44 protein-coding genes, 1 tRNA gene and 2 pseudogenes (2 of these 47 cut by a window edge) are annotated in these 57,671 nt (G+C 72.0%); 21 read left to right on the top strand and 26 right to left on the bottom strand.

The window, feature by feature from the left end; all coding sequences use genetic code 11:
- From mfd to ACF07S_RS07385, 3 genes are all read right to left on the bottom strand, one after another.
- On the bottom strand, window positions 1–2,882 hold the 5' portion of the coding sequence (gene mfd / locus ACF07S_RS07375) for a transcription-repair coupling factor (RefSeq protein ID WP_391973650.1). The gene continues 676 nt to the left of window position 1, outside the view; only the first 2,882 of its 3,558 coding nucleotides appear in the window; the start codon lies at window positions 2,880–2,882; its stop codon lies off the left edge, out of view.
- Between the two features lie 342 nt (window positions 2,883–3,224).
- Window positions 3,225–5,804 carry an ABC transporter permease gene (locus ACF07S_RS07380; RefSeq protein WP_391973651.1) on the bottom strand — a complete coding sequence of 860 codons (2,580 nt, stop codon included), beginning with the start codon at window positions 5,802–5,804 and terminating at the stop codon, window positions 3,225–3,227.
- Window positions 5,801–6,589 (bottom strand): ABC transporter ATP-binding protein, encoded by a 789-nt coding sequence (locus ACF07S_RS07385; RefSeq protein ID WP_391973652.1) that lies wholly within the window; start codon window positions 6,587–6,589, stop codon window positions 5,801–5,803. Before ACF07S_RS07385 ends, ACF07S_RS07380 begins: the two co-directional genes overlap by 4 nt.
- A gap of 440 nt (window positions 6,590–7,029) precedes the next feature.
- Here ACF07S_RS07385 and ACF07S_RS07390 point away from each other — a divergent pair, with 440 nt between their 5' ends.
- Complete coding sequence (locus tag ACF07S_RS07390) at window positions 7,030–8,538, top strand: MFS transporter (protein ID WP_391973653.1); 1,509 nt, start codon at window positions 7,030–7,032, stop codon at window positions 8,536–8,538.
- Between the two features lie 149 nt (window positions 8,539–8,687).
- On the opposite strand, the gene ACF07S_RS07395 is transcribed toward ACF07S_RS07390, so the two are convergent.
- The 3 genes from ACF07S_RS07395 to ACF07S_RS07405 all read right to left on the bottom strand — a co-directional run bounded on the left by ACF07S_RS07395 (window position 8,688) and on the right by ACF07S_RS07405 (window position 13,336).
- The gene (locus tag ACF07S_RS07395) at window positions 8,688–9,572 is read right to left on the bottom strand and encodes a cellulose-binding protein (protein ID WP_391973654.1); all 885 of its coding nucleotides are present in this window, start codon (window positions 9,570–9,572) and stop codon (window positions 8,688–8,690) included.
- 230 nt (window positions 9,573–9,802) lie between these two features.
- Window positions 9,803–12,307 (bottom strand): SUKH-4 family immunity protein, encoded by a 2,505-nt coding sequence (locus ACF07S_RS07400; protein ID WP_391973655.1) that lies wholly within the window; start codon window positions 12,305–12,307, stop codon window positions 9,803–9,805.
- A gap of 9 nt (window positions 12,308–12,316) precedes the next feature.
- Window positions 12,317–13,336 carry an SMI1/KNR4 family protein gene (locus tag ACF07S_RS07405; RefSeq protein ID WP_391963584.1) on the bottom strand — a complete coding sequence of 340 codons (1,020 nt, stop codon included), beginning with the start codon at window positions 13,334–13,336 and terminating at the stop codon, window positions 12,317–12,319.
- Between the two features lie 365 nt (window positions 13,337–13,701).
- Here ACF07S_RS07405 and ACF07S_RS07410 point away from each other — a divergent pair, with 365 nt between their 5' ends.
- A complete protein-coding gene (locus tag ACF07S_RS07410; protein ID WP_391963585.1) occupies window positions 13,702–14,232 on the top strand; it encodes a YwqJ-related putative deaminase in 531 nt (176 codons plus the stop codon).
- 58 nt (window positions 14,233–14,290) lie between these two features.
- Complete coding sequence (locus ACF07S_RS07415) at window positions 14,291–14,824, top strand: SUKH-3 domain-containing protein (RefSeq protein WP_391973656.1); 534 nt, start codon at window positions 14,291–14,293, stop codon at window positions 14,822–14,824.
- A gap of 12 nt (window positions 14,825–14,836) precedes the next feature.
- Here the strand turns inward: ACF07S_RS07415 and ACF07S_RS07420 are convergent, their stop codons facing one another.
- Window positions 14,837–16,156, bottom strand: coding sequence for a sensor histidine kinase (locus ACF07S_RS07420; protein ID WP_391963587.1), 1,320 nt, complete (start codon window positions 16,154–16,156; stop codon window positions 14,837–14,839).
- Between the two features lie 166 nt (window positions 16,157–16,322).
- Here ACF07S_RS07420 and ACF07S_RS07425 point away from each other — a divergent pair.
- The 7 genes and pseudogenes from ACF07S_RS07425 (at window position 16,323) to ACF07S_RS07455 (ending at window position 21,971) form a co-directional block, all read left to right on the top strand.
- A pseudogene (locus ACF07S_RS07425) lies at window positions 16,323–17,194 on the top strand (hypothetical protein).
- An 8-nt stretch (window positions 17,195–17,202) separates the two neighbouring features.
- Window positions 17,203–17,275 (top strand) — tRNA-Gln (locus tag ACF07S_RS07430).
- Between the two features lie 113 nt (window positions 17,276–17,388).
- Complete coding sequence (glmU, locus tag ACF07S_RS07435) at window positions 17,389–18,834, top strand: bifunctional UDP-N-acetylglucosamine diphosphorylase/glucosamine-1-phosphate N-acetyltransferase GlmU (RefSeq protein ID WP_391973657.1); 1,446 nt, start codon at window positions 17,389–17,391, stop codon at window positions 18,832–18,834.
- 88 nt (window positions 18,835–18,922) lie between these two features.
- Window positions 18,923–19,903, top strand: a complete 981-nt coding sequence (locus ACF07S_RS07440; protein ID WP_391963590.1) for a ribose-phosphate diphosphokinase — start codon at window positions 18,923–18,925, stop codon at window positions 19,901–19,903.
- Between the two features lie 237 nt (window positions 19,904–20,140).
- Window positions 20,141–20,731, top strand: a complete 591-nt coding sequence (locus ACF07S_RS07445; protein ID WP_391973658.1) for a 50S ribosomal protein L25/general stress protein Ctc — start codon at window positions 20,141–20,143, stop codon at window positions 20,729–20,731.
- 78 nt (window positions 20,732–20,809) lie between these two features.
- The gene (gene pth / locus ACF07S_RS07450) at window positions 20,810–21,406 is read left to right on the top strand and encodes an aminoacyl-tRNA hydrolase (protein ID WP_391963592.1); all 597 of its coding nucleotides are present in this window, start codon (window positions 20,810–20,812) and stop codon (window positions 21,404–21,406) included.
- Between the two features lie 76 nt (window positions 21,407–21,482).
- Window positions 21,483–21,971, top strand: coding sequence for a hypothetical protein (locus tag ACF07S_RS07455; protein ID WP_391963593.1), 489 nt, complete (start codon window positions 21,483–21,485; stop codon window positions 21,969–21,971).
- A 249-nt stretch (window positions 21,972–22,220) separates the two neighbouring features.
- On the opposite strand, the gene ppc is transcribed toward ACF07S_RS07455, so the two are convergent.
- Complete coding sequence (gene ppc / locus ACF07S_RS07460; RefSeq protein WP_391963594.1) at window positions 22,221–24,950, bottom strand: phosphoenolpyruvate carboxylase; 2,730 nt, start codon at window positions 24,948–24,950, stop codon at window positions 22,221–22,223.
- Between the two features lie 289 nt (window positions 24,951–25,239).
- Between ppc and ACF07S_RS07465 the strand changes: the two genes are divergently transcribed.
- The 3 genes from ACF07S_RS07465 to ACF07S_RS07475 are packed head-to-tail and all read left to right on the top strand — an operon-like array spanning window position 25,240 to window position 27,157.
- Window positions 25,240–26,253 (top strand): acyl-CoA desaturase, encoded by a 1,014-nt coding sequence (locus ACF07S_RS07465; protein WP_391973659.1) that lies wholly within the window; start codon window positions 25,240–25,242, stop codon window positions 26,251–26,253.
- Complete coding sequence (locus ACF07S_RS07470) at window positions 26,250–26,927, top strand: TetR family transcriptional regulator (RefSeq protein WP_391963596.1); 678 nt, start codon at window positions 26,250–26,252, stop codon at window positions 26,925–26,927. Before ACF07S_RS07465 ends, ACF07S_RS07470 begins: the two co-directional genes overlap by 4 nt.
- Window positions 26,928–26,968: 41 nt before the next feature.
- Window positions 26,969–27,157, top strand: coding sequence for a hypothetical protein (locus ACF07S_RS07475; protein WP_391973660.1), 189 nt, complete (start codon window positions 26,969–26,971; stop codon window positions 27,155–27,157).
- Between the two features lie 2 nt (window positions 27,158–27,159).
- Here ACF07S_RS07475 and ACF07S_RS07480 read toward each other — a convergent pair whose 3' ends face one another.
- Window positions 27,160–27,984 (bottom strand): trans-aconitate 2-methyltransferase, encoded by an 825-nt coding sequence (locus ACF07S_RS07480; RefSeq protein ID WP_391973661.1) that lies wholly within the window; start codon window positions 27,982–27,984, stop codon window positions 27,160–27,162.
- A 118-nt stretch (window positions 27,985–28,102) separates the two neighbouring features.
- Here ACF07S_RS07480 and tamR point away from each other — a divergent pair, with 118 nt between their 5' ends.
- Window positions 28,103–28,600: a MarR family transcriptional regulator TamR gene (tamR, locus tag ACF07S_RS07485; protein WP_145872075.1), complete on the top strand. Its 498-nt coding sequence runs from the start codon at window positions 28,103–28,105 to the stop codon at window positions 28,598–28,600.
- Here the strand turns inward: tamR and ACF07S_RS07490 are convergent.
- Window positions 28,559–29,326, bottom strand: a complete 768-nt coding sequence (locus tag ACF07S_RS07490) for a LuxR C-terminal-related transcriptional regulator (RefSeq protein ID WP_391973662.1) — start codon at window positions 29,324–29,326, stop codon at window positions 28,559–28,561. The genes tamR and ACF07S_RS07490 overlap by 42 nt on opposite strands.
- Before the next feature lie 291 nt (window positions 29,327–29,617).
- On the opposite strand from ACF07S_RS07490, the gene ACF07S_RS07495 reads away from it, so the two are divergent.
- Entirely contained in the window at window positions 29,618–30,073 is a 456-nt protein-coding gene (locus ACF07S_RS07495) for a GNAT family N-acetyltransferase (protein ID WP_391963932.1), read from the top strand.
- Between the two features lie 100 nt (window positions 30,074–30,173).
- Here ACF07S_RS07495 and galK read toward each other — a convergent pair whose 3' ends face one another.
- Genes galK through galT form a run of 3 tightly spaced genes read right to left on the bottom strand, consistent with a single transcriptional unit; the run spans window position 30,174 to window position 33,394 of the window.
- Window positions 30,174–31,346, bottom strand: coding sequence for a galactokinase (gene galK, locus ACF07S_RS07500; RefSeq protein ID WP_391973663.1), 1,173 nt, complete (start codon window positions 31,344–31,346; stop codon window positions 30,174–30,176).
- Between the two features lie 27 nt (window positions 31,347–31,373).
- A complete protein-coding gene (galE, locus tag ACF07S_RS07505) occupies window positions 31,374–32,336 on the bottom strand; it encodes a UDP-glucose 4-epimerase GalE (RefSeq protein ID WP_391963602.1) in 963 nt (320 codons plus the stop codon).
- Window positions 32,333–33,394, bottom strand: a complete 1,062-nt coding sequence (galT, locus tag ACF07S_RS07510) for a galactose-1-phosphate uridylyltransferase (protein ID WP_391963603.1) — start codon at window positions 33,392–33,394, stop codon at window positions 32,333–32,335. Before galT ends, galE begins: the two co-directional genes overlap by 4 nt.
- A gap of 176 nt (window positions 33,395–33,570) precedes the next feature.
- Between galT and ACF07S_RS07515 the strand changes: the two genes are divergently transcribed.
- Both ACF07S_RS07515 and ACF07S_RS07520 read left to right on the top strand, forming a co-directional pair.
- Entirely contained in the window at window positions 33,571–35,250 is a 1,680-nt protein-coding gene (locus ACF07S_RS07515) for a sodium:solute symporter family protein (RefSeq protein ID WP_391973664.1), read from the top strand.
- A gap of 21 nt (window positions 35,251–35,271) precedes the next feature.
- Entirely contained in the window at window positions 35,272–35,592 is a 321-nt protein-coding gene (locus ACF07S_RS07520; RefSeq protein ID WP_391963605.1) for a hypothetical protein, read from the top strand.
- Between the two features lie 318 nt (window positions 35,593–35,910).
- Here ACF07S_RS07520 and ACF07S_RS07525 read toward each other — a convergent pair whose 3' ends face one another.
- From ACF07S_RS07525 to rsmI, 8 genes are all read right to left on the bottom strand, one after another.
- Entirely contained in the window at window positions 35,911–36,582 is a 672-nt protein-coding gene (locus ACF07S_RS07525; RefSeq protein WP_391963606.1) for a response regulator transcription factor, read from the bottom strand.
- Window positions 36,583–36,821: 239 nt separating this feature from the next.
- Complete coding sequence (locus ACF07S_RS07530; RefSeq protein ID WP_391973665.1) at window positions 36,822–38,687, bottom strand: PQQ-binding-like beta-propeller repeat protein; 1,866 nt, start codon at window positions 38,685–38,687, stop codon at window positions 36,822–36,824.
- An 85-nt stretch (window positions 38,688–38,772) separates the two neighbouring features.
- Window positions 38,773–40,554, bottom strand: coding sequence for a PQQ-binding-like beta-propeller repeat protein (locus tag ACF07S_RS07535; RefSeq protein ID WP_391963608.1), 1,782 nt, complete (start codon window positions 40,552–40,554; stop codon window positions 38,773–38,775).
- Window positions 40,555–40,797: 243 nt separating this feature from the next.
- A complete protein-coding gene (locus ACF07S_RS07540; protein WP_391963609.1) occupies window positions 40,798–42,612 on the bottom strand; it encodes an ABC-F family ATP-binding cassette domain-containing protein in 1,815 nt (604 codons plus the stop codon).
- Window positions 42,613–42,795: 183 nt separating this feature from the next.
- Window positions 42,796–43,692, bottom strand: coding sequence for a 4-(cytidine 5'-diphospho)-2-C-methyl-D-erythritol kinase (locus ACF07S_RS07545; RefSeq protein WP_391973666.1), 897 nt, complete (start codon window positions 43,690–43,692; stop codon window positions 42,796–42,798).
- Window positions 43,689–44,567: a 16S rRNA (adenine(1518)-N(6)/adenine(1519)-N(6))-dimethyltransferase RsmA gene (rsmA, locus tag ACF07S_RS07550; RefSeq protein ID WP_391973667.1), complete on the bottom strand. Its 879-nt coding sequence runs from the start codon at window positions 44,565–44,567 to the stop codon at window positions 43,689–43,691. Before rsmA ends, ACF07S_RS07545 begins: the two co-directional genes overlap by 4 nt.
- A 109-nt stretch (window positions 44,568–44,676) precedes the next feature.
- The gene (locus ACF07S_RS07555; protein WP_391963612.1) at window positions 44,677–45,558 is read right to left on the bottom strand and encodes a TatD family hydrolase; all 882 of its coding nucleotides are present in this window, start codon (window positions 45,556–45,558) and stop codon (window positions 44,677–44,679) included.
- Between the two features lie 193 nt (window positions 45,559–45,751).
- Window positions 45,752–46,630, bottom strand: a complete 879-nt coding sequence (gene rsmI, locus ACF07S_RS07560) for a 16S rRNA (cytidine(1402)-2'-O)-methyltransferase (protein WP_391963613.1) — start codon at window positions 46,628–46,630, stop codon at window positions 45,752–45,754.
- A gap of 85 nt (window positions 46,631–46,715) precedes the next feature.
- Between rsmI and ACF07S_RS07565 the strand changes: the two genes are divergently transcribed.
- Together ACF07S_RS07565 and ACF07S_RS07570 are read left to right on the top strand one after the other, a co-directional pair.
- Window positions 46,716–48,461: a dolichyl-phosphate-mannose--protein mannosyltransferase gene (locus ACF07S_RS07565; RefSeq protein WP_391963614.1), complete on the top strand. Its 1,746-nt coding sequence runs from the start codon at window positions 46,716–46,718 to the stop codon at window positions 48,459–48,461.
- A gap of 298 nt (window positions 48,462–48,759) precedes the next feature.
- Window positions 48,760–50,433, top strand: a complete 1,674-nt coding sequence (locus tag ACF07S_RS07570) for a penicillin-binding transpeptidase domain-containing protein (protein ID WP_391973668.1) — start codon at window positions 48,760–48,762, stop codon at window positions 50,431–50,433.
- A gap of 103 nt (window positions 50,434–50,536) precedes the next feature.
- Here the strand turns inward: ACF07S_RS07570 and ACF07S_RS07575 are convergent, their stop codons facing one another.
- On the bottom strand, window positions 50,537–50,899 hold the full coding sequence (locus ACF07S_RS07575) for an SsgA family sporulation/cell division regulator (protein WP_391963616.1): 363 nt from the start codon (window positions 50,897–50,899) through the stop codon (window positions 50,537–50,539).
- 553 nt (window positions 50,900–51,452) lie between these two features.
- Here ACF07S_RS07575 and ACF07S_RS07580 point away from each other — a divergent pair.
- Entirely contained in the window at window positions 51,453–52,613 is a 1,161-nt protein-coding gene (locus ACF07S_RS07580) for a serine hydrolase domain-containing protein (RefSeq protein WP_391973669.1), read from the top strand.
- Window positions 52,614–52,630: 17 nt separating this feature from the next.
- Here ACF07S_RS07580 and ACF07S_RS07585 read toward each other — a convergent pair whose 3' ends face one another.
- From ACF07S_RS07585 to ACF07S_RS07600, 4 genes and pseudogenes are all read right to left on the bottom strand, one after another.
- The gene (locus ACF07S_RS07585) at window positions 52,631–52,906 is read right to left on the bottom strand and encodes a DUF1876 domain-containing protein (protein WP_391963618.1); all 276 of its coding nucleotides are present in this window, start codon (window positions 52,904–52,906) and stop codon (window positions 52,631–52,633) included.
- Window positions 52,907–53,001: 95 nt separating this feature from the next.
- A pseudogene (locus tag ACF07S_RS07590) lies at window positions 53,002–53,436 on the bottom strand (EamA family transporter); the annotation flags it as partial.
- 75 nt (window positions 53,437–53,511) lie between these two features.
- Window positions 53,512–55,719 carry an MMPL family transporter gene (locus tag ACF07S_RS07595; protein WP_391963619.1) on the bottom strand — a complete coding sequence of 736 codons (2,208 nt, stop codon included), beginning with the start codon at window positions 55,717–55,719 and terminating at the stop codon, window positions 53,512–53,514.
- Between the two features lie 99 nt (window positions 55,720–55,818).
- Entirely contained in the window at window positions 55,819–56,418 is a 600-nt protein-coding gene (locus ACF07S_RS07600) for a TetR/AcrR family transcriptional regulator (protein ID WP_391973670.1), read from the bottom strand.
- 172 nt (window positions 56,419–56,590) lie between these two features.
- Here ACF07S_RS07600 and ACF07S_RS07605 point away from each other — a divergent pair, with 172 nt between their 5' ends.
- A protein-coding gene (locus ACF07S_RS07605; protein ID WP_391973671.1) for a S41 family peptidase crosses the window boundary here: on the top strand, window positions 56,591–57,671 show its start. Its footprint extends 2,336 nt past the window's final position; the window shows 1,081 of its 3,417 coding nt (coding positions 1–1,081); the start codon lies at window positions 56,591–56,593; the stop codon falls past the right edge of the window.

A 57,671-nucleotide genomic window follows, 5' to 3' on the forward strand; every position in this document is an offset into this window, starting at 1 on the left:
TGCGCGGTCTCGGTGAGCGGCTTCTCCGGCGGGTACAGGAAGTAGGCGTAGCCGCGCTCCCGGCCCCGGCCGACCCGGCCGCGCAGCTGGTGGAGCTGGCTGAGGCCGAAGTTGTCGCCGCGCTCGACGATCAGGGTGTTGGCGTTGGAGATGTCGATGCCGGACTCGACGATGGTCGTCGACACCAGTACGTCGAACTTCTTCTCCCAGAAGTCGACGACGACCTGCTCCAGCGCCGTCTCCGACATCTGGCCGTGGGCGGTGGCGATGCGTGCCTCGGGCACGATCTCGCGCAGCCGGGCCGCCGCGCGGTCGATCGACTCGACCCGGTTGTGGATGTAGAAGACCTGGCCCTCGCGCAGCAGCTCGCGGCGGATGGCGGCACCGATCTGCTTCTGCTCGTAGGGGCCGACGAAGGTGAGCACCGGGTGGCGCTCCTCCGGCGGGGTGGTGATCGTCGACATCTCGCGGATGCCGGTGACCGCCATCTCCAGGGTGCGCGGGATCGGGGTGGCGGACATGGTCAGTACGTCGACGTTGGCGCGCAGCTTCTTCAGCTGCTCCTTGTGCTCGACGCCGAAGCGCTGCTCCTCGTCGACGATGACCAGGCCCAGGTCCTTGAACTTGGTCTCGGAGGCGAACAGGCGGTGGGTGCCGATGACGACGTCCACCGAGCCCTCCCGCAGTCCCTCCAGGGTGGCCTTGGCCTCGGTGTCGCTCTGGAAGCGGGACAGCGCCTTCACGCTCACCGGGAACTGCGCGTACCGCTCGCTGAACGTGCCGAAGTGCTGCTGCACCAGCAGCGTGGTGGGGACGAGCACGGCGACCTGCTTGCCGTCCTGGACGGCCTTGAAGGCGGCCCGCACCGCGATCTCGGTCTTGCCGTAACCGACGTCGCCGCAGATCAGGCGGTCCATCGGGACCGACTTCTCCATGTCCTCCTTGACCTCGGCGATGGTGGTGAGCTGGTCGGGGGTCTCCACGTAGGGGAAGGCGTCCTCCAGCTCGCGCTGCCAGGGCGAGTCGGCGCCGAAGGCGTGGCCGGGGGCGGCCATGCGGGCGCTGTAGAGCCTGATCAGGTCGGCGGCGATCTCCTTGACCGCCTTCTTCGCGCGCGCCTTGGTCTTGGTCCAGTCGGCGCCGCCGAGGCGGTGCAGGGTGGGGGCCTCGCCGCCGACGTACTTGGTGATCTGCTCCAGCTGGTCGGTGGGGATGTAGAGCCGGTCGCCGGGCTGGCCGCGCTTGGCGGGGGCGTACTCCACGACCAGGTACTCGCGGGTGGCGCCCTGCACGGTGCGCTGCACCATCTCGACGTAGCGGCCGACGCCGTGCTGCTCGTGGACGATGTGGTCGCCCGGCTCCAGAGTGAGCGGGTCGATGGTCTTGCGGCGCCGGGCCGGCATCCGGGCGCCCTCCCGGCCGGATGCCTTCTGCCCGGTCAGGTCGGTCTCGGTGAGGACGGCGAGCCGGAGCACCGGGTCCACGAAGCCGTGGTCGATGCAGCCGCAGGCGACGTGCACGACGGACGGGGTGATCTCGCCGAGGCCGGTGTCGAGACGGGCCGCGATGCCCTCGCCGCCCAGCACCTCGACCGTCCGTGCGGCCGGGCCGTGGCCCTCGGTGACGAAGACGGTGCGCCAGCCGTCGGCGAGCCAGCCCTTGGTGTCGGCGAGCGCCCGCGCGGTGTCGCCGCGGTAGGCCTCGGGGGCGTGCATGCCCAGTTTGAGGGTGTCGCCCGCCGCGCCGGCGGCATACGTCTGCGTCAGCTCCTCGTCGGCGGCGAACGGGGACACCGACCACCACATCATGTCCAGCTCGCGGGCCCGCTCACGGACGTCCGCGATGGACCACAGGGAGGCCGCGCCCACGTCGATGGGCGCCTCCCCGCCGCCCGCGGTGGCCGCCCAGGAGGCCTGCAGGAACTCCTGCGAGGTGGCCACCAGGTCCGAGGCGCGGGTGCGTACCCGCTCGGGGTCGCAGACGACGGCCATGGCGCCCCCGGGCAGCACGTCCAGCAGCAGCTCCATGTCGTCGACGAGGACGGGGGCCAGGGACTCCATGCCCTCGACCGCGATGCCCTCGGCGATCTTCCCGAGCAGTTCGCCCAGCTCCGGGTGGAGCTCGGCGAGGGCCCGCGCGCGTTCCCGTACGTCCTCGGTGAGCAGCAGCTCGCGGCACGGCGGTGCCCACAGACCGTGCTCGGCGACCTCCAGGGAGCGCTGGTCGGCCACCTTGAAGTAGCGGATCTCCTCGACGTCGTCGCCCCAGAACTCCACGCGCAGGGGGTGTTCCTCGGTGGGCGGGAACACATCGAGGATGCCGCCGCGCACGGCGAACTCGCCGCGCTTCTCGACCAGCTCCACCCGCGCGTACGCGGCGGCGGCGAGGGCCTCGACGATCTCGTTCAGGTCGGCGCTCTGCCCGGTCCGCAGGGCGACGGGTTCCAGGTCACCGAGCCCCTTGACCTGCGGCTGGAGCACCGACCGCACGGGGGCGACGACGACGGAGACCGGGCCGGTCCCGGGGTCGTCGGGGCGGGGGTGGGCCAGGCGGCGCAGCACGGCCAGGCGGCGGCCGACGGTGTCGCTGCGGGGGCTGAGCCGCTCGTGCGGCAGCGTCTCCCACGACGGGTACTCCACGACCCCCTCCGACGGGAGCAGGGAGCGCAGCGCCGCGGCCAGGTCCTCCGCCTCGCGTCCCGTCGCCGTCACCGCCAGCACGGGCCGGCCGGTCTCACGGGCCAGGGCGGCGACCGCGAAGGGGCGGGCCGCGGGCGGGCCGACGAGGTCGACGTGCATGCGGTTGCCGTCGGCAGCCGCGGTGATCGCTTCCGCGAGGGCGGTGTCCTTGACGACGGCGTCGAGCAGACCGTGCAAGCTCATTCGGGGCGCTTTCCGTCCGGGGGGTGTGCAACACGACGGGCCCGACGCGCGCTGCGGGCCGGGGGTGTCCAGCGTACGACGCCGCGCTCGCGGGCGCCGGGGCTGTGGACGACGTCCGGCGAGGGGTGAGCGGAGCCGGTGCCCGGCCCTCCCGGGGGCCGCCGCCCCCGAGGCCCCCGCACCGGCCGTGAACGGACCGCCTCGGGCCGCCTCCCCGTACGCGGGACGGGGGCCGGTCCTACCGGCGGCCCCGACGGCCCCGACGGCACAGAATCCGGCGCCGGGAAGTCCTGAAGGACTTCCCGGCGCCGGGTGTTCCCCCGCAACCCCCGTGTGCGGTGGCTACTCGGTGGCGATGGCGTTCAGGACGTTCATGCGGCCGGCCCGGAAGGCCGGGACCAGGGCCGCGAACAGCCCCACGAACGCCGAGCCGATGAACACGCCGATGATCGTCGGCCAGGGGATCTCGAGAACCTTCAGGCCCTCCAGGGCGAGCAGCTGCTGGGCGGTCGCGCCCCAGCCCATGCCCAGTCCGAGGCCGAGCAGCGCGCCGAAGAGGGCGATCACGACCGACTCCATGCGGATCATGCGGCGCAGCTGCCGGCGCGAGAGGCCGATGGCGCGCATCAGGCCGATCTCCCGGGTGCGTTCCACGACCGACAGGGCCAGGGTGTTCACCACACCGAGGATCGCGACGACGATCGCCAGGGCCAGCAGACCGTAGATCATGTTCAGCAGCTGGCCGATCTGGTCCTTCAGCGCCTCCTTGTAGTCGGTCTGGTCGCGCACCGTGTACTGCGGGTAGTCGTGCAGCACGTTCTTCAGCGACGTGTACGCGGCCTCCTCCTGCCCGTCCTTCGCCGAGACGAAGAGCAGCGAGTCCAGGGGCATCCTGTCGGCCGGCACGTACCTGGCGAGGGTGTCGATGGACGTGTACATCGCCCCGGAGTCGACGACGGCCTCGCTGCTGGTGATCGCCCGGACCGTCAGCGCGCCCGTCGAGCCGCCCTCGAACGCGATCTCGATCTTCGAGCCGATGCCGATGCCGTGGTCCTTCGCGAAGTCCTCGTGGACGGACATCGAGTCGGGCCGGTAGGCGTCGGTGAGCTTCCCGGCCACCGTCTCGGTCCGCAGGTCGGTCGCGTAGGTCGGGTCGGCCGCCGTGATCGCCGTGTCCTTCAGCGTCTTCCCGTCGGGGGTGGTGAAGTCCGCCTCGGTCCACTTGTACTCGGTGACCCGGTCCGCCTCGGGTGCCGCCTTCACGGCCTCGACGGCCTGCGGGGTGATCAGCTGACCGCTGTCGGACTGGATGATGAAGTCCGCGCCGACGGTCTTGTCGAGCTCGTCGGTGGCGGAGGCCACCATGGAGGAGCCGACCACCGACAGACAGGCCACCAGGGCGAGGCCGATCATCAGTGCGGCACCCGTCGCGCCGGTGCGGCGCGGGTTGCGCAGGGCGTTGCGCTCGGCCATGCGGCCCACGGGGCCGAAGGCCCGCAGCAGGACCGCGCCGAGGACCCGGACCACGCCGCTCGCCAGCACCGGGCCGATGACGACGAAGCCGATGAGGGACAGCACCACGCCCAGGCCCAGCCACAGCGAACCGTCCGCGGCCTTGTCTGCGGCACCCGCCAGGTAGAGGGCGGAGCCGCCGGCGCCGGTGAGGAGCAGGCCGGCCGCGGCGCGTATCCAGCCGGCCCTGGCGTCCGCCGGGGTGCCGGCGTCGCGCAGCGCGGCCATCGGGGAGACCTTCCCGGCCCGCCGGGCGGGCAGGTAGGCGGCGAGCACGGTGACGACGACGCCGAGGAGCAGTCCGAGCGCCGGAGTCGTCCAGGCCACCGTGAGGTCGTCCGTGGACAGCTCCATGTCCATCAGGCCCATGAGCTTCATCAGGCCGACCGCGAGACCGACACCCGCGCCGACCCCCAGGAGCGAGCCGAAGACGCCGAGCAGCAGCGCCTCGACCAGCACCGAACGGTTGACCTGCTTGCGGGACGAGCCGATCGCCCGCATCAGGCCGATCTCCCGGGTCCGCTGGGCGACGAGCATGGAGAAGGTGTTGATGATCAGGAAGATGCCGACGAGGAAGGCGATCCCGGCGAAGCCGAGCATGGCGTACTTCATGACGTTCATGAATTCGCCGACGCTCTCCTGGTTGGCCTCGGCGGTCTCCTCGGCGGTCAGCACCTTGTAGTCGCCGCCGAGCCGGTCCGCGACGTTCTTCTTCAGCTGTGCGTCGCTGACGCCGGCCGCGGCGGTGACGTTGACGTTGGTGTAGACGCCGTCCTCGCCGACCAGGGTCCGCTGGGCGGTCGGGGTGTCGACGTAGAAGAGCGCGGCACCGGGGTTGGTGACGGTGAAGTCGGCGATGCCGGAGATCTTCGCGGTGTGCGTGCCGACGACGTTGATCACGCCGATCTCGTCCCCGAGCTTCAGGCCGTGCTTGTCGGCGGTGTCGGCGTCGACCATGATCTGGTCCGGGCCCTCGGGCGCCGCGCCGGAGGTGATCTCCATGGTGCGGGCGTCGTTGTCGTTCCAGCTGCCGACGATGGTCGGGCCGCCGCTGGTGGGCGAGAGGCTGTCCCGGTCGCCGTCGACGACGGTCACCGAGGTGGAGAACACCGTGCCCTCGACCGACTTCACCCCGTCCGCACCGCGCACCTCCTCGAGCACGGAGGCCGGTATCACCGGCGGCTTGCCGGTGTCGGAGGTCGTCTCGCCGGTGTCGGAGGCGCCCTTGGCGCTCACCGTGACGTCCGACGACGTGGCGGCGAAGAGCTTGTCGAACGTCGTGTTCATGGTGTCCGTGAACACCAGGGTGCCGCACACGAACGCCACCGACAGCAGCACCGCCACCGCGGACAGCGCCATGCGCCCCTTGTGCGCAAGGACGTTGCGCATCGAGGTCCTCACCACGGTCATGACGTGCGCCCCCGGGCGTCGAAGTCCTTCATGCGGTCCAGGACCTGCTCGGCCGTCGGCTGGAACATCTCGTCGACGATGCGGCCGTCGGCGAGATACAGCACCCGGTCCGCGTAGGAGGCGGCGACCGGGTCGTGGGTGACCATCACGATGGTCTGGCCCAGCTCGTCCACCGAGCGGCGCAGGAAGCCGAGCACCTCCGCGCCGGCGCGCGAGTCGAGGTTTCCGGTCGGCTCGTCACCGAAGATGATCTCCGGCCGGGCGGCCAGTGCCCGCGCGACGGCGACCCGCTGCTGCTGGCCACCGGACAGCTGCGTCGGCCGGTGCCTCAGCCGCTCGGCGAGCCCGACGGTCTCCACGACCCGGTCCAGCCACGCCCTGTCCGGCTTGCGGCCGGCGATGTCCATGGGCAGCGTGATGTTCTCGAGCGCGTTGAGCGTCGGCAGCAGGTTGTACGCCTGGAAGATGAAACCGATCCGGTCCCGGCGCAGCCGCGTGAGCTTCTTGTCCTTCAGACCGGTGATCTCGGTCTCGTCCAGATGGATCTGACCACTGGTGACGGTGTCGAGCCCGGCCAGGCAGTGCATCAACGTGGACTTGCCGGACCCCGAGGGGCCCATGATCGCGGTGAACCGGCCGCGGTCGATGTCCACGTCGACGTGGTCGAGGGCGACGACACGGGTCTCACCGGACCCGTACGCCTTCACGACCTGCCGCGCCCGCGCGGCAACGGCCGTACGCCCTCCAGTGCCCCCGTGCCTGGGAATGGTCACAGCCGATGTCACGGTAAGTCTCCTATGTCGGTCAGCAAATGAAAGCGGTGCCCCGGCGGCCACCGTCATGTCCGGCGGTCCCGCGGTGCGTGTTCGTGCGACGTGTTCTCAGTCTCGCGGTGGACAGGGGCCGGGCGCCCTGGTGCCCGGCGCAGTCTTCTCCTGAGGAAAACCCCACCCCCGGTGCTGTGCTCAACCGCCCCCCGGCGGCATAAAGCCAGGTTAAGGACGGCCTCCCCCGCCTCTCGTCCTCCGCCGGTACGAACCCTCCCCGAGCCGTAGTACGGAGGTACCCCTAGGGGCCGTCCACCGGTGGGCGGAGACCGCCTCGGGGTCGTCTCCTCCCGACGGCCCACTCGGGCTCCGCCCTCCCGCGGCGTCGGGGTCGAGTGCGAAGCTGTCGGCGGCAGACGGATGCAGGGGCCACGAAACGGCGAGGAAGGGACTTCCGGGTGGACGGCACCAGACCGGTCGCACGCGACAGCGAGCGCCCCGCGGCGGCCGGACGGCGCGGAGCCGTCGTCGCCGCGCTGATGCTCACGATGGCCCTGGCGGCGCTCGACTCCACCGTCGTCTCCACGGCCGTCCCCCAGATCGTCGGCGACCTCGGCGGCTTCTCCTACTTCTCCTGGCTGTTCTCCGGCTACCTGCTGGCCGTGACGGTCTCCCTGCCCGTCTACGGCAGGCTCTCCGACACCTTCGGCCGCAAACCGGTCCTCGTCGCGGGCGCCGCCCTGTTCCTGCTGGGCTCGTTGCTGTGCGCGCTGGCCTGGAACATGGCCGCGCTCGTCGCGTTCCGCATCGTGCAGGGTCTGGGCGGCGGCGCCCTCCAGGGCACGGTGCAGACGCTCGCCGCCGACCTGTACCCCCTGCGGGAACGCCCGAGGATCCAGGCCCGGCTCTCCACCGTCTGGGCGGTGTCGGCGGTGGCCGGCCCCGGCATCGGCGGACTGCTCGCCGGCTACGCCGACTGGCGCTGGATCTTCCTCGTCAACCTGCCCGTCGGAGCGGTGGCGCTGTGGCTGATCGTGCGTCACCTGCACGAGCCGGAGCGGGAAAGACGCCGCCCCGCGCGCGTGGACTGGGCGGGCGCGTGCGCGGTCTTCGCCTGCGGCGGCGTCCTCCTCACCGCTCTCGTGCAGGGCGGGGTCGCCTGGCCCTGGCTGTCCGCCCCCTCCCTCGCCCTGTTCGCGGCGGGAGCGGCGCTGCTGGCCGTCGTCCTCGTGGTGGAACACCGCGCCGAGGAGCCGATCATCCCCGGCTGGGTGTGGCGCCGCCGCACCATCGCCGCGGTCAACCTGGCGCTGGGCGCGCTGGGCCTGCTGATGGTCGCCCCCACCGTCTTCCTGCCCACCTACGCCCAGGCGGTGCTCGGACTCGCCCCCGTGGCCGCCGGATTCGTGCTGTCCGTCTGGACGTTGACCTGGCCGCTCTCGGCCGCGCTCAGCCAGCACGTGTACCGCCGCGTCGGCTTCCGCAACACGGCGATGCTCGGCATCGGCACGGCCGCGCTGGTCCTCTTCGCGTTCCCCTTCCTCCCCTACCCCGGCCAGGCCTGGCAGCCGGCCCTGCTGATGTGCCTGCTGGGCGCGGCGCTCGGCCTGTTCCAGCTCCCCCTGATCATCGGCGTGCAGTCGTCGGTGGCGTGGGAGGAGCGCGGCACGGCGACCGCGTCGATCCTCTTCTGCCGGCAGACCGGCCAGACCGTCGGAGCGGCCCTCTTCGGCGCGGTCGCCAACGGCGTCCTGGCCACCCGCCTCGGCGGCGCGAGCGGCCTGGACCCCGTCACCCACGCGCTGGAGGCGGGCACCGTCGCCGAGGCGACCCGCCGGGCCGTCGCGGACGCCGTGCACGCGGTGTACCTGGGCGCGGCGGGCGCGGCGGCACTGGCGTTCGTGGTGCTGCTGGTGCTCGCACCGCGCACGTTCCCGGTGCTCAAGGACCGGTCCGGCCCCTCGTGACGGACCGCCCGCCGTGCCCCTCCCCGGTCAGGCCGGTGAGACGCGCGGCGACGCCGGACCGCAGGAGGACGGCGACAGCGACCGCCCGGACGACGGCCCGCACCACCGGGGCCGGCGCAGCCACCACCCGTTCGACCGACCCGGCCGGCTCACTCCGCCATCCGGGCGGTCAGCGCGCTCAGGCTGGCGCACACGTGGTCCATGTGCGTCTGCACGTCCTCCCGGCGCTCGGCGTGCTCGCGCAGCACCCGCTCGGTCTCCCGCGCGACGCCCTCCGCGCGAGCGCGCGCCTCGGCCAGCACCTCCGCCGCGCGCTCCCGCGCCTCCTCCTCACGGCGCCGTGCCGCCTCCCCCGCGTCGGCGAAGACCTGCTGCGCCTCGGCCAGCGCGCTATCGGCGCGCGCCTCCGCCTCCGCGTGGGACGTGTTCAGCGCGGCCACCCGTCCGGCCTCCTCCCGCGCCACCTCGTCCAGGCGCCGCGCCTGCGCCTCGGCCCGCTCGGCGAGCAGCGCGGAGGTGCGCTCCCGCATCTCCCGCAGCTCCGCCAGCGTCTCCCCGCGCCGCTCCTTCACCTCGAGCCGGGCCCCGACACGGATCCCGTCGGCCTCCGCACGGGCCGCGTCCAGCCGCTGCCGGGCGTGTTCGTCGGCGTCGGCGCGCAGGGCGCCGGCGTACGCCTGCGCGGCCTCCCGCGCCCCGGCCGCTTCGTCACGCGCCAGGTCCATGATGTCCTGCGCCCTCTGCCGCGCCGCCTCCCGCACCGCCACCGCCTCCTCCTGGGCCAGCTCGAACAGATGCCGTGCGCTCCCGCCCAGCGACTCGTACGTCTGCGGAGCCAGCCCCGCCACCCGCTCCCGCAGCACCTGGAGCTCCTCCTCCATCTCCCGGGCGAGCACGGTGAGCCGGGCGGCCCGTTCCCAGGCCGCGTCACGGTCGTCCGAGAGGGCCTCGACGTACGCGATCACCTGCAAGGGCCGGTAGCCGCGCCCCCGCACGACCTCGAATCCCTGCGACGACACCGATGCGCTGCTCACCCTGGAACCCCTCTCCACCGACGGACACGAAGCCCAGCACCACGACCGAGCACGAAATGGGATGAATCGCGCACATCTTGATGGATCAGACGGAAGTGTTCATAACGCGACACTCCGCAAGGCGGTACTCCACGGCCAGGCACTCCGCCACCCGGGCACGCGAAAAGCCGGGCCCGGTCGTCCTGCCGACCGGGCCCGGCTCCTCGCTCCACACGCGTCTCAGCGACGGGTCACAGCAGCCCGTCCCACATCTGCTCCAGCAGCACCGACCACCAGCTCTCCGGCGAACCCAGCGCCGCCGGGTCCAGCGCGGCCAGCTGCGCCTGGAAGTCGACCGTCCAGCGCCCCGCCTGCTCCTGGTTCAGCCCGAACCGCAGCCGCCACATCCGGCCGAGCAGCGCCAGACAGCGCGCGAACTCCGGCAGACCGGTGTTCACGAACTGCGGCGGCACGGGCGCACCGCCCGGCCCGGCCTCCACCGGCACCGCGACGATGTTCGCCGTGCCGTACTGCACGCAGATCGCCTTGCCGAAGTCGCTGCCCATCACCAGGTACGAACCCGCGTCCGCGGCCGGCCGCACACCCCGCTCCACCGCCAGCTCCGCCAGCGTCGGCACCGGACGGCCCGGCTGGGCCTGCGCCCAGAAGAACGGGCCCATGTCCAGCGGCAGACCGGCCGCCACCAGGGTGTGCGCCACGACCGGCGGCACACCCTGCCGGGACACCGCCGCCTGCTCGAACCGGAACACCCCCGGCCCGAACACCCCCGCCAGCTCCTGCGCGACGGCCTCCGGCGGAACCGGCGGGACCGGCTGCACCGGCGCGATCGGCGCACGCACCGGCGCGGGACGCGCCGGACCATCCGCCACCTGGTGCAACTCACCCTGATGGGCCAGCAGTTGCCGCATACCCTGCTGCCGGCTCGCGTGGTCCGTGCCGTACGGGGCGATGCTCGTGATCCGCGCCTGCGGCCACTGCTCCCGGATCATCCGCGCACAGTACGCACCCGGCAGCTCGCACGACTCCAGCTCGGTGTGCAGCTCCAGCACCTGGTCCGGCGGCACGTTCATGGCACGCAGCTCATGGAAGATCTGCCACTCCGGGTGCGGCGTGCCCGGCGCCGAACGCCGGATCAGCTGCTGCTCGGAACCGTCCTGCGCGCGGTAGCGCAGCACGGCCTGGTAACCGGGACCGACGATCGGCTGACCGGCCGGCGGAGGCGGCGGATAGCCGTACGCCGGCGGCTGCCCCGGCCCGGGCACACCCGGCGGAGGCGTCCCGGGCGGCATACCACCGGGCGGCATTCCGCCGGGACGCATCCCACCGGGCGGCATCGGCGGAGCGGCACCGGGCATGCCGGGCGGGGCCGGCGGCGGAGGCGCACCGGGACCGCCCACCGGAGGCGCGGCCAGCACCGTCTCCGCGTGGTGCACCGGCCCCCGCCCGCCACCCGCCGTACCCGGAGCGCCGGGGACACCGGGCGGTCCCGGAGGCTGGGGCGCGCCCGGAACCCCCGGAGGCCCCGGAGGCTGGGGCGCACCAGGGACGCCCGGGCCCGTCCCGCCCGGGTCGGCGAACATCGTCGCCGCATGGTGCACACCACCGGGCGGCGTACCCCCGGCCGCGTCCGGAACCCCGGGCGGCGGGGTCGGAGCCCCCGGCGGAGGCGTCGGCACACCCGGTCCCTCCGGGCCGAGCGCCGACACCACCCGCGTCGGCACGTACCCGCCCGCCGGAGCAGCCGACGGAGGCGGAGGCACATCCCCCGGCCGCGCGCCGGGCGTACCCGGAGCACCCGGCGGCGGAGGCGTACTCCCCGGCCGCACACCCGGAGCACCCGGAGCACCCGGCGGAGGCGGGGTCGCCGGACCCGGGACACGGCGCGGCGGCGGAGTCGCCTTACCCGTCACGGCGTCGGCGACGTCCCCGGCACCGGCCACGAACGGCCGCTCCGGACCGGCCGGCGACGCCGGCACACCCGACGGAGGCGTACCCGGCCCCGCGCCGGGATCCCGCACCGCCGGCGCGACCGCCGTCGGCGGGAGCCCGCTGCCGCCCGACATCAGCGCCGTCTGCGCCTCCGGCGTCGCCGAGGGCGGCGGCGTCTCCCCACCGGGCTCACCCAACGGCGGCGCGAACACGGTCTCCGGCAACGACACGGAACGGTCCTCACCGGCATCGGCATTGGTGTCCGTACCGGCCCACGGAGTCGCCCCCGCGGGCGCACCCGCCGGGAAACCGCTCCCCCCGGCAGCCGGCCACCCGGCACCACTCCCCGCCCCGGCGGGCACACCCGGCGCGGAACCCCCGGAACCGGAACCCGCCGCCGACCCCCCCGACGTCTCCCCACGCCGATCCGGAATCCCCAGCCGGTCCGCCGCCTCCTGCAACCACTCCGGCGGACTCAACAAGAACGACGTCTGATTCAGATCCACCCGCGCCGCGGGCGCCGCCACCGGCTCCGACACCGCCCCGTCACGGCCGTACTCCTCCTCGTACCGGCGGATCACCTCACCCACCGGCAACCCCGGCCACAGCGTCGCCTCACCACTGTCACGGGCGATCACCAGCCGCTGCGCACCCCCGTCCGAACGCGGCCCGTCCGCACGGTCCTCCGCCCACACCACGAACCCGAGATCGAACTCCCGCACCCGCACCTCACGGTGCTGGTACGACGGCACATCCCCGTTGACCCACTCCTCGGCGCGCTCCTGCGCCTGCGCGAACGTCACCATCGCCGAAGCTCACTCCCCCGCGGAAGAAACCGGAACGGCACGCGCGAACCCACCGTCCACCATCAGATTCGCCACCGTCTCCAACTCCGGCGGAGAGCCCGCGAGCCGCGACAGGAACGCGTCGAAATCCTCGCCGCACGACAGCAGCAACCGCTCCACCCGCTCGGCCGGCGGACACGACGGATCCACGTCCCGCACGTCGTCGTACGCACAGAACCACACCGAACCCTGCCGCTCACCCCTCACCTTCACGGCCAGCAGACCACCCTGCACGAAAGCGACGCACAGATAGTCCTTGGTGAGGTGATCACGCAAACACTTGTTGACGTACACCAGATCATTGACCGCCGCCTCGTCCCGCACCGTGAAGAACGGCTGGTCCACCAGCAGACCCAGCTCCGCGTCCAACGCCGTCCCCACCGGCGCACACCCACCCGCCGCCTTCAAAAACGACCGGTACGCGCCCGGCAGCCGGTACCCGAGATCCTCCTCGACACCCACCACCTGCGACTCCGTCACCGCCACACCCGACTTCGGCAACCCGAAATGCGCCGGACGCGTCTCCTGCAACGGCCGCGTCCCCCGCTTGTCCTGATCCACCCCCGACGTCGCCACCCCACCGTGATGCCGCAACAACGCCTTCACCTCGACCGGCACCAGCTCCAGCCGCCGCGACCCCACCACGTGATGCCACGTCCAGCCGTGCGGCGTCGCCACCGCCGGCACCGTGTCCCACAACTCGTGACCACTCGCCGACAACGCCGCGTTCGCCGACACGTAGTCCGTCAGCCGCAACTCGTCGACCCCGAAACCCTCCGGCGGATCCGCGATCTCCACGGCCGCACGCGCGTAGGGCGAGAAATCGGGATAACCACCCGCATCCACCCGCACCCCTCTCGGGTGACGGGCCGCCCGCACCGGATCCGGAAAGTGCACGACCTGCCCGGCATAGGCCGCATTCGGCGGCGCCGAGTGCCCCCCGGCCTGACTGCCGGAAGACACCCCCAGCCCGAGCCGACCTGTCGTCATGGCGGTTGCCCCCTGCGGCATTCTGTACGACCCGCACCGCCCGCCTCCGGACCGTCACGGAACGTATTCGACTGTCACGTCTGTCTCGACTGCTTCACCCCACGACCCCCACGACGCCCGCACACACCACCGCACGGATCACCGCGTGGACCACGGTGCCGACAGCCTATGCCGTACGACCCCACCGGTCACCGGCACCGGTCAACCACCCTCCGCTTCCGTGACCAGCCGTCACCCTCCCGTGACAGCCCGCCCGGAACCGGGCGTGTCGCCCGCCCCCAGCTTCCACATCAGCCACGACATTTGGCACTCTGTGACCTCCGAGAAGATGCTCGGGAGGGGATGCTCGGAAGGGGACGACGATCATGAACGTGACGCGCACAGGGCCACACACCGGCCCCACCGGCAACCCCCGCTCCGGCGACCCCCGCATCGGCTGGAGCACCACCGACACCCCCCACACCCCCACCCTCCACCACCGCCGCGACGGCATCCTCCCCACCATCGCCGCCGCCCTCTCCGTCCGCGGCGCCACCCTCACCTGCACCGCCGCCCGCGGCGACACACCCCCCGCCCTGCACCCCCTCGTCCAGGACTTCCTCGACACCCTCACCAGCGACCACCGCGACCGCTTCACCGGCCGCTGCGCCGAAACCATCCTCATCTCCCGGCACCTCACCACCGCCGACGCCGCACGCAGCAAACGCGCCGCACGCAAACCCATGACCAACGGCGAAGCCCGCAAAGCCCTCAAACACGCCAAACTCACCACCCGCCGCATCCGCGAGGACGGCGACCCCCTCCACGGCAGCTACGCCACCCCCTGCCGCGCCTGCACCGCCCTCAGCGCCCACTTCGGCGTCCGCCTCGTCGACCCCACCCCACCCGGCACCTGAACCCACACCCCCGCACCACCACCCCACACCCCGCACAACCCCGACGAACGAAGGGCAGATGCACACCGACCGCACCCCCACCCCCCAGCCCCCCACCCCACACGGACAAGGCACACCCCCACCCCGCTTCGCCGTACCCGTCGACGCCACCCTGCGCGCCGCCGGCTGGCAACCCGGACGCTGGGACATCAGACAAGCCGAAATCTGGGCCGACACCCTGCGCGACCACACCTCACCCGCAGGACACCGCCACACCGTCTTCCCCGCAGCCGTCGAAGCCTGGGCCGAATTCGGCGGACTCCACCTCACCCCCACCGGCCCCGGACGCCAAGTCGCCCCCACCCCCCTCCACCTCGACCCCCTCCACGGCCTCCACATGGCCCGCACCCTCGGCGACCTCGGCCGCGCCCTCGACAGCGAGGTCTGCCCCCTCGGCACCGAAACCGACACCCGGGCCCTCCTCGCCATCGACATCCAGGGCCGCGTCTACACCCTCGACCACACCGGCGACTGGTACCTCGGCCCCACCCTCGACCACGCCCTCGCCACCCTCGTCACCGGCCTCCAGCCCACCCGCCTCACCACAGGCTGAACCCACACCCCCCTACGACGCCGGAATCACCGCCGACACCCGAAAACCCCCCGCCTCCGTCGGCCCCGACACGAACACCCCACCCAACGCCACCACCCGCTCCCTCATCCCCACCAGACCATTCCCCCCCGACGGCAGCCCCGCCGACGACGCCGCCCCCGACGGCGGCTCGTTCTCCACCTGCATCGCGATCTCCGACACCCGATGCGCCAACCGCACATACGTCTTCGCACCCGCCGCGTGCTTGTGAACGTTCGTCAACGCCTCCTGCACCACCCGGTACGCCGTCGACTCCACCTCCGCCGCATACGACCGCACCTCCCCCACCACCGACAGATCCACCACCATCCCCGCCGCCGCCGACTGCCCCACCAACACCTCGATCTCCGACAGACACGGCCCCTCCCCCGACCCCTCCACCTCACCCACCGCCCGCGACGCCGCAACCGCCGCAGCCACCCCCACCGCCGCCAACGGCACCGACGCCCGCTCCCGCGACCGCCCACCGCCGCCCCCACCGGCCCGCAACACCCCCAACATCTCCCGCAACTCCGTCAACGCCTGCCGCCCCATGTCCCCCACCAACGCGGCATTCCTCACCGCCTTCTCCGGATCCTTCCGCGCCACCGCCTGAAGCGCCGCCGCATGCACCACCATCAAACTCACCCGATGCGCCACCACGTCATGCATCTCACGGGCGATCCGCGTCCGCTCCTCACCCCGCGCCCACTCGGCCCGCTCCTCCGCCCGCTCCGCGAGCAACTGAAGCTCCCGCTCCAAACTGTCCGCCCGCTCCCGCAGACTCTCCATCAACCGCCGCCGCGCCCCCACGTACAACCCCAGCAGCAGCGGAGGCGCCGTCATCCCCAACGCCGTCGTGATCGACGCGAACGGCACGATCCAGTCCCCGATGTCCAGACCCTCGCGCGCGACGTCCTGCCGCAACCGCACGAACATCACGATCAGCACACCCACGGCCTGCATCCCGGCCAGCGAACCGATGATCCGGCGCGGCACCTCGGACGCGGCCAGCGAATACAACCCGACGACACCCATCAGGAAACCCATCGCCGCCGGCGTCACCGCGATCGCCACCAGCACCACCGCGATCGGCCACTTCCGCCGCACCAACAGCACAGAACCGGCCAACAATCCGAAAACCACCCCCGCCGCGACCGGAATCCCCGCCTCCCACGCGAACGGAATCCCCTCCAGCCCGCACTCCACCGCGGACACCACCGCGAGGCCCCCATCGAACGCGGCACTGCGCCGCCTCTCCCACCACCACGGCCCTCCCCGGGCCGCCACATGGTCTTCCCCCGACGTGGTCATGACTCCAGCCTACGGGCGCCCCGCGCCGCTTTTCCGGCGAGTTTCCACGACGATCCACACCACAGAGGGTGACCGTTCGAATGCGATACGGCCCGAAATCCCTCGAACTGCTGAATCGGACGCCGTTCGAGGGGGGAACCGGCCATTCCGCCCGGACGGTACGCCTGTGACACACGCACCAGGCAAATACGCCGACTTCGAAGGACTGCGAGAGCAGGCGGTGGCGTTGCGGCGGGCGGGACTGAGCCGACGACAGATCCGCGACCGGCTCCACGTCGACAACAACGACATCCTCAACCGCCTCCTGCAGGGCGAGCCCGCCCGGAATGGACGAAGCGCCCCAACGCCAAGGACGACCTGCGGGAGAAGGCGAGGGAACTCCGCCTCCAGGGCTGGACCTACGACCGGATCCAGGTGGAACTGGGCTGCTCCAAGAGCTCGATCTCGCTGTGGGTCAGAGACCTGCCGAAGCCGGAGCGGCGCGCCCCGACGGAACAGGCGAAGCTGGCCGCCCGCAAGCGCTGGGAGCATGAGCTGGCGATCCGCGACGAGAAACGACAACGGACCAAGCAGGCCGCCGCTCAGGAGATCGGCAGCATGACCGACCGTGATCTGTTCATGGCCGGCGTCGCCCTCTACTGGGCCGAAGGCACGAAGGACAAACCGTACGACCGGCGAGAGGCTGTCATCTTCGTCAACAGCGACCCCGGCGTGATCAAGCTCTACCTCGCCTGGCTGCACCTGTTGGGAGTGGAGCGAGAGCGCCTGCAGTACCGAGTCATGATTCACATGACGGCAGACGTCGAAGGCGCCAAACGGTACTGGGCCGACCTGGCCGGCGTGGACGTTGCCAGGCTTCAGAAAACTACGATCAAGAAGCACAACCCGAAGACCGTGCGCAAGAATGTGGGCGACACCTACCGCGGCTGCTTTGTCATCTGCGTCCTGCAGAGTGCCGACCTGTATCGACGCATCGAAGGCTGGTGGGCAGGGATGCTCTCCGGGATCACGACGACGCCCACCTCAGGTATGGTCTGACGCAGCCATCCGCCATGGGGTAACTGGTAGCCCGCGGGCCTTTGAAGCCCTGTAGTGCTGGTTCGAATCCAGCTGGCGGAGCTGGTCGGTTCGGGCCCTGACTGCACAGTCGGGGCCCGCTCTCATGTCCCCCCACCAGCCCCCCGGTATCCTGCGGATGTCACCCCCACCCCATCACAGCCGAAGGGCATCCCGTGAGCGCCAACCGCCCGGCAGCCGTCGTCGTTCTCGCAGCGGGTGAGGGCACCCGTATGAAGTCGGCCACACCGAAGGTCCTGCACGACATCTGTGGCCGTTCCCTGGTGGGCCACGTGCTCGCCGCCGCCGGTGAACTCCGGCCGGAGAACCTGGTCGTCGTCGTGGGTCACGCCCGCGAGCAGGTGACCGCCCACCTCGCCGGCATCGCCCCGCACGTGCGCACCGCCGTCCAGGCGGAGCAGAACGGCACCGGACACGCGGTGCGCATGGGGCTGGAGGAGCTGGGCGGGTCCGTGGACGGGACCGTGGTCGTCGTCTGTGGTGACACGCCCCTGCTGACGGGCGAGACGCTGCGTCGGCTGTCTGCCACGCATTCCGCCGACGGCAACGCGGTGACCGTGCTGACCGCCGAGGTGCCGGATGCCGCCGGTTACGGGCGGATCGTGCGGGACGGCTCCGGTGCCGTCACGGCGATCGTGGAGCACAAGGACGCCTCCGAGGAGCAGCGGGCGGTCCGGGAGATCAACTCGGGTGTGTTCGCGTTCGACGGTGCGTTGCTGGCGGATGCGTTGAAGAGGGTGCGGACGGACAACAGTCAGGGTGAGGAGTATCTGACTGATGTGCTGGGGATTCTGCGGGGGGCGGGGCACCGGGTGGGTGCGGCGGTCGCGGGTGATCACCGGGAGATCGTGGGGATCAACAACCGGGTGCAGTTGTCGGAGGCGCGTCGGATCCTGAACGACCGGTTGTTGACTGCCGCGATGTTGTCGGGTGTGACGGTGGTCGATCCGGCCACGACGTGGGTGGATGTGACGGTGACGTTCGAGCGGGATGTGGTGGTTCATCCGGGGACGCAGTTGCAGGGTGTGACGCATCTCGCGGAGGGGTGCGAGGTGGGGCCGAACTCGCGGTTGGCGGACACGGTGGTGGGTGCGGGGGCGCGGGTGGACAACACGGTGGCGTCGGGTGCCGAGGTGGGGGCGGAGGCGCTGGTGGGGCCGTACGCGTATCTGCGTCCGGGGACGCGGTTGGGGCGTGGGGGCAAGGTCGGTACGTATGTGGAGACGAAGAACGCGGTGATCGGTGAGGGGACGAAGGTGCCGCATCTGTCGTATGTGGGTGATGCGACGATCGGCGAGTTTTCGAACATCGGTGCGGCGAGTGTGTTCGTGAACTATGACGGGCAGGACAAGCATCACACGACGGTGGGGTCGCACTGCCGGACCGGTGCGGACAACATGTTTGTGGCGCCTGTCACCATCGGGGACGGTGCTTATACGGCTGCCGGCTCGGTGATCACCAAGGATGTGCCGCCGGGTTCGCTGGCCGTGGCCCGTGGTCAGCAGCGGAATATCGAGGGTTGGGTGGCCCGCAAGCGTCCCGGGGGTGCTGCGGCGCGGGCGGCGGAGGAGGCTTCCCGTCCGGTGGCGGAGGAAGGTTGACCGGATTCCGCCGCGCCGGACACGGCGTACGGTGATAAGTGCACATCCGCATCCCCACCTGCTGCGACACCTCTGAGGAGAAAGTGCTGTGACCGGGATCAAGACGACCGGGGAGAAGAAGATGATGTTCTTCTCCGGCCGCGCCCACCCCGAGCTTGCCGAGGAGGTCGCCCACCAGCTGGGGGTCGGGGTCGTCCCGACGAAGGCCTTCGACTTCGCCAATGGCGAGATCTATGTGCGGTACCAGGAGTCGGCTCGTGGTGCCGACTGCTTCCTGATCCAGAGCCACACCGCTCCGATCAACAAGTGGATCATGGAGCAGTTGATCATGATCGACGCGCTGAAGCGCGCGTCGGCGAGGTCCATCACGGTCATCGTGCCGTTCTACGGTTACGCGCGCCAGGACAAGAAGCACCGGGGCCGTGAACCGATCTCGGCGCGTCTGATCGCGGATCTGATGAAGACGGCGGGGGCGCATCGGCTGCTCACCGTGGATCTGCACACGGACCAGATCCAGGGCTTCTTCGACGGTCCGGTGGACCACTTGTTCGCGCTGCCGCTGCTGGCGGACTACGTGGGTGCGAAGGTGGACCGGGCGAAGCTGACGGTGGTGTCGCCGGACGCGGGTCGTGTGCGGGTGGCGGACCGTTGGTGCGACCGGTTGGGCGCGCCGCTGGCGATCGTGCACAAGCGCCGGGACAAGGACGTGGCGAACCAGGTCACCGTGCATGAGGTGGTCGGTGAGGTGAAGGGCCGCGTGTGTGTTCTGGTGGACGACATGATCGACACGGGTGGCACGATCTGTGCGGCGGCGGACGCGTTGTTCGCGCATGGTGCGGAGGACGTCATCGTGACGGCGACGCACGGTGTGCTGTCGGGTCCGGCGGCGGACCGGTTGAAGAACTCGAAGGTGAGTGAGTTCGTGTTCACGGACACGCTGCCGACGCCGGGTGAGCTGAGCGAGAGCCTGGACAAGATCAAGGTGTTGTCGATCGCGCCGACGATCGCGCGTGCGGTGCGTGAGGTGTTCGAGGACGGTTCGGTGACGAGCCTGTTCGACGAGCAGTAAGGGTTCTGCGGGCGGGTTCCCGTGGGGGTCCTTCCGTAGTGGGCCCGTAGTGGGCCTGGTGATCGTTTTGGGTGCGGCCTCCTGGTCCGAGTAGACTGCTGCAGTTGCTCGGCGAGGGAGGCCGTACCGCTTCGTGAGGGGCTGGTGCGGCGGTCCGTTATCGACGCGCTCTTCGTAGCAGGCCGTTCGTTGGCCGGGTGACCTTGTCCGTTTCCACCCCTACGAGGAGTGATCGATATGTCCGAGGTAAAGCTGAGCGTCGAGACGCGCACCGAGTTCGGCAAGGGTGCCGCCCGTCGTATCCGTCGGGACAAGAAGGTTCCCGGTGTTCTGTACGGTCACGGTTCGGACCCGCTGCACCTGACGTTCCCGGGTCACGAGCTGCTGCTCGCCCTGCGTACGCCGAACGTGCTGATCGCGCTGGACATCGACGGCAAGTCGAACGAGCTGGCGATCCCGAAGTCGGTGCAGCGTGACCCGCTGAAGGGTTTCCTGGAGCACGTGGACCTGCAGCTGGTCCAGCGCGGCGAGACCGTGACGGTGGAGATCCCGGTCCTCACCGAGGGCGAGCTGGCTCCGGGCGGCTACCTGCTGGAGCACGTGCTGAACACGCTGCCGGTCGAGGCCGAGGCGACGCACATCCCCGAGTCCGTGACGGTGTCCGTCGAGGGTCTGGCGGCCGGTGCCTCCATCCACGCCAAGGACATCGCCCTTCCGAAGGGCACCAAGCTGGCCGTCGACGAGGACGCGGTCGTCATCCAGGTGCTGGCCGCGCAGGCGGAGGAGGGTGCGGAGGACGGGGAGGCCGGCGAGGCAGCCGAGGCCTGATCCGCACCGACGCCGTTTTCGTCAGCCGCTGTTCCCCGTCGGGGGGCAGCGGCTGGCGCGTATCGAGGAGACACGCAGGTGACGACCGATGCCAGTGCCCCGTGGCTGATCGCGGGGTTGGGGAATCCGGGGCCGGAGTACGCGATGAACCGGCACAACGTGGGGTTCATGGTGGCGGATCTGCTGGCGGAGCGGGTCGGGGGCCGGTTCAAGCGGGCGGGGAAGGCTCAGGCGCAGGTGGTGGAGGGCCGGATCGGGCCGCCGGGGCCGGCCGGCCGGCGGGTGGTCCTGGCGAAGCCGATGTCGTACATGAATCTGGCGGGCGGGCCGGTGAACGCGCTGCGGGAGTTCTACAAGGTGCCGGCGGAGCGGGTGGTGGCGGTCCATGACGAGCTGGACATCGACTACGGGACGCTGCGGCTGAAGCTGGGTGGCGGGGACAACGGTCACAACGGGTTGAAGTCGTTGACGAAGGCGTTCGGGCGGGAGTACCACCGGGTGCGGTTCGGGATCGGGCGTCCGCCGGGGCGGATGCAGGTGGCGGATTTCGTGTTGCGGGACTTCTCGTCGGCGGAGCGCAAGGAGCTGGGCTACTTCGTGGACCGGGCGGCGGACGCGGTGGAGTGTCTGGTGATCGAGGGGCTGGAGCGGGCGCAGGGGACGTACAACTCGTGATCCGCCGGGGGTGGACCGGTCGGTTCGCCCCCGCCCGAGTTGACCGAACGCGATGTCATGGCCAAGGATCTCGGCCATGCCTTCAGCGGTCAGCTCCTCCGGTGGCTCTTCCGTCGTGCTGCGGTTCGGCCGGTTCGCGGCGATGGGTGTGGTCGCCGCGCTGATTCTCGTCGCGGGTGTGTGGGCGTCGTGGGGTACGGCGCAGCACGCGATGCTGACGAAGGGGCGTGAGCGCGGCACGGTGGTGGTGGCGCGGTGCGGCGCGACGGGGTGTGCGGGGCCGTACACGCCGCTGTCGCAGGGGTCGCAGCCGCGTGCGCGGGTCGTCCTGGAGAATTCGGTGGCCGTGGAGGAGGGGCGGACCTATCCGGTGGTGCTGAAGCCGGGCGGCGAGGAGGCGGTGCGCTCCGGTTTCGCGGGGATCCTCTACGCCTGGGTGCCGCTGGGGGGCGCGTTGTTGCTGGCGTCGGTGGTGGTGGCGGGTGGTCTGTTGCGGACGCGGGCGGCGTGGGTGCTGGCGTTGTCGGGGGTCGTGCTGCTCACGGCGGCTTTTCTGGCTGTCTGAGGGGGATGCCGGCCGTCCGTGTTTTCCCCGCCTGTGGGGCACGGGCGGGTCGTGCTTTCGTGGGGGACGTCGGGCGGGGCGGGGCGGGACGCCGGACCGCCCGCTGCGCGTCTTCCCGTCGGCCGCGTTCCCGTCCGCCGCCGGGGGTTCGCCGCCGGGGGTTCGCCGCCTGGCACGTCACTCGTCCGGCATGACGGGTGCCCCCGGGCCCGTACGGGGCTCGGGGGCACCCTTGTCCGTTCTTCCGGGTCAGCCGGTGTTGCGCAGGCCGGCGGCCACGCCGTTGACGGTCAGCAGCAGGGCGCGGGCCAGCAGGGGGTCGGGCTGTTCGCCCGCGCCGGCGGCGTCGCGCTGGCGCTTGAGGAGGGCGACCTGGAGGTAGGAGATGGGGTCCAGGTAGGCGTCGCGGATGGTGAAGGTCTGCTTGAGGACGGGGGCGGCGTCCAGGAGTTCCCGCTCGCCGGTGATGCGCAGCACCTCGGCGACGGTGAGTTCGTGTTCGGCCCTGATGGTGTCGAAGACGTGCTTGAGGTGGTCGGGGACGAGGGTGTCGACGTAGTGCTGGGCGATGCGCAGGTCGGTCTTGGCGAGGGTCATCTCGACGTTGGAGATGAAGTTGCCGAAGAAGTGCCACTGCTGGTGCATCTCGTCGAGCACGGTGTCGAGTCCGGCCTCGCGCAGGGCCTTGAGTCCGGAGCCGACGCCGAACCAGCCGGGCACGATCTGCCGGGACTGGGTCCAGCCGAACACCCAGGGGATGGCGCGCAGTCCGTCCAGGCCGGCGCCTGAGTCGGGCCTGCGCGAGGGCCGGGAGCCGAGGTGGAGGTCGGCGAGCTGGTCCACCGGGGTGGAGGCGAAGAAGTAGGCCGGGAGGTCGGGGTCCTCGACCAGGCGCCGGTAGGCGGCGTGCGCGGCGTCGGAGACGACGTCCATGGCGGCGTCCCAGCGGGCCAGTGCCTCGTCCGACTGGCGGGGGGCGGTGTGCAGGGCGGACGCCTGGAGGGTGGCCGCGAGGGACAGTTCCAGGTTCTCCCGGGCGAGTGCGGGGATGAGGTACTTGTCGGAGATGACCTCGCCCTGTTCGGTCACCTTGATCTCGCCCTCCAGGGTGCCCCAGGGCTGGGCGAGGATGGCGTCGTGGGTGGGGCCGCCGCCGCGGCCGACGGTGCCGCCGCGGCCGTGGAAGAGGCGCAGCCGTACGCCGTAGCGGTGGGCGACGTCGCGCAGCCGGCGCTGGGCGCGGTGGATCTCCCACTGGCTGGTGGTGATGCCGCCGAACTTGGAGGAGTCGGAGTAGCCGAGCATGACCTCCTGGACGTCGCCGCGGAGGGCGACGAGGCGCCGGTAGGAGGGGTCGGAGAGCATGTCCTCCAGGATGGTGTCGGCGGCCTTCAGTTCGTCCGTCGTCTCCAGGAGCGGGACGATGCCGATCTTCGCCCAGCCGGCGTGCAGGTCGATCAGTCCGGCCTCGCGGGCCAGCACGGCGGCGGCGAAGACGTCGTCGGCGCCCTGGCACATGGAGATGATGTAGGACTCGACGACCTCGGGGCCGAAGACGGCGAGGGCGCGCTTGACGGTCTGGAACACGCCGAGGGTCTTCTCGCCGGCGGCGTCCACGGGTGCCGGGGTCGGGGCGAGGGGGCGGCGGGAGCGCAGTTCCTTGGCGAGCAGCTTGGAGCGGTACTCGCGCGGCATGTCGGCGTAGCGCCAGGACTCCTCGCCGAGCCGGTCGAAGAGCTGGCCGAGGGCGTGGTGGTGGGCGTCGGCGTGTTCGCGGACGTCCATGGTGGCGAGCTGGAGGCCGAAGGCGGCGAGGGTGCGGATGGTGCGGGCGAGGCGGCCGTCGGCGAACAGTGCGCCGCGGTGTTCGCGCAGGGAGAGCTGGATGATCCGCAGGTCGGCGAGGAGTTCGCCGGTGCCGAGGTAGTCGCGGCCGGGTTCGTGCGGGGTGCCCTTGGCGAGGCGGAGCTTGGTGTTCTCCAGCTTCTGCCGGATGCAGGTGGCCTTGAGCCGGTAGGGCTCCTCGGCGTTGAGTCGCTTGTAGCGGGGGCTGATCTCGGGGAGGGCGTCGAGGTCGGCCCGCAGGGAGGTCAGCAGTTCCTCGGTGGCGCCGGCGTAGCGGATGGAGTTGGAGAGGAAGCCGCGCAGTTCGTCGATCATCTCCAGGGCGTCGTTGATGCCGTGCTCGTGCTGGAGGATGAGGACGTCCCAGGTGACCTGGGGGGTGACGTTGGGGTTGCCGTCGCGGTCGCCGCCGATCCAGGTGCCGAAGGTGAGGGGGCGGGTGTCGTCGGGGAGGTGGACGCCGACGCGTTCCAGTTCGGCGGTCAGGTCCTCCAGGACGTCGCCGACGGCGCCGGCGTGCAGTTCGTCGAGGTAGTAGATGGCGTTGCGGGCCTCGTCGGCGGGTTCGGGGCGGACCACGCGCAGTTCGTCGGTCTGCCAGACGAGGTCGATGTTCTCGGCGAGGCGGGTGTCGAGGCGGCGCCGGTCGGACTCGATGACGGGGGTGTCGAGGAGGGCGGCGATCCGGCGGAGCTTGTTGAGGACGGAGCGGCGGGCGGCCTCGGTGGGGTGTGCGGTGAAGACGGGCCGCACGTTGAGGTGGCGCACGGTCTCGGCGAGGTGGTCGGGGTCGGCGTCCTTGAGGCGGTCGGCGGTGCGGGAGAGCAGTCCGCCCTCGGCGGCGCGGCGGGCGCGCAGTTCGCGGCCGCGGTGCACCTGCTCGGTGACGTTGGCCAGGTGGAAGTAGGTGGAGAAGGCGCGGACCAGCTTGGCGGCGGTCTGCAGTTCGGTGCCGCGCAGCAGTTCGGCGGCGGCCTCGCCGTCCTCACGGGTGAGTCGGCGCACCTTCTCGACGAGGTCGAGGAGTTCGGGGCCCTCCTGCCGGACCAGGGTCTCGCCCAGGAGGTCGCCCAGTCGGCGGATGTCGGCACGCAGCTCGCTGCTCGTGGTGGTCTGGTCGTCGGCACTGCTCACAGGTGCGGCTCCTTGCAGTGTTGAAGCTCGTCTGGGAGGGAACCCGTACGGCGTCCCGCGCGGCGTGTGCCACATGCGGGCCGGACGTCCGGGAGGAAATCAGAGCGGACCGCGCTGTCCGACCGACTTCAAGGATAGGTGTCGCCCCGGGCGCGGAGGCCGACGGGCTCTTGCCGCCGGACGACGCGCTGACATACTTACGTTGCCGTAGGTTACGGAACCGTAGGAAGCCGTGCGGTTCCGGCGGCCCGGCACCCGTCCCCAGTCCTCATACCCCATGGGAAACCGCATGACCTCACGCTCCGATGTGCTCGATGAAGCCCCGAAGCAACCTCGCACCGACGACGCCGTGCCCGCCGCGACGCTGGGCGGTGAGCGCAAGCGCTCCATCGAGCAGATCACCCTGCTCCTCTTCATCACCGTCCCCTTCCTCGCGCTGCTCGCGGCGGTGCCGCTGGCGTGGGGCTGGGGGGTGAGCTGGCTCGACCTCGGTCTGCTGGTGTTCTTCTACTACCTCGGCTGCCACGGCATCACGATCGGTTTCCACCGCCACTTCACGCACGGTTCGTTCAAGGCGAAGCGGCCGTTGAAGATCGCGCTGGCGATCGCCGGGTCGATGGCCATCGAGGGTCCGCTGGTGCGCTGGGTGGCCGATCACCGCAAGCACCACAAGTTCTCCGACGCCGAGGGCGACCCGCATTCGCCGTGGCGGTTCGGGGAGACGGTGCCGGCGCTGATGAAGGGTCTGTGGTGGGCGCACATCGGCTGGATGTTCGACGAGGAGCAGACGCCGCAGGAGAAGTACGCGCCGGATCTCATCAAGGACCCGGCGCTGCGCGCGATCTCCCGCCAGTTCGTCCTGTGGGCGGGGCTGTCGCTGGTGCTGCCCGCGCTGATCGGCGGCCTGGTCACGATGTCCTGGTGGGGCGCGTTCACGGGTTTCTTCTGGGGTTCGCTCGTGCGGGTGGCGTTGCTGCACCACGTGACGTGGTCGATCAACTCGATCTGCCACGCGGTCGGCAAGCGCCCCTTCAAGTCGCGGGACCGCTCGGGCAACGTGTGGTGGCTGGCGATCCTGTCCTGCGGTGAGTCCTGGCACAACCTGCACCACGCCGATCCGACCTCCGCGCGGCACGGTGTGGAGCGGTGGCAGCTGGATTCCAGTGCCCGTCTGATCCGCTGGTTCGAGCAGCTGGGCTGGGCGTACGACGTGCGGTGGCCGTCACGCTCCCGTATCGATTCGCGCCGCACCACCGTGGAAGGCGGCTCCCGGCAGGGGTCGGAGGCCGTCGAGGCGGCATGATGGTCGGTGTGGCGACCGACTCCAGCAGCACCCCGAGCAATGACAGGCCGCGGCGTGTCCGTCGCACCCGGATGACCGGTGCGGAGCGTCGCCAGCAGTTGCTGGAGATCGGCCGCACCCTGTTCGCGACGAAGGGTTTCGAGGGCACGTCGGTGGAGGAGATCGCGGCGAAGGCCGGGGTCTCCAAGCCGGTGGTGTACGAGCACTTCGGCGGCAAGGAGGGGCTGTACGCGGTGGTGGTGGACCGTGAGATGCGGCGGCTGCTGGACATGGTGACCGGTTCGCTGACGGCCGGTCATCCGCGTGAGCTGTGCGAGCAGGCCGCGTTCGCGCTGCTGGACTACATCGAGGAGTACACGGACGGTTTCCGCATCCTGGTCCGTGACTCCCCCATTCCGCAGTCGACGGGCTCCTTCGCCTCCCTGATCTCGGACATCGCCACGCAGGTGGAGGACATCCTGGGCCGTGAGTTCAAGAGCCGCGGTTTTGATCCCAAGCTGGCCCCGCTGTACGCGCAGGCGCTGGTCGGGATGGTGGCGCTGACCGGTCAGTGGTGGCTGGACGTCCGCAAGCCGAAGAAGGCGGAGGTGGCGGCCCACCTGGTCAACCTGGCCTGGCACGGCCTGGACGGCCTGGAGGCCAGGCCGCGTCTGATAGGCCACCGGAAGTCCTGAGCCGGTGGCGCACTGGATTCCTCCCGTGCCGTCGTGCGCGCATGGCCGGGATCACGGTCGGCGCGGCCCGTGCCCGGCTCGGTGACCTCGTGCGGGGCGCGGCCCGCGGCCGCGGGGCCCTCGGGCTCGCCGGTCGCGGGCAGGTGGCCGCGCTGCTCGTGTCGCCGCGGGTGAGGACCGGCGACGGCGTGATCCACATCCTCGTCTCCCGCCTGGGCCGCACCCCCTGACCTCAGCCCTTCTTGCGTGCGACCGCGAAGACGCGGCGGAAGGGGTACGGGGTGCCGTGGGCGCCGGGCGGGTAGGCGGCGCGCAGGGCCGTGCGGTATTCGGCGACGAACTCCTCCCGCGCCCCGGGATCGCCGGCGAGGGCGTCCAGGACGGGCCGCAGTGCCGTCCCCCCGACCCAGTCCAGGACCGGGTCCTCGCCCTCCAGCAGATGGACGTACGTCGTCTCCCACGCGTCCGTCGCGCATCCCAGGGCGGTCAGCCGTTCCAGGTAGGCCTCGGGCCGGAGCACCGCCCCCTCGTGGCGCAGGACGCCGTCCAGGCGGTCGCGCCGGCGGGGGGCGGCGGCCAGTTCGCGCAGCAGCACGTGGCTGGGGGCGTCGAAGTTGCCGGGCACCTGGAAGGCGAGGGTGCCGCCGGGCGCGAGTGCGGCGATCCAGTCGACGAACCGCTCCGCGTGCCCCGGTACCCAGTGCAGCGTGGCGTTGCTGACGATCAGGTCGTCCTGCTCCCCGGGCGTCCAGGTGCGGATGTCGGCCCGGGCGAAGTCGAGCCGGCCGCCCCCGGCCGTCGGGCCCTCGTGGTCGGCGCGGGCCCTGTCGAGCATCTCGGGGGAATTGTCGTAGCCGGTGACGCGGGCGGTGGGCCAGCGCCCCGCGAGCAGCGCGGTGACGTTGCCCGCGCCGCAGCCGAGGTCGGCGATGCGGGGCGGGTCGCCGGGGAGTTCCGGGACGCGGGCGAGGAGGTCGGTGAAGGGCCGGGTGCGGTGACCGGCGTGACGCAGGTACTGGGCGGGGTCCCAGGTGGGGTTGGCGGCGGCCGCGGACATGGAGCCTCCCGGTGCGGTGCTGGGGGACGGGTACCCAGCTTCACCCCCTCCTCTTCTCGACGGCAAGATGCTTGACGTCAAGAGACTTCACATCGACACAACCACTACACTGATCACCATGGAGGACGAGGTCGATCGGCTGGTCGCAGCGTGGCGCCGGGAGCGCCCTGACCTCGACGTGGAACCGCTCGAGGTGCTCAGCCGGGTGAGCAGGCTGGCCCGGCACCTGGACCGGGCGCGGCGGCTCGCCTTCGCCGAGCACGGCCTGGAGTCGTGGGAGTTCGACGTCCTGACCGCGCTGCGCCGCGCGGGCACCCCGTACCAGCTCTCGCCGGGTCAGCTCCTCACGCAGACGCTCGTCACCTCGGGCACGATGACCAACCGCATCGACCGGCTCGCCAAGAAGGGCCTGGTGGAACGGCTGCCCGACCCCAGTGACCGGCGCGGTGTCCTGGTCCGCCTCACGGACGAGGGCCGCGACCGCGCCGACCAGGCGCTGGCCGGGCTGCTGGACCAGGAGCGGGCGATCCTCGCGGAACTCACCCGCGCCCAGCGGGGCGAGCTGGCGGGGCTCCTACGCCAGCTGACCGCCCCGTTCGACAACATCCCCGGATAGGTCGACGGGGCCGACCCCCGCCCGCCGGGCGAGCGCCACGGCGGCCAGGGTGGAGTGCACACCCAGTTTCCCGAGGACGTTCTGCATGTGCGTCCGCACGGTGTGCGGGGACAGGTACAGGCGCTCGGCGACGGCCTTGCGCCCCAGTCCCGCCACCATGCACCGCAGCACCTCCCGCTCCCGCGGGGTCAGGGACTCCACCAGCCGCTCGCTCTCGGTGCGGTGCCTGCGGGCGGCGGTCAGTTCGCGCAGCACGCCGGTGAGCAGGGCGGGCGGCAGGTGCGTCTCGTCGCGCAGCACCCCGCGGATGACGCTGAGCAGCCGGTTCAGCGAGCAGTCCTTGGCCACCCAGCCGGAGGCGCCCGCCTGCAGGGCGAGCGCGGCCCGGCCCGCGTCGTCCTTCTCGGCGAGGACCACGATGCGCACCTGGGGCTGCGTCGAGTGCACCCCGGTGACCAGTGACATCCCGTCGACGAGCCCGTCCTCGTCGCCGGCCTGCACGGGTGCGGCCGGCCGGCCGCCCGGCACCTTGCCGCCCAGGTCGGCGTCGACGAGCAGCACGTCGAACCGCCGTCCCTCGGCGGCCGCCCGCTCCAGACAGCGCAGCGCGGCCGGGCCGCTGCCCGCCGCGGACACGTCGACGTCGGGCTCGGCGGCCAGGGCCGCGGCCAGCGACTCGGCGAAGATGCGGTGGTCGTCGACGACCAGGACTCGAATGCGAACCACGAAACCCCCTTCCCCGAGCTCCTCACGGAGCTGGGGATCTGCCCCTTCGTCGGAGGACGGCACCGGCGCGGGTACGACGCCGAGGCCCTTGTCACTTCACTCACCGGACGTGGGACGGGTCGCCGCGGCCGCACGGCCGCCGCCGTGCGACGACCGCCACCCCGCCCCGGACGTCGTACCCGGCCGTCTCGCCCTCTGAACGGTGCCGGCCCCCACCGGCACTGTCCTTCAGAGTACGGGCGGGGGCCGGGAGCGGAAGGTGATGTGCAGAACTTGTGGCCTTACGCGTTTATGGTGTGCCGCATGTTTCGTCTTGAGACAGAAGTCGACAAAGCCCGACGTGATCTGCTCCGCAGGCGGCTGCGGGACACCAACACGGCCGCCTCCGCGGTCCTGCGCTCCCTGCGCGGAACCCCCGGCGAACGCGAGTCGCCTCTGCACGTGTGGGCGTCGGATGCCAACGGTGACCTGGCCGGCGGCCTGGTCGGCCACACCTGGACGGCCTGGCTGCACGTCACCCTTCTCTGGGTCGACGGACGCCACCGGGGAGCGGGTCTCGGCTCACGGCTGCTGGCGGAGGCGGAGCGCGTCGCCTCCGCCGAGCGCGGCTGCACGGCCTCCCGCCTGGAGACCTGGGACTTCCAGGCCCCGGGGTTCTACCGGCGGCACGGCTACGAGGTGGTCTGCGTGATCCCCGACTATCCGCCGGGCGTCACGGAGTACACCCTGACGAAGCGGCTGCTCTGACCGGCAGGGCCGGGCACACGGCCGGGCCCCGCCGGAACCGGCGGACCCCGCCGCGCGGGGTGCCGTGCCGCCGCGGGGGTTCCGCGGCGGCACGGCGGGCTCAGCGCAGGCGGCGTGCGCCCGCCGCGGGCACCGCCTCGAAGACCCGTGGGGTCTTGAGGCCGGCCGCCGCGAAGGCCTCCTCGACCGCCTTGGTGACGGCGGGGACGTCCGGCTCCTCCGCCAGGACGATGGCCGAGCCGCCGAAGCCGCCGCCGGTCATCCGGGCGCCGAGCGCGCCCGCCGCCACCGCCGTGTCCACCACCAGGTCGAGTTCGGGGCAGGAGACGCGGAAGTCGTCGCGCAGGGAGGCGTGGCCCTCGACCAGCACCGGTCCGATCGCGCGGGTGTCGCCGGCCTCCAGCAGGGACACCACCCGCTCGACCCGCTCGTCCTCCGTCACCACGTGGCGGACCAGCCGGCGCACCTCCTCCTCGTCGCCCAGCCGCCGCAGCGCCGTGTCCAGTTCGCCGAAGGGGATGTCGCGCAGGGCGTCGACGCCCAGCAGGGCCGCGCCCTTCTCGCAGCCCTCGCGGCGCCTGCCGTACTCGCCCTCGCTGTGGCTGTGCTTGACCTGGGTGTCGACGACGAGCAGCCGCATGCCCTCGGCGGACAGGTCGAAGGGGATCTGCCGCTGGGCGAGGTCGCGGGTGTCGAGGAACAGGGCGTGCCCGGCCTCGCAGCAGGCCGAGGCGGTCTGGTCCATGATGCCGACGGGGGCGCCGACGTAGACGTTCTCCGCGCGCTGGCACAGGCGGGCCAGCTGCCAGCCGCGCAGCCCCAGGCCGAACAGGTCGTTCAGCGCGAGCGCGACGACGACCTCCAGGGCCGCGGAGGACGACAGGCCGGCGCCGGGCGGCACGGTCGAGGCGAGGTGGACGTCCGCGCCGGTCACCGGGTGCCCGGCCTCGCGCAGGGCCCAGACCACGCCCGCCGGGTAGGCGGTCCACCGCTTGTCGGACTGGGGGGCGAGGGCGTCCACCGTCAGGTTCACCACGGGGCCGTCCACGCCGGCGGAGTGCAGCCTGAGGACGCCGTCGTCGCGGCGCGCGACGGCCGCGACGACGTTGTGCGGCAGGGCGAACGGCATGACGAAGCCGTCGTTGTAGTCGGTGTGCTCGCCGATGAGGTTGACCCGGCCCGGTGCCGCCCACACCCCGTCGGGGGCACCCCCGTACAACTGCTCGAACCGCTCGGCGACGGACGCCGCGACGGCCTCGCTGGACTCGCTCATGCCCTGACCCTGACCCTTCGTCACGTTCTACTTGGCGCGCTGCTGCGCGAACTCCCACGCGTCGGCGACGATCCCCGCGAGGTCCGTGCGCGACGGGTTCCAGCCCAGCTTCTCGCGGGCGGTGGCGGCCGACGCCACCAGGGCCGCCGGGTCGCCGCCCCGGCGGGGGGCCACGACCTCGGGGACCGGGTGGCCGGTGACCCGGCGGACCGTCTCGATGACCTCGCGGACGGAGAAGCCGCTGCCGTTGCCGAGGTTGCAGATCAGGTGCTCGCCCGGCGCGGCGGCCCGCAGCGCCAGCAGGTGGGCCTCGGCCAGGTCGGCGACGTGGATGTAGTCGCGCACGCAGGTGCCGTCCGGCGTCGGGTAGTCGTCGCCGTAGACGGAGATCGCGTCGCGCCGGCCCTGGGCGACCTGCAGCACGAGCGGGATGAGGTGCGACTCGGGGTCGTGACGCTCGCCGTGCTCCCCGTACGCGCCGGCCACGTTGAAGTAGCGCAGCGAGACCGCGCCGAGGCCGTGCGCCGCCGCCTCACCGGTGATCATGTGGTCGACGGCGAGCTTGGAGGCGCCGTAGGGGTTGGTCGGACGGGTCGGGGCGGACTCGACGATCGGGACCTGCTCCGGCTCGCCGTACGTCGCGGCCGTGGAGGAGAACACCAGCCGGCGCACGCCCGCCTCGCGCATCGCGCCGAGCAGCGCCATGGTGCCGCCGACGTTGTTGTCCCAGTACTTCTCAGGCTTCACCACCGACTCGCCGACCTGCGAGAAGGCGGCGAAGTGCAGTACGCCGTCGTACGAGGAGTCCAGCCACTTGGCGGCATCCCGGATGTCGCCCTCGATGAACGACGCCCCCGCGGGGACGCCCTCCCGGAACCCGGTGGAGAGGTTGTCGAGCACGACGACCTCGTGACCGGCTTCGACCAGATGCCGGGCCACGACGCCGCCGACGTACCCCGCGCCCCCGGTGACCAGGTATTTCCCGCTCATGAACTCGCTACCTCCCGCAGTCGCTCGGCCGCGCGCTCCGGCGGCACGTCGTTGATGAACACGTTCATGCCGGATTCGGAGCCCGCGAGGAACTTCAGCTTGCCGGACGTGCGGCGGATGGTGAAAAGCTCCAGGTGCAGCGCGAAGTCGTCGCGCGTCACCCCGTCGAACTCCTCCAGCTGCCCGAACGGGGCCTGGTGCCAGGCCGCGATGTACGGGGTCGGGGGCTCGCCTTCGCCGAAGATCCGGTCGAAGCGCCGCAGGAGTTCCAGGTAGACCCGGGGGAACTCCGCGCGCGCCGCCTCGTCCAGGCCGAGCAGGTCGGGCACGCGGCGCCTGGGGTACAGGTGGACCTCGTAGGGCCAGTGCGCCGCGTACGGCACGAAGGCGACCCAGTGTTCACCCTCAAGGACGATCCGCTCGCCGGCCAGTTCCCGCTCCAGCACGGCGTCGAACAGGTTCTCCCCGCCGGTCGCCTCCTTGTGGGCGGCCACTTGGCGCAGCGTCAGGGCGGTGCGCGGGGTGGTGAAGGGGTAGGCGTAGATCTGCCCGTGCGGGTGCTGGAGGGTGACGCCGATCTCGGCACCGCGGTTCTCGAAGCAGAACACCTGTTCGACGGAGGCCAGATGGGACAGTTCGGAGGTCCGGTCCGTCCACGCCTCCAGGACCAGCCGGGCCTGCGGCTCGCTCAGGTCGGCGAAGGAGGCGTCGTGGTCGGAGGTGAAGCAGACGACCTCGCACCGGCCCGCGTCCCCGGCCAGCGAGGGGAAACGGTTCTCGAAGACGGCCACGTCGTACGACGAGTCCGGGATCTCGCTCAGCCGGTCGCCCTCGGAGGGGCACAGGGGGCATTCGTCGGCCGGCGGGTGGTACGTGCGCCCCTGCCGGTGGGAGGCGACGGCCACGGAGTCGCCCAGCAGCGGATCGCGGCGGATCTCGGACGTGGTGACGGTGGCGTCCAGCGGACGGCGGTCGGCGGCCTCCCGCACGGTGTCGTCGCCGAGGTCGTAGTAGACGAGCTCGCGGCCGTCGGCCAGCCGGGTCGAGGTCTTCTTCACTGCCGCACTCCTCCACACCCGCCAGTCACTCAACACAACCAAACATAACACGCCACAACTCACCAAAGGAGCTGCTTGATCACAATCAAACAAAGAACACCAGCGAAAGTGTTCAGTTACTGAACACAGAGGCATAGGTTCCGCACCGGATCAGTTCGCGAATGAAGCGAGTGCTTATGCAAACCCCCACATATCTATCTGCAGAGCTTCGACTCCCCACCAACTGGCTGGACTACACGATCCTCGGGATCTACTTCGTCGTCGTGCTGGGCATCGGTTTCGCGGCCCGCCGGTCGGTCAAGACCAGCCTCGACTTCTTCCTCTCCGGCCGCTCCCTGCCCGCCTGGGTCACCGGGCTCGCGTTCATCGCGGCCAACCTCGGGGCCACCGAGATCCTCGGCATGGCCGCCAACAGCGCGCAGTACGGCGTCTACACCACGCACTGGTACTGGATCGGCGCCATCCCGGCCATGGTCTTCCTGGGCCTGGTGATGATGCCGTTCTACTACGGCTCCAAGGTCCGCTCGGTCCCCGAGTTCCTCCTCCTGCGCTTCGACAAGCCGGCCCACCTGCTCAGCTCGTTCCTCTTCGCCGCGGCCGCCATCCTGATCGCCGGCGTGAACCTCTACGCCCTGGCGATCGTGGTCGAGGCGCTCCTGGGCTGGCCGCAGTGGGTGGCGATCGTCGTCGCGGGCTTCTTCGTCCTGGCGTACATCACCCTGGGCGGCCTGTCCTCGGCGATCTACAACGAGGTCCTGCAGTTCTTCGTCATCCTCGCCGCGCTCATCCCGATCACGGTGCTGGGCCTGAAGAGCGTCGGCGGCTGGGACGGCCTGTCCGACTCCCTGACCGAGTCGCGCGGCGGCGACTTCATGACGTCCTGGGGCGGCACCGGCATCGGCAGCGACAACCCGCTCGGCGCCAACTGGCTGACCATCGTCCTCGGCCTCGGCTTCGTCCTCTCCTTCGGCTACTGGACGACCAACTTCGCCGAGGTGCAGCGCGCCCTGTCCGCCAGGAACCTGTCGGCGGCCCAGCGCACCCCGCTCATCGCCGCGTTCCCGAAGATCTTCATCGTCTTCCTGGTGATGATCCCGGGCCTGGTCGCCGCCGTGCTCGTGCCCAGGATCGGCACCTCCGGCTCGGACCTGCAGTACAACGACGCCATCCCCTACCTGATGGAACAGCTCCTGCCCAACGGTGTCCTGGGCATCGCCGTCACCGGCCTGCTGGCCGCGTTCATGGCGGGCATGGCGGCCAACATCTCCTCCTTCAACACCGTCTTCACCACCGACATCTGGGCGAAGTACGTGGTGAAGCACCGCGAGGACGCGTACTACGTCCGCTTCGGCCGTCTGATCACCGCGATCGGTGTCCTCGCCTCCATCGGCACGGCGTTCCTGGCGTCCTCGTTCTCCAACATCATGAGCTACCTCCAGACGCTGTTCTCCTTCTTCAACGTGCCGATGTTCGTGGTCTTCATCATCGGCATGTTCTGGAAGCGCGCGTCCATGAAGTCCGGGTTCTGGGGCCTGATCGCGGGCACCACCGCGGCGATGGTGAACTACTTCTGGATCTACAAGCAGGGCCTCGTCGACATCCCCACCGACCAGGGCGCCAACTTCGTCTCCGCGATCGCGGGCTTCGTGGCGGGCGCGGTGGTCATGGTCGCGGTGTCCCTCTTCACCGCCCCCAAGCCCGCCGACGAGCTCCAGGGCCTGGTCTACGGCACCCGCTCCCCCGGCATGGCGGAGCCGCCCGCCGAGGGCGACGACGCCTGGTACCGCAGGCCCGCCCTGCTCGGCTGGGGCGCGGTGATCCTGGCCGCCGCCTGCTACATCCCGTTCTCGTTCTGACCGCGGGAGGATGGAGAAACCATGTCCGAGCACTACTCCGAGCGTGAGCTCCAGCGGGAGATCTCCGAGCTGGAGACCAAGTCCGCCACGGCGGCCCGCCTCTTCGACATCCGGCGCATCATCGGCGGACTGTTCGTCGTGTACGGCGTGATCGTCACGATCGCGGGGATCGCCGCGTCCGACGCCGACATCGACAAGGCCCAGGGCGTCAACATCAACCTGTGGACGGGGCTGGGGATGCTGATCCTCGGCCTGCTGTTCCTGCTCTGGCTGAAGCTGAGGCCGACGGCGCCGCCGCCACCGGACGTCCAGCCGGACGGACGGGAGGAGCGAACCGGGTGACCGCACGCCGCTGACGGGCGCGGTGCGGGTGCGGGCCGGGGGTGTTCACACGGCCCGGCGGCACGACCGCCCGCGGCGGCCGGCTGTGGCCGCGTACGGCGCGGAGGGGACGGAACCGGAGGGACGGGGCGGAGGAGTCCGCCCGCAGGGGCCGGCGCGTGCGCGCCCGTACCCCTCCGACCGGCCGATTCCACGCCGGCCCGAGGACGGACACCCCCCCGGCCCGGCCCCGGTCCGCCCACCACCCGCAGGGGCTGCGCGCACCCCCACCCCCCCACCGCACCGGACACCGCGCCGCGGGCATCCGCCCGCCGGCCGTCAGCCGATCGGCCCCGCCCGGTCCAGCAGCCCCGTCCGCGCCGCCAGCGCCGCCGCCTCCAGCCGGGACCCCACGCCCAGCTTCATCAACACCCGCTGCACATGCGTCCGCGCGGTCGACGGCGCGATGCCCATCCCCGCCGCGATCAACCGGGTGTCCTCCCCGTCGGCCACCCGCACCAGCACCTCCACCTCCCGGGGCGTCAGCATCCGCAACAGCCGCAGCCCCTCGTCGTCCGGCTGCGCCGCGGGATTCAGCAGCTCGCCGAAGGCCCCCTGCAGCAACTGCGGCGCCACCGCCGCCTCCCCCGCCCGCGCCTTCACGATCGCCCGCTCGACCCCCTCGATGCGCTCGTCGTGCCGCACATACCCCGACGCCCCGGCCGCGAAGGCCGCCGCGATCCCCCGCGGCGACGGCACCGGGCCGAGCACCAGCACCGCCACCTGCGGCCGCTCCCGTTTGATCTTCACCACCGGATCGAACGTCCCCGGTTCCGCCGGCGCCGCCGTCCCCAGCAGACACACCTCCGGCGCCCTGCTGATCACCAGATCCGCCGCCCCCGCCGCCGGCGCCGCCGCCGCCAGCACCCGGTGCCCCCGCAGCTTCAACGCCGAGGCCAGCGCCTCCGCGAGCAGTCGGTGGTCGTCGACCACCATCAGCCGCACTCCCATCGAACAACCAACCCCCCATACCGCGCGCACCCCCTGTGCGCCGCCACCCCGGTCCGACTCCCCGCGGATGCCCCCGGAAGCTACACGCTTGTTCGACGTCGCGCTCCCCCTACCGGCGAGAATCGCCCCGGATCACCGAAATTCTCGCATTCGACGGCGATGAGCGCATGATGAGCGGTACGCGCACGGCCCCGTCCCTGAGCAGGGACGGGGCCGTGACGGTCAACAGGCGGGAACGATCACTCCGTGCCAAAGGCGATCGCCAGGTACTCCTTGTCCGAACTCGAGAAGTCACTGGCGTACACCCCCGACATGTACAGAGCGCCCTGTCCGTACAGGATCTCCGCGTAGTCCGGCAGCATCCGCGTCTCCACGTCCCGCACGGCCTTCGTCGCCGGGTTCTCCATCAGCGTCGTCTGCTCGAAGGACGCCCCGTCGATGCTCACGATCTGTCCGCCCTTGTCGTAGGGCGGGCGCTTGTACGCCAGCACGTTGCCGCCGTCCATGCGCAGCGGGGTGACCTGGTAGCCGTCGCCCGCGTCGGCACGCTGACCGGTCTGCTTGCCCGTCGACAGGTCGAAGGCCACGACCTCGTTGGTCTGGCTGTACTCGGCCGTGCCCTCGTGCTCCTCGGTCGGGATGTACAGCCGGCCGTTGCCGACCACGAGCCCGCTGCACTTCTCGATCTTGGTGATGATGTCGCAGCGGGCCGAGAACTCCTCGCCCGGCGCGGAGATGCGCGCGCGCAGCTTGCCGGTCTTGTTGTCGATGGAGAAGAAGTCCGAGATGCCGCTGCCGTCACCCGCGGAGTCACCGACGTCGGAGGCCACGACCAGCGGTTCGGTGGACACGATGCCCGCGTACTCGATGCCCTCGTCCATCTTGTACTCGGTGATCACGTTCCCGGTCTTCGGGTCGATGGTCTGGATGTGCAGCTGACGCTGGTCGTACGAACCGCACTTGCGCACCGCGACCAGCTTCTCGCCGCCGCCGTACCCGGAGTCGTAGCAGGCGTCGGAGGTCTTCGGCGCCCACAGCTGCTTACCGGAGGCGGCCTCCCAGGCGGCGCCGCCGCTGGTGCTGCCCGCGGCGACGGTGCCCCCGCTGATGGTGACGTTGTTGAAGCTGATCTCCATCGTGCCGGTCTTGGCCGTCTTCGACCACACCTCCTCGCCCGCCTCCAGGTCGATCAACGCGACCTGGGTGCAGGACTGGGGGTCGTCCTTGGTCGGCATGGCCGGCTTGTGGACGATCGCCGTCTTGTTGTCCTCGGTGACGTGGCTGGTGGCCTCGCACACCGGTCCGGGAAGGTCGAGCGTCCACTTCTCGGTGCCCTTGGCACGGTCGTAGCCGACGATCTCGGCGATCCCGCTCTTGGCGTACACCGTGTCGGTCAGCCAGGACCCGGTGGTGGCGATGGTCGTACTGCCCTTGGGGACCTTGGGCGCGGGCACCTGGAACAGCACCTTGGAGGCGGTGTCGGCCGGGGCCTTCTCCCGGGCTCCGGAGGACGTGCCACCGGTGCCGCCGCCGTTCTTGGCGTCCTTGCCGCCGGTGCCGCCGGACTCCGCGGTGGTCCCCTTGTCGTCGTCCTTGCCGGAGGACGTGGCGTACCAGACGCCGCCGCCGACGATCAGGGCGATGGCCACGACCGCGGAGACGATGATGGCCAGCTGTCCGTTGCCCCGCCGCCCGCCGCCACCGGGCTGCCCCGGCTGCGGCTGCATCGGCATGGTCCCGGGCTGCGGATACCCGTACCCGGGCTGCCCGTACGGCCCGGGCTGCTGCGGCTGGCCGTACGGTCCCGGCTGCTGCGGCTGCCCGTACGGTCCCGGCTGCTGACCCGGATACCCGTACCCGGCGGCCGGAGCCGGCGGCTGCTGCGGATACCCGTACCCGGGCCCCTGCGGGGCGGACGGCGGTGCGGGCGGAGGCGTCTGCGGGGCCTGCGGGTAGCCGTACCCGGGCTGGGGCGCCTTGCCGAGATCGGGCCCGCCGGAAGGAGCCGGCGGCTGCGAGGAACCCTGCGGCGGCCCGAATCCGGGCTGCTGCGGCTGTTGGGGCTGCTGGGGAGGCTGGTTGGGCGGCGGAGGCGGCTGGGTCATGACGTGAGTACCTCGGTGGTCGGGGGACGGCGGGCGACATGCGACGGGCGACGGGCGACGTGGAGCGGGGAAGCGATCGGACGCCTCACTTGCCGTAGGCGAGCATCAGCTTCTCCTTCGCCTCGTCGTTGCCGGTCAGCCGGGTGGTGGAGAGGTAGAAGCGGCCGTCGACCCAGTCGATCGCCTTGCTGAAGAAGCCGTTCTCGATGTCCGCGACGCCCTGCGGGTTCTGCATCAGCTTGACCGGCGTGTGGGTGGTGCCGCCGACGGGGAGGGAGACGACCTGGCCGCCCGCGTCGTACGAGGGCTCGACGTAGGCGATGAGGTTGCCGCCCTCGACCTTCATGGGCAGTATCGAGTCCTCCGCCGGTGACTTCTCCCGCCACTTCTCCTTGCCGTCGTCGAGGCTGATCGCGACGATCTCGTTGGCCCCGGTGGTCGCCTCGGTCGGCAGGTAGAGGGTGTCCGCGTCGACGGCGACGCCCTCGCAGCCCTGGAGGTCGCGGGCGAGGATGGCCCAGCCGCAGCCGGGGGCGAAGTTCTCGTCGACGGCGACCTGCGAGCGCACCTTGCCGCCGGCGGTGAAGGCGGCGATGTTCCAGACCTTCTTGTCGCCGTCCCCCTCCTTGGTGCTGTAGAGGACGAGCGGGTCGACGGAGTAGGCCCGCTCGATCCGCCAGCCCTTCTCGTACGCGTAGGTCCACTTGACCTTGCCGGTCGTGGGGTCGAGCTCCCGGACCTCGTCGTGCTCGTTGTCGCCGCCGGCGCCGCAGGACGCGACCTGGACCAGCCGCTCGCCGCCGCCCGCGAAGGCGGCGGGGAAGCAGGCGTCGCCGTACTTCTTCGAGTCGAACAGCTTCTTGCCGGTGCGCACGTCGTACGCCGTGCCGGACTGCGAGCGGCCCACCATCAGCGTGTTGCCGCTGAGGGTCATCTCGATGGAGAGCACGGAGTCGAACAGGGCGCCGTCGGCGACCTCCTGCGTCCAGCCCTTCTCACCGGTGTCGAGGTCGACGAGCTGGAGCTGGTTGCACTTGGCGCGGTCGCTGCTGCCGCTCATGTAGGCGACGACGACCTTGTCGTCGGACGTCTTCTCCTGGGTGACCGCGCAGATCTTCTGCGGGAAGGCGATGGTCTCCCAGGCGGGCGTGCCGTCACCGACGTTGTAGGCGGAGAGCTCCTTGAAGGCCGCCTTCACCGCCGTCTTGTCGGTGATCCACATGCCGGGGGCGTCGGCGCCGGAACCGGGTGCGTCGGGCGCCTCCTTGTACCAGAGCACCTTGGACTCGCCGGCCTTGCGGCCCTCGTTGAGGTTCTCCGGGTCCTCGCCGCCGTCGCCGCTGCCGTCCCCCGGGTTGACCGGGGCGCCGCCGGAGGTGTCCGGCCCGGAGTCGTCGGTCCGCCCGGCGACGGGCTCCTTGTCCTTCCCGGCGTCGTCACCGGAGACGGCCCACACCGTGCCGCCGATCACCAGCAGCGCGGCCACCGCGGCGCCGGCGACCAGGGCGGGCCTGCCCTTGAGGGGGTTGCGGGAACCGGACCCGCCGGGCGGGGTGCCGGGCGCCCCGGGGAACTGCGGCTGCGGCGGGTAGCCGTACCCCGGCTGCCCGTACGGCCCCGGCTGCCCGTAGGGCCCCGGCTGCTGCGGCTGGCCGTAGGGCCCCGACGGGTACGGTCCGGACGGCTGTCCGTACGGTCCCGGCTGCTGCGGCGCCTGCTGCGGGTAGCCGTACCCGGGCTGCGGCGCGCCGGACGGCGGCCCCTGCGGAGGCGGCGGGGTCTGCGGAGCCCCGAACCCACCGCCCGGCGGCGGATCCTGCGGCGCTCCGAAGCCACCGTGCGGCGGCTGGCTGGGCGGCTGAGTCATCAGCGCGTTCCCCCTTGCTCACTGATTTTTAGCCACGCCCTGAGGTACGTGATGAACCCAGAGTCGTCTTCATATAGTGCTCAGACGGCTCTTTCTATCACCCGGCACCGACACGTCACCGGGTCGCGTCCGACCCTGTTCCCAAGGGAGGACCGGCTCGTGATGCCCCCGTTACGCGCCTTCACGCCCTCTCCACGCGCCGCGCGCTCCCCACACGGGGGCGCGCGGAGGGATCCGCGCGGGTCAGGCGTCCTCCGCCAGTTCCAGCCAGCGCAGTTCCAGTTCCTCCCGCCGGCCGGTCAGCTCCCGCAGTTCGGCGTCGAGTCCGGCCACCTTCGCGAAGTCGGTGGCGTTCTCGGCGATGGCGGCGTGCAGCTTGGTCTCCTTCTCGGAGATCTTGTCCAACTGACGCTCGACCTTCTGCAGTTCCTTCTTCGCGGCGCGCTGGTCGGCGGCGCTCCTCTCCGGCTCCGTGCCCTGCGCCGCGGCGGCCGGGACGGGGGCCGCCGCGGCGGCGGCCTCCTCCATCCGCCTGCGCCGCTCCAGGTACTCGTCGATGCCGCGCGGCAGCATCCGCAGGGTGCCGTCGCCGAGGAGGGCGAACACCCGGTCGGTGGTGCGCTCGAGGAAGAACCGGTCGTGGGAGATGACGATCATCGAGCCGGGCCAGCCGTCGAGGACGTCCTCGAGCTGGGTGAGGGTCTCGATGTCGAGGTCGTTGGTGGGCTCGTCGAGGAAGAGGACGTTGGGCTCGTCCATCAGCAGCCGCAGCAGCTGCAGCCGCCGCCGCTCACCGCCGGACAGGTCCCCGACCGGCGTCCACTGCTTCTCCTTGCTGAACCCGAACGTCTCGCACAGCTGCCCGGCGGTCATCTCGCGCCCCTTGCCGAGGTCGACGCGCTCGCGCACCTGCTGCACGGCCTGGAGCACCCGCCAGGTGGGGTCGAGTTCGGCGACCTCCTGGGAGAGGTAGGCGAGCCTGACCGTCTTGCCGACGCGGATGCCGCCCGCCGCGGGCTGGGTCTCCCCCTCGGTCCTCGCCGCCTCCGCCAGCGCGCGCAGCAGCGACGTCTTCCCGGCGCCGTTGACGCCGACCAGGCCGACGCGGTCGCCGGGCCCGAGCTGCCAGGTGACGTGCCGGAGCAGCACCTTGGGGCCGGCCTGGACGGTGATGTCCTCCAGGTCGAAGACGGTCTTGCCGAGCCGGGACGACGCGAACTTCATCAGTTCGCTGCTGTCGCGGGGCGGCGGGACGTCCTTGATGAGCTCGTTGGCGGCCTCGACGCGGAAGCGCGGCTTGGACGTCCGCGCGGGGGCGCCGCGCCGCAGCCAGGCCAGCTCCTTGCGGACCAGGTTCTGCCGCTTGACCTCCTCGGTGGCGGCGATGCGCTCGCGCTCCGCGCGGGCGAAGACGTAGTCGGAGTAGCCGCCCTCGTACTCGTACACGTCGCCGCGCTGCACGTCCCACATGCGGGTGCAGACCTGGTCGAGGAACCAGCGGTCGTGGGTGACGCACACGAGCGCGGACCGGCGGGTCCTCAGGTGCTCGGCCAGCCAGGCGATGCCCTCGACGTCGAGGTGGTTGGTGGGCTCGTCGAGGACGATCAGGTCCTGTTCCTCGATGAGCAGCTTGGCGAGCGCGATCCGGCGCCGCTCGCCACCGGACAGCGGCCCGATGACGGTGTCCAGCCCCTTGGGGAAGCCGGGCAGGTCGAGCCCGCCGAACAGCCCGGTCAGCACGTCGCGGACCTTGGCGTTCCCCGCCCACTCGTGGTCGGCCAGGTCCCCGATGACCTCGTGCCGGACGGTGGCCGCCGGGTCGAGGGAGTCGTGCTGGGTGAGCACCCCGAGCCGCAGCCCGCCGGAGTGGGTGACCCGTCCGGTGTCGGCCTCCTCCAGGCGGGCGAGCATCCGGATGAGGGTGGTCTTGCCGTCACCGTTGCGCCCGACCACCCCGATCCGGTCCCCTTCGGAGACGCCGAGGGAGATGCCGTCGAGCAGGGCACGCGTGCCGTACACCTTGCTGACGTTCTCGACATTGACCAGGTTGACGGCCATTTCACTCCTGCCTGGGGGATCGATCAGCCTTCAAGCGTAGGCCCTGGACGACAGCGGCCGGGACGCGAGGAGACCGTCACTCTCCGTGATGATGTGATCGGGGAAGGGGCCGCTCCTGTGGCCGGCTTCCCGCTTCGGCGGTCGCCGTCGGCCCGGGCACGGCCGAAACGCGGTCCCGGTCCCTCAGAGGACCGTCGCCCCGGGTACCGGACCCGCTGCCCCGCGCACCGTGCGGCAGGTCCCCGAGGCCCGCAGGGCGGCGGCGACCCCGTCCGCCGACTCCGCGTCACGCGCGAGGAACGCCGTGGTCGGCCCCGACCCGGACACCAGCGAGGCCAGGGCACCCGCCGCACGCCCCGCCTCGAGGGTGCCGGCGAGCTCCGGGAACAGCGACAGCGCCGCCGGCTGGAGGTCGTTGGAGGCGGTGGCGGCGAGCGCCTCCGCGTCCCCCTTCGCGAGGGCGTCGAGGAGTGGCCGCGAGGCCACCGGCCCGGGGATGTCCCGGCCCTCCGCCAGCCGGTCGAACTCCCGGAAGACGGCCGGGGTGGACAGCCCCCGCGAGGCCATCGCGAACACCCAGTGGAAGGTGCCGCCCACCTCCAGCTCCGTCAGCCTCTCGCCCCGGCCGGTGCCCAGCGCCGCCCCTCCCACCAGGCTGAACGGCACGTCGCTGCCCAGCTCGGCGCAGATGCCGAGCAGTTCCTCCCGTGAGGCGCCCGTGCCCCACAGCGCGTCGCAGGCGACCAGCGCGCCGGCGCCGTCCGCGCTGCCGCCCGCCATGCCGCCGGCGACGGGAATGTCCTTGGCGATGTGGATGTGCACGTCCGCGTCCCGGCCGTACCGCTCGGCGAGCGCCAGGGCGGCGCGCGCCGCGAGGTTCGTACGGTCCAGGGGGACCTGGCCGGCACCGGGGCCCTCGCAGGTGATCCGGAGTCCGCCGGCGGACGGTGTCACGGTGACCTCGTCGTGCAGGCCGACCGCGAGGAAGACGTTGGCCAGGTCGTGGTAGCCGTCGGGGCGGGCGGCGCCGACCGCGAGCTGGACGTTGACCTTGGCGGGGACGCGGACGGTGACGCTCACGCGGCGGGCTCCTCGTGCGGGGCGTGTTCGGCGATGCGCGCGAATTCCTCGACGGTCAGGGACTCCCCCCGGGCCTGCGGCGAGACGCCCGCCGCGACCAGGGCGGTCTCGGCCGCCGCCGCGGAGCCCGCCCAGCCGGCGAGCGCGGCCCGCAGGGTCTTGCGGCGCTGGGCGAAGGCCGCGTCGACGACGGCGAACACCTCGCGCCGGGAGGCGCCGGTGCTCAGCGGCTCGGCGCGGCGGACCAGCGAGACCAGCCCGCTGTCGACGTTGGGGGCGGGCCAGAAGACGTTGCGTCCGATGGCCCCGGCCCGCTTGACCTCCGCGTACCAGTTGGCCTTGACCGAGGGCACGCCGTACACCTTCGAGCCGGGCGGCGCGGCGAGGCGGTCGGCCACCTCCGCCTGGACCATGACGAGGGTGCGCTCGATGCTCGGGAAGGTCTCGAGCATGTGCAGCAGCACCGGGACGGCCACGTTGTAGGGGAGGTTGGCGACCAGCGCGGTCGGGGCGGGGCCGGGCAGTTCGGTGACGTGCATCGCGTCGCGGTGGACCAGCGCGAACCGCTCGGCGCGCTCCGGCATCCGGGCCGCGACGGTGGCGGGCAGCGCGGCGGCGAGGATGTCGTCGATCTCCACGGCGGTGACCCGGTCGGCGGCCTCCAGCAGTGCCAGCGTGAGCGAGCCGAGCCCCGGGCCGACCTCGACGACCACGTCGTCGGGGCGGACCTCGGCGGTGCGGACGATACGGCGGACCGTGTTGGCGTCGATGACGAAGTTCTGGCCGCGCTGCTTGGTGGGCCGTACGCCGAGGGCGGCCGCCAGTTCACGGACGTCGGCGGGGCCCAGGAGGGCGGCGGGGGTGGGGCTGGTCACGGGACAAGGGTACGGGGCGGCAGGGACCGCCCGGTCCGGGGTACGGGGCGGCAGGGACCTGCCCGGTCCGGTGGCCTCGGCGGAACCCCGGCGAGGTCTCGCCGGGACCTCAGTAGCCGAAGGCGCGGGCCGTGTTCGCCCCGAGAGCCGTGGCCAGGGTGTCCTCGTCGACGCCCCGCACGGCCGCCATGGCGCGCACCGTGACCGGCACCAGGTAGGGGGCGTTGGGCCGCCCGCGGTAGGGCGCGGGGGTGAGGAACGGCGCGTCGGTCTCCACCAGGACCAGCTCGAGGGGCGCCACGGCGAGCGCGTCCCGCAGGTTCTGCGCGTTCTTGAAGGTGACGTTGCCGGCGAAGGACATGAAGTAGCCGGCGCGCGCGCAGATCTCCGCCATCTCCGCGTCCCCCGAGTAGCAGTGGAAGACGGTGCGGTCGGGGGCGCCCTCCTCCTTCAGCACGCGCAGCACGTCGGCGTGGGCGTCGCGGTCGTGGATCACCAGGGCCTTGCCGTGCCGTTTGGCGATCTCGATGTGGGCGCGGAAGGACCGCTCCTGCGCGTCCTTGCCCTCGGGCCCGGTGCGGAAGTGGTCGAGGCCGGTCTCGCCGACACCCTTGACCTGGGGCAGTGCGGCCAGCCGGTCGATCTCGGCGAGCGCCTCGTCCAGTCCCGCGTCGCCGCCGGGCTCCCGCGCCCCCTGCCGGGACCAGCCCTCGGGGTCGCCGTGGACGATCCGCGGCGCCTCGTTGGGGTGCAGCGCCACCGTGGCGTGGACGGCGTCGTACGCCGCCGCCGTGTCCGCCGCCCACCGCGATCCCTTGAGGTCGCAGCCGACCTGCACCACCGTCGTCACGCCCACCGACGCGGCCTTGGCGAGGGCCTCCCCGACCGTGCCGGACTGCATGTCGAGGTGGGTGTGGGAGTCCGCGACCGGCACCCGCAGGGGTTCCGGGAGCGGTGGGGCGGCGTTCTTGTCGGGGGCGTTCGAAGGCATGCCCCCGATCCTACGGAAAGCACCCCGGGTCTCGGCCCGCCCGGTGGAAGGACGGCGGCAGACCGGACAGACGCCGGCGGCGCGGCTCCCCGGCCGATGCGGCGGAGGCGGCCGGTGCGGCCGGTGCGCCGGATGCCGCCGAGGCCGCCGAGGCGACCCGCCCCGGCCGCGTGATCCGCACGACGTGACCGCCTCAGGGACGGACGGCGCTCCCGGAACCGGGACCTCCGGCGGCATTCTTGGACGCCACCACCGCGTCGAACACCTGCCGTTTGGGAAGCCCCGCTTCCGCCGCCACCGCGGCGATCGCCTCCTTGCGGCGCTCCCCCGCCTCCTCGCGCACCCGCACCCGGCGCACCAGCTCGGCGGCGTCCAGCTCCTCGGGCCCCTTCTCCGGCGCGCCCTCGACCACCACGGTGATCTCCCCCCGCACGCCCTCGGCCGCCCACGCCGCCAGCTCGGCCAGCGGGCCCCGCCTGACCTCCTCGTAGGTCTTGGTCAGCTCCCGGCAGACGGCGGCCCGGCGCTCCGCGCCGAACACCTCGGCCATCGCGGCGAGCGTGTCGTCGAGCCGGTGCGGGGCCTCGAAGTAGACGAGGGTGCGCCGCTCCCCGGCCACCTCGCGCAGCCGCCCCAGCCGCTCGCCCGCCTTGCGGGGCAGGAACCCCTCGAAGCAGAACCGGTCCACGGGCAGCCCGGACAGGGCGAGCGCGGTGAGCACGGCGGACGGCCCGGGCACCGCGGTGACCCTGACGTCCCGCTCGACGGCCGCGGCGACCAGCCGGTACCCGGGGTCGGACACGGACGGCATCCCGGCGTCCGTCACCAGCAGCACGCGCGCGCCGCCCACCAGTTCCTCCACCAGCTCGGGCGTGCGGGCGGACTCGTTGCCCTCGAAGTACGACACGACCCGCCCCTTGGGGGTGACGCCGAGCGCCTGGGTCAGCCGCCGCAGCCGCCGGGTGTCCTCGGCGGCGACGACGTCGGCGCCGGCCAGTTCCTCGGCGAGCCGGGGCGGGGCGTCGGAGACGTCGCCGATGGGGGTGCCTGCGAGTACGAGGGTTCCGGTCACGCCTCCATCCTTCCAGTACCAGACGGAGGCAGGGCATACCGGCCATGCGCGGGACTCACACAGCGCCGTTCCCTACGATGGCGCGGTGACCAGTACCGCGTCCTCCACGGACACCCGGCAGGACCAGTCGCCGCACGAACGGCAGCCGTCGTGGCACCAGCGGCTGCGCCGTTTCGGCTACCCCGCGTCGGGCTCCGGGGGTGACGTCCGCGACCGCCTGGTCCCGCCGTACACCGAGCCGTCGGGCCGGCTGTGGGCGGCGCTCGGGGTGCCGGCGGGGCTCGCGCGGCGCATCACCCGCTGGTCGGCGTGGGGCGGTCCGCTGCTGGTCGCGCTGCTGGCGGGGGTGCTGCGGTTCTGGAACCTGGGCAGCCCGAAGGCGGTGATATTCGACGAGACGTACTACGCCAAGGACGCGTGGGCGCTGGTCCACCGCGGCTTCGAGGTCAACTGGGAGAAGAACGCCAACGACCTGATCCTCTCCTCGGGCGGGCACGTCCCCATCCCGACGGAGGCGGCGTACGTCGTGCATCCGCCGGTCGGCAAGTACGTCATCGGGCTGGGCGAGCTGATGTTCGGGTTCACCCCGTTCGGCTGGCGCTTCATGACCGCCCTGCTCGGCACGCTCTCCGTCCTGATGCTGTGCCGCATCGGCCGGCGGCTGTTCCGCTCCACGTTCCTCGGCTGTCTGGCGGGCGCGCTGATGGCGGTGGACGGGCTGCACTTCGTGATGAGCCGGACGTCGCTGCTCGACGGCGTGCTGATGTTCTTCGTGCTCGCGGCCTTCGGCTGTCTGGTGGTCGACCGGGACCGGGCGCGGGAGAGACTCGCCGCCGCGCTGCCCGTGGACCCCGACGGCCGGGTCCGGCCGGACGCGTACGCCGCGGAGACCACCCGGATCGGTTTCCGGCCCTGGCGTCTGGCGGCGGGCGTGATGCTGGGCCTGGCGATCGGCACCAAGTGGAACGGTCTGTACATCACGGCCGCGTTCTGTGTGATGGCGGTGCTCTGGGACGTCGCCTCCCGCCGGGTCGCCGGCGCGCACCGGCCCCGGTCGGCGGTGCTCAGGCACGACCTGGGCTGGGCCTTCCTGTCCACCGTCCCGGTGGCGGTGGTCACCTACTTCGCCTCCTGGACCGGCTGGATCCTCTCCCCGTCCGACGGCACCGGCGGCTACTACCGGGACTGGGCGGTCGAGGACGGCAGGGACAGCGACTGGTCCTGGCTGTTCCCCGACTGGTGGCGCAGCCTGTGGCACTACGAGAACCAGGTCTACGACTTCCACGTCGGCCTGTCCTCGCCGCACACCTACCAGTCCAACCCGTGGAGCTGGATCGTCACCGGCCGCCCGGTCTCCTACTTCTACGAGTCCCCGGCGCCCGGCAGGGACGGCTGCCCCTCCGACGCGGGCGAGAAGTGCGCCCGCGAGGTGCTGGCCATCGGCACCCCGCTGCTGTGGTGGGTGGCGTGCTTCGCCCTCCTCTACGTCCTGTGGCGCTGGTTCTTCCGCCGCGACTGGCGGGCCGGCGCCATCGCCTGCGGCATCGCGGCCGGCTACGCCCCCTGGTTCCTCTACCAGGAGCGCACCATCTTCTTCTTCTACGCCGTCGTCTTCCTCCCCTTCCTGTGCCTGGCGGTGGCGATGTTCCTGGGCGCGCTCGTCGGCCCGCCCCGCTCCAGCGACGCCCGCCGCGTCGCGGGCGCGACGGCGGCCGGCGTGCTGACCCTGCTGATCGCCTGGAACTTCATCTACTTCTGGCCCCTGCACACCGGCACGTCGATCCCGATAGACGACTGGCGGGCCCGGATGTGGCTGGACACCTGGGTCTGAGCCCGTCCGCCCCCAGGGGGTCTCTCTTCGGCCAGCGGTTCACCGGCTTCCGGGACGATGTCGCGGCGGCGGCCGTGGCCCGGCAGGGCGGCCACGGCAGCGACGCCGCCGGTCCGATTGTCGCAGCAGTGCTACGAGCGGGCGGCTGATCGCGCCCGGCGTGTGACGGGACTCTAGGGTGGTGGCCGACGTCTGCGCACACGGCGCCGTGCGTGCCACACGGGCCACAGGAGCCACACGGGTCACAGGGCCACCAGGGCTGCGGGGAACCCGGCGAGCAACGGAGGAACGGAAAGCAGTGGGGAACAGAGAGAACGCCGGTGAGCGGCGGAAGACGAGACCCGCCGTGCTCGGCGGGGTGATCGCCGTGGTCGTCGGCGGTGCCGGTCTCGGCGCCTACGCGCTGTTCGGCAGCGGTGCCGCCGCGGAGGACGGCACCCGCACGTCCTCCGCGCAGCAGGCGGGGGAGGTCAGGACGGGTCCCCTGTCCGCCGCCGAGGTCACCGCCGCGGCCGAGCGCTTCCTCATCGCCTGGCAGTCCGGGAAGGCGGACGAGGCGGCCGCCGCCACCGACGACCCCGAGGCCGCCGCCGCCCTGCTCACCGCGTACGCCGAGGACGCCGGCGTCGAGGACGTCACGCTCACCGCCGGCCCCCGCACCGGCGCCAAGGTCCCCTTCTCCGTGAAGGCCACGGTGAGGCACGAGGACATCGGCAAGCCGCTGGCGTACGACAGCGCGCTGACCGTCGTGCGCCGGGCCGGGGACGGTGAACCGCAGGTGGCCTGGCGGCCGGCCGTCGTGCACCCCGACCTCAGGGAGGGCGACAAGCTCGTCACCGGGGAGTCCGGCATCCCGCCGGTCGAGGCGCTGGACCGGGACGGCGGGGAGCTGACCACCGGGACGTACCCGTCGCTCGGCTCGGTGCTGGACGGGCTGCGCGAGAAGTACGGCGAGCAGGCGGGCGGCGAGGCCGGCGTCGAACTGCGGGTGGTGCGCGGCAAGGAGTCGGAGAAGGCGAAGCTCTCCGACAAGACGCTGCTGGAGCTGAGCGAGGGCACGCCCGGCACGGTGAGGACCACGCTGGACCCCTCCCTGCAGGCCGCCGCCGAGGCGCAGGTGGCGAAGAGGGACCGGGCGTCGGTGGTGGTGCTGCGCCCCTCGACCGGCGAGATCCTGGCGGTGGCGAACTCCTCGCGCGGTTTCAACACCGCCCTCCAGGGGTCGCTGGCCCCGGGCTCCACGATGAAGGTGATCACCTCCTCGCTGCTGATCGAGAAGGGCCTCGCCTCGATGGACGAGCAGCACCCGTGCCCGAAGTACTTCAGCTACGGCGGCTGGAAGTTCCAGAACGACGACAAGTTCGAGATCGAGGGCGGCACCTTCAAGGCGAGCTTCGCCCGGTCCTGCAACACGGCCTTCATCAGCCAGGCGCCGGAGCTGAAGGACGACGACCTGACCAGGCAGGCGCAGCAGGTCTTCGGGCTGTCGATGAACAACTGGCAGGTCGGCGTGCCGACGTTCGACGGCTCGGTGCCGGTGCAGACCGACGCCCCGATGGGCGCCTCGCTGATCGGCCAGGGCGGGGTGCGGATGAGCCCGCTGAACATGGCGTCGGTGTCGGCGACGGTCAAGGCGGGCGTCTTCCGCCAGCCGTACCTGGTGTCGCCGGAGGTCGACGGCCGCGAGCTGGCGACGGCCCCGCGCACCCTGTCGGCCGGGACGCTGGCGCAGCTGCGGGAGCTGATGTCGTACACGGCGGCCTACGGCACGGCCGCGGAGGCGATGGCCGGGGTGGGCGGTGACGCCGGTGCCAAGACCGGGTCGGCCGAGGTCGACGGGCAGAAGAAGCCCAACGGCTGGTTCACGGCGTACCGCGGGGACCTGGCCGCCGCCGGTGTGGTCCAGGCGGCCGGCCACGGCGGTTCGACGGCCGGACCGATGGTGGCGGCGCTGCTGAAGAGCGGCGGCTGAGCCGAAGAACTCCTGACCCAAGGGTTCTTGACCGAAGGGCTCCGGACCGAAGGGCTCCGGACCGAAGGGCTCCGGACCGAGGGGCTCTGGGCCGAACGGGTGGTCAGTGCGGCACCGGTTCCGTCGCGGCGGCGTAGGTGCTGCGCAGGAACCGGGCCAGGGTCTTGGTCTCGAACTCCACCACCGACACGCCCTGCCGGGTGTGGAACTCCACCACGGACTGCACCCGGCCGCAGGGCCACACGCGGATCGCACCGCTCCCGGCGGGGGCGCGCAGGCCCCGCTCCAGCAGGTCCCGGGCGACGGTCCACTCGCGGGGCACCGGACCGGGCAGGTCCATCCGTACGCACGAGGGGTCGGTCTCGGGGTCGTACCGCAGCACGACGGGGACGGCCCCGCGGTCCTCCAGCCGGGGATCCGCATCCGTCACTATGTGGACTCGCGCGTACTGCTCGACTACGGACATCGGTGGGCCCCTTACGTTCCGTCGGTCTGCCGGTGAAGGCGTGCAAGCCGTATACCCGCCCCCCGTTCCATCGTGCACCGATTCCGGAATCCGCGCGTCCGGGTGGCATGTATCACAGGTCGGACAAGGGACAGGTCAAGACAAGCTCATCGCTCTTGCAAGTGGCTTGCGACAGCCCTCTGTCATCGGACGGTGCACGCACCCGACGGATTCATCGGCGTCCCCGTGTCCGCCGCGGCCGGACCGGTCGCCGCCGGCGCCGTCGCCGTGAGCCTGCGCGGCGGACGGCGCGACGGCGGATCTGCTCGCCGACGACGCGCCGATGCGCGCCCGTCGCCTGGAGCCGCCGTACGGTCTCGACCCGCGTTCCGTGTCCGCGGTGCCCGGCCGCCGCGGGCGCTGAGCGGCGTCACCGCCGCCGGCACCGGCACCGGCACCGGCACCGGCACAACATCGGCGTAACGATCCCGTCCGGCCGGCGCGGCCCTGGAATCGCAGGCGGACCGCGGCCGTTGCACCCACCGTCGCAGGCGAGTGGAAGGACCGACGGGACGTGGACGTGCACGGCACAGTGGCCGAGGGCTTCGAATCGGTGGGGGTGGCGTTCGCACGGAACTTCGAGGCGCTCGGCGAGCGGGGTGCCGCCGTGGCCGTGTACCGGGACGGGCGCAAGGTCGTCGACCTGTGGGCCGGGGCGAGGGACGTCGACGGTACCGAGCCCTGGCGGCGGGACACCGCGCAGGGGGTCCGCTCGGCGACCAAGGGCGTCGCCGCCGCCGTGCTCCTGCTGCTGCACCAGCGGGGCGAGCTGGACCTGGACGCGCCGGTCGGCCACTACTGGCCCGAGTTCAAGGCGCACGGCAAGGAGCGGCTGCTGGTCCGGCACGCGCTGAACCACCGCGCCGGGCTCCCCGTCCTGGACCGTCCGCTCACTCCCCGGGAGGCGGCCGACCCGGCGCGGGCCGCCGGGGCGCTCGCCGCGCAGGCCCCGGTGTGGGAGCCGGGCACCGACCACGGCTACCACGCGCTGACCTACGGCTGGCTGCTCGACGAACTGGTGCGGCGCGTCACGGGCCGGGGGTCGGGCGAGTGGATCGCGTCGGAGATCGCCGCTCCGCTGGACCTGGACCTGTGGGTGGGTCTGCCGGACGCGCAGGCCCACCGCGTCGGGACGGTCGGCCGGATCGAGGGGCCCGAGCCGTCCGGGGTGCTGCGCGCCCGCCCCAAGCGCTCGGTCACCGACGCCTACGCCGACCCCGCCTCCCTCACCCGCCGCGCCTTCGCCGCGATCACCCCGTTCCCGGACCAGAACGACCCGGCGTTCCGCGCGGCGGCCCTGCCCGCCGCCAACGGGGTCGCGACGGCGGACGGCCTGGCCCGCTTCTACGCGTCACTGATCGGACCGGTCGACGGCACGCGCCTCCTCGACGCGGCCACCGTGGAACGTGCCCGCGCCGAGGAGTCGGCGGGCCCCGACCGCGTCCTGGTCGTCGCCACCCGCTTCGGGCTCGGCTACATGCTGCACGGCAGCGCCTCCCCCTTCCTGGCCCCGGGCTCCTTCGGCCACCCCGGCCGCGGCGGCTCCCTCGGCTTCGCCGACCCGGAGTCGGGCATCGCCTTCGGCTACGTCACCAACGGCTTCCGCAGGACGGTGACGGCGGACCCCAGGGCGCAGGCGCTGATCCGGGCGGTACGGCAGTCGCTGACCCCTTAGCCGGACCGCCCGGACCCTCAGACGTGGATCGGGTGCGAGGTACGGCCCGACGCGTCGTCGATCTCGCTGTGCGCCTTGGTCAGCAGTTGCATGGCGAGTTCGTTCAACGCCCGCGCGCCGGCGACCTCCTCCCCGACCCGTGGCTGATTCGCGTCGGTGTGGTGCCGGGTCGCGTGCCCGCTCGCCCGCACCTCGCTCCCGTCGGGCAGCCGGACCATCGCGGCCGCGCGCGTGTGCTGGTCGTCCTCCGTGAACTCCAGCTCCACATGCCAGCCCACTGCGGTGTGCATCATGACGATCACCTCCGGAACACCTACTTCCAGGGTGCTCCTCGTCCCGTTCCCCTGCACCCGCCCGTACGGCGGCGAAGCCCCTCGGGGCCGGCCTGCCCGGCGCGCGGCATCAGCCCGGTCCCGGCGACCGGCAGCCCGGCCGCGGCGACGCGCGGCGCGCCGAAGCGCTCGTGGAGGAACAGGGTGCCGACGGCCGCGCCCACGATGACCGACGGCTCCCGCAGCGCCGCGACGGACGGCGGGGTCCGCGCGGGTGCGGGCCCACAGGACGAGCGCGTACGCCGCGACGGGCATCGCGGCGCCGAGCAGTCCGGGTCCGGCGTGCGGCCGGAGCAGCGCGCCCGCCGCCGCGGGCGCCACGGGGCGTACGCCGGGATCACCGCGCCCTGGACCGCCGTCAGCCACGCGACGTGGCCCGGCGGTGGACCGGGGGCGCGTACGCCGGTCCCGTCGGCGGCCGGGTACGCGGCGATGGCCGGCCCGGTCGCCGGCGCCGCCCCGGTGGCCGCCCGGCCGGGCCGGTGCCCGCGGAAACGGGAAGCCGGTGAGGGCGCCCCGTCCCCACGGAGCCCTCACCGGCTGGTTTCTGTCTCCCGTTCGGGCCGTCAGGCCCGGACGAGCTCCCGGTCCTCGTCCTTCGGATCGTCCTGCGTGCGCAGCGCCTCGCCCTCGACGTCCACGTTGGGCAGGGCGCGGTCCAGCCACTTCGGCAGCCACCAGGCCTTCGTGCCGAGCAGGGCCAGCACGGCCGGGACGATCGCCATGCGGACGACGAACGCGTCGAAGAGGACGGCGACGGCGAGGCCGAAGCCGATCATCCGGACCATGGAGTCGCTGGAGCCGATGAAGCCGGAGAACACCGCCATCATGATCACCGCCGCGGCGGTCACCACCCGGGCGCTGTACCTGAAGCCGGTCACCACGGCCTGGCGGGGCTTCTCGCCGTGGACGTAGGCCTCGCGCATGCGGGTCACGAGGAAGACCTCGTAGTCCATGGCCAGTCCGAAGACCACGCCGACCATGAAGATCGGCATCATCGACATGATCGGGCCGGTCTCCTCCACGCCCATCAGGCCGGACAGCCAGCCCCACTGGTAGACCGCGACGACCGCGCCGAGGGCCGCCATCACGGAGAGCAGGAAGCCGAGGGCCGCCTTCAGCGGGACCAGGATCGAGCGGAACACCACGATCAGCAGGAGGAAGGCCAGTCCGACGACCAGGATCAGGTACGGCAGCAGCGCGTCGTTGAGCTTCTGCGACACGTCGATGTTCATCGCGGTGGAGCCGGTGACCAGGACGTCGGCCCCGGTGCCGGCCGTGATGTCCGCGCCCGTGTCACGGATGTCGTGCACCAGGTCCTCGGTCGTCACCGACGAGGGCTTGGCGTCCGGGACCACCGTGATCGTCGCGGTGTCCCCGGCCTTGTTGGGGGCCGCGGGACTCACCGAGACCACGTTGTCGAGGCCCTTGATGTCGTCGCCGGCCTGCCGGAAGACGGCCGTCGGGTCGTCGCTGTCCTTGGCGTCGACCACGACCACCAGCGGGCCGTTGAAGCCCGGGCCGAAGCCGTCGGAGAGCAGGTCGTAGGCGCGGCGCTGCGTGGTGGACGTCGGCTGCGTGCCGTCGTCGGGCAGACCCAGTTCCAGCGAGGCCGCCGGGACGGCCGCGGCGCCCAGGCCGATGACGCCGAGGAGGAGCACCGCAAGGGGACGGCGTACGACGAAGCCGGCCCAGCGGGTGCCCATGTTCGGGCGCTGCGGCTTCCCGGCGGCGCGGCCCCCGCCGAGCAGCTTGCTCTTCTCACCGGCGGGGCGGACCCTGCGGCCCGCGTAGCCGAGCAGTGCGGGGATCAGGGTGAGGGCGATGAGGACGGCGATGGCGACCGTGCCGGCCGCGGCGACACCCATCTTGGTGAGCATCGGGATGTTGACGACGGCGAGGCCGACCAGGGCGATGACGACCGTGAGGCCCGCGAAGACCACGGCGGAGCCCGCCGTGCCGACGGCGCGGCCGGCCGCCTCCTCGCGTTCGCGGCCCTCGGCCAGTTCGGCGCGGTAGCGGGAGACGACGAACAGCGCGTAGTCGATGCCGACCGCGAGGCCGATCATCGAGGCCAGGATGGAGGTGGTGGAGCCGAGGTCCAGGGTGCTGGCCAGCGCGGTGATGCTCGCGACGCCGATGCCGACGCCGACGATCGCGGTGATCAGCGGCAGTCCGGCCGCGAGCAGCGAGCCGAAGGTGATGACCAGGACGACCGCGGCGACGCCGATGCCTATGATCTCGGCGGAACCGGTGTGCGGGACGGCCTGCAGCGCGTCACCGCCGACCTCCACGGTCAGCCCGGAGCCGCGGGCGTCCTCGGCGGCCCCCTCCAGCGCGTCGCGGGAGGAGTCCTCCAGCTCCATGCCGGAGACCTTGTAGCTCACCGAGGCGTAGGCGATGGTGCCGTCCTCGCTGACGCCGCCGCCCTGGTAGGGGTCGGTGACGCGGGCGACCTCGGAGCCGTCGCCGAGTTCGGCGACGGCGTTCCGGACGGTCTTCCTGTGGTCGGCGTCGGTCATCTTCTCGCCGGACGGCGCCTTGAAGACGACGCGTGCGGTCGCTCCGTCGGCGCTGGAGCCGGGGAAGCGTTCCTCCAGCAGGTCGAAGGCCTTCTGGGCCTCGGTGCCGGGGATGGAGAAGGAGGAGCTGCCGGCCGCCGGGGCGCCGGCCGCGCCGGCGCCCGCGAGCGCCAGCAGCGCCACCCAGAAGAGGGCTGTGAAGTGCCGTCGCCTGAAGGCGAACCGGCCGAGTCGATAGAGGAAAGTGGCCACGAGGGCGTACTCCCGGTCAGGTCGTGGGTACTTCGGGGCAGGTGTGATCAGCCCGACGACGTGAGCGGTGACGTCAGGTGGTGGCTGACTGGGGGACGGTCAGTGGGATGTCACGCCGAGGGCGGGGAGGACCACGGCGTCGATGTACGAGGTGAGGAATTCCTGTGTGGGCGGCAGGTCGTCGATCAGCGTCCGCGTGGCGAAGGCGCCGACGAGCATGTGCACCAGGTAGTCAAGCGCCGGGCTGTCGGAGCGGATCTCGCCCCGGTCGACCGCGCGCCGGATCATCCGCCGGAACTCTTCCATCTCCGGCTCCACCAGGAGTTCCTTGAACGCCTGGCGCAGATCGTCGTTCATGTGCACGGCCATGGCCAGCGCCCGCATGAGCGCGGCGTGCTGCGCCATGACGCAGTCGTCCTCACGGCTGACGATGGCGTGCAGGTCGCCCCGCAGGGATCCGGTGTCGATGTCGGCGATGCTGCCGGGCTTCTGGCTGCGCATCGCCCTGACCACCAGCTCGGCCTTGCCGCCCCACTGGCGGTAGAGGGTGGCCTTGCTGGATCTGGTGCGGGCGGCCACGGCGTCCATGGTGAGGCCGTCGTAGCCGACTTCGCGGAGCAGGTCGAGCACGGCCAGGTACAGCTCGGCCTCGCGCTCGGGCGTGAGCCGGCTGCGACGCGCCGTCGCGGCTTCGCTCATCCTTCCCACCCTTTCCACTCCGGCTTCCACCGCGCCGAACGACACGGTTTCGTACACGTCGAAGGTACCGCACCCACCTAGCGAAACGAAACGGTTTCGTTCGTGTTCCGCGTCACGGTTGTCGGTTACTCATAAGTTGCCGGGCTCCGGGCCCCGGCAAAGCATGGGAAGGGTGAGCTACCTCCGCCTGCCGCACCTCAAGGACGACCTGCTGTGCTTCGTGGCCGAGGACGACCTCTGGCTCGCCCCGCTGGACGCCCCGGGCCGCGCCTGGCGGCTCACCGCCGACCGCACCAAACTCGGCCACCCCCGCTTCTCCCCCGACGGCCGGCACATCGCGTACACGAGCTGGCGCAGCCTCGACCCGGAGGTCCACCTCGTCCCGGTGGACGGCGGACCGGGCGAACGCCTCACCTACTGGGGCAGCTCCGACACCCGGGTCTGCGGCTGGGCGCCCCCCGACGGCGACGGCCACGCCGAGATCCTCGCCGTCGCCTCGCACGGCGAGCCGTTCTCCCACTTCACCTGGGCCTACACGCTCACCCCCGACGGCAGCCCGGGCCGCAAACTGCCCTGGGGCCCGGTGGCCGACCTCCAGGTCGCCGACCTCGACGGCGAACGCAGGACCCTGCTGCTCACCGGGACCCCGCCGCACGAACCGGCCGCCTGGAAGCGCTACCGGGGCGGCGCCACGGGCAGGCTGTGGCTGCACGGGCGGCGGCTGCTCGAAGGGCTCGGCGGCCATCTGCACTCCCCGATGTTCGTCGGCGGCCGCATCGCCTTCCTCTCCGACCACGAGGGCGTCGGCAACCTGTACTCGTGCGCGTACGACGGCTCCGGCCTGCGCCGCCACACCGACCACGACGCCTTCTACGCCCGGCACGCCGCCGGCGACGGCACCCGGGTCGTCTACCAGTGCGCCGGCGAGCTGTGGCTCGTGGACGACCTGTCCCCGGGCGCCGTCCCGCGCCGTCTCGACGTCACGCTGGGCGGGCCGCGGGCCGGACGGCGCCGCTACCAGGTGCCGGCCGCCCAGCACCTCGACGGCATCTCGGTCGACGGGACCGGCCGCGCGAGCGCCGTCGTCGTACGCGGCAGCCTGTACTGGCTCACCCACCGCGACGGCCCCGCCCGCACCCTCACCGACACGCCGGGCGTACGGGTGCGGCTGCCGGAGATGCTCGGCGCCGGCGACCAGGTCGCGTACGTGACGGACGCCGAGGGCGAGGACGCCGTCGAGATCGCCTCGCTGC

Origin of the sequence: Streptomyces sp. NPDC016640 (assembly GCF_043076215.1) — a bacterium.
GTDB lineage: Bacteria > Actinomycetota > Actinomycetes > Streptomycetales > Streptomycetaceae > Streptomyces.

Bases quoted from the DNA above. Each gene is read 5' to 3' on its own strand.
- ACF07S_RS07380 (WP_391973651.1), bottom strand. From the start codon at position 5,804: ATGACCGTGGTGAGGACCTCGATGCGCAACGTCCTTGCGCACAAGGGG.
- ACF07S_RS07400 (WP_391973655.1), bottom strand. From the start codon at position 12,307: ATGGTGACGTTCGCGCAGGCGCAGGAGCGCGCCGAGGAGTGGGTCAAC.
- ACF07S_RS07405 (WP_391963584.1), bottom strand. From the start codon at position 13,336: ATGACGACAGGTCGGCTCGGGCTGGGGGTGTCTTCCGGCAGTCAGGCC.
- ACF07S_RS07410 (WP_391963585.1), top strand. From the start codon at position 13,702: ATGAACGTGACGCGCACAGGGCCACACACCGGCCCCACCGGCAACCCC.
- ACF07S_RS07415 (WP_391973656.1), top strand. From the start codon at position 14,291: ATGCACACCGACCGCACCCCCACCCCCCAGCCCCCCACCCCACACGGA.
- ACF07S_RS07420 (WP_391963587.1), bottom strand. From the start codon at position 16,156: ATGACCACGTCGGGGGAAGACCATGTGGCGGCCCGGGGAGGGCCGTGG.
- ACF07S_RS07445 (WP_391973658.1), top strand. From the start codon at position 20,141: ATGTCCGAGGTAAAGCTGAGCGTCGAGACGCGCACCGAGTTCGGCAAG.
- ACF07S_RS07455 (WP_391963593.1), top strand. From the start codon at position 21,483: ATGCCTTCAGCGGTCAGCTCCTCCGGTGGCTCTTCCGTCGTGCTGCGG.
- ACF07S_RS07465 (WP_391973659.1), top strand. From the start codon at position 25,240: ATGACCTCACGCTCCGATGTGCTCGATGAAGCCCCGAAGCAACCTCGC.
- ACF07S_RS07470 (WP_391963596.1), top strand. From the start codon at position 26,250: ATGATGGTCGGTGTGGCGACCGACTCCAGCAGCACCCCGAGCAATGAC.
- ACF07S_RS07475 (WP_391973660.1), top strand. From the start codon at position 26,969: ATGGCCGGGATCACGGTCGGCGCGGCCCGTGCCCGGCTCGGTGACCTC.
- ACF07S_RS07480 (WP_391973661.1), bottom strand. From the start codon at position 27,984: ATGTCCGCGGCCGCCGCCAACCCCACCTGGGACCCCGCCCAGTACCTG.
- tamR (WP_145872075.1), top strand. From the start codon at position 28,103: ATGGAGGACGAGGTCGATCGGCTGGTCGCAGCGTGGCGCCGGGAGCGC.
- ACF07S_RS07495 (WP_391963932.1), top strand. From the start codon at position 29,618: ATGGTGTGCCGCATGTTTCGTCTTGAGACAGAAGTCGACAAAGCCCGA.
- galK (WP_391973663.1), bottom strand. From the start codon at position 31,346: ATGAGCGAGTCCAGCGAGGCCGTCGCGGCGTCCGTCGCCGAGCGGTTC.
- galE (WP_391963602.1), bottom strand. From the start codon at position 32,336: ATGAGCGGGAAATACCTGGTCACCGGGGGCGCGGGGTACGTCGGCGGC.
- ACF07S_RS07515 (WP_391973664.1), top strand. From the start codon at position 33,571: ATGCAAACCCCCACATATCTATCTGCAGAGCTTCGACTCCCCACCAAC.
- ACF07S_RS07520 (WP_391963605.1), top strand. From the start codon at position 35,272: ATGTCCGAGCACTACTCCGAGCGTGAGCTCCAGCGGGAGATCTCCGAG.
- ACF07S_RS07525 (WP_391963606.1), bottom strand. From the start codon at position 36,582: ATGGGAGTGCGGCTGATGGTGGTCGACGACCACCGACTGCTCGCGGAG.
- ACF07S_RS07530 (WP_391973665.1), bottom strand. From the start codon at position 38,687: ATGACCCAGCCGCCTCCGCCGCCCAACCAGCCTCCCCAGCAGCCCCAA.
- ACF07S_RS07535 (WP_391963608.1), bottom strand. From the start codon at position 40,554: ATGACTCAGCCGCCCAGCCAGCCGCCGCACGGTGGCTTCGGAGCGCCG.
- ACF07S_RS07540 (WP_391963609.1), bottom strand. From the start codon at position 42,612: ATGGCCGTCAACCTGGTCAATGTCGAGAACGTCAGCAAGGTGTACGGC.
- ACF07S_RS07555 (WP_391963612.1), bottom strand. From the start codon at position 45,558: ATGCCTTCGAACGCCCCCGACAAGAACGCCGCCCCACCGCTCCCGGAA.
- ACF07S_RS07575 (WP_391963616.1), bottom strand. From the start codon at position 50,899: ATGTCCGTAGTCGAGCAGTACGCGCGAGTCCACATAGTGACGGATGCG.
- ACF07S_RS07585 (WP_391963618.1), bottom strand. From the start codon at position 52,906: ATGATGCACACCGCAGTGGGCTGGCATGTGGAGCTGGAGTTCACGGAG.
- ACF07S_RS07600 (WP_391973670.1), bottom strand. From the start codon at position 56,418: ATGAGCGAAGCCGCGACGGCGCGTCGCAGCCGGCTCACGCCCGAGCGC.